The following is a 57,671-nucleotide window of genomic DNA, read 5'->3' as shown; positions in this document are numbered from 1 at the left end:
AGAACCTTAGACAACTCCATAGTTATCCTGGATGAAGCACAAAATACTACTTGCTCTCAAATGAGAATGTTTTTGACCAGATTAGGAGAGAGATCAAAAATGGTTGTAAATGGAGATAATACACAAATTGATTTAAAAAAAGATCAGGAAAGTGGCCTCATTGAAGCATCGAGAATTTTCTCTAAAACTCAAGGTATAAAATTTTGTTATTTAACTGTTGAAGATGTAGTTCGTCATCCTTTAGTTCAGAAAATTATTGAGGCTTATCAATAACTTCATAACTCTGGAGATCCGTACCCTGAAATTTTAAAAATCGAGTAGAATAAGTCCATATTTAAAAAAAAAATGCCAGCAAGTAGTAATTTCAATCAAGCTATTCGTGAAGCACAAACTAGTTCAATTGTTGGACCTAATGTTGTTCAAAAAGCTTTACCTTACGTTGGTGGAGGTATGGTTCTAACTTCTTTAGGCGTTTTAGCAGGTGTCTCACTCATAGCAACAAATCCTGGGCTTTTCCAGCCTCTATCAATAGTTGCTTTAATTGCAGAATTGATTTTGTTTTTTATAGCCACAAGTGCTGCAAATAATGCAAATAATGCGAAGGCCCTACCCTTGTTGACAGGATTTAGTTTGTTAACTGGATTCACCTTAAGTGGAATAGTTGCTTTAGCAATAGGAACAATTGGTATTGGTTCGGTTGGAACAGCTGCCTTAGCTACTGGTATAACTTTCGTTATTGCCTCTTACACTGGCCAAAGAATGAGTGATAGTGTAGGTCAAGCACTAAGCGGTGTTGTTGGTCTTGGATTGATAGGTCTGCTTATAGCAATGTTTGTCCAATTAATTGGAGGATTCTTTGCTCCAGGAGTTTTTGGAGGTTCAGGACTCGAATTGATAATTGCAGGATTTGGAACTGTCTTATTTGTTGCAATGTCTTTTGTTGATTTCTATACAATGCCAAGAAGATATAATGACGATCAATACCTTGCAGGAGCTTTGGGTATGTATTTAACTTATATAAATCTTTTTGTTTTTATATTGAGATTAATGATTGCACTTCAAGGCGGTGGAAGAAGAGACTAAACACATTATTTAAATAACTAGTCTAAAGCGTAGATTTATTTCTACGCTTTTTTAATGGGCTATATCACGAATTTGTTTTTTTATAAATTCCTTTTGCTCTGAGTCATACTTTACTGAATTATCAAAACTATTGCCCATATCATCTAAGTCTCCAAGAACTTGATTGACAGACTTTGTAACTGACTTAGTTTCTAGCAATCTTAAAATAGCCTTACATCTATCTGAAATGTTTTCCGATGAAATCTCATATTCATGATTATTATCTCTTCGATGAATAATAATTTGAGCGGAACTCATTATTAAATTTTTTACTACTATTTCTGTTACAGCATCACCACCTTCGTTCAGTTTGTAAATTAGAGAAAAAGGAAGTTTATCTAACAAAAAACAATCTTTATCTGATAAAGCGTATGCAAAAAATCCTCTAAGTCCATTTCTTGTTTTAGTTAGCTCTGCGATTCTATCTGCTAAAACCTCTTCGCTGAGTAAATCTTCACCCCACTCTTTGCACCATTGTGCTGATATGTTTATTGCTTGAGTGAAAGAAGCTTCTTTTAAATTTATGGTTTTTTTTTCCATTTTTGATCAGAATTTTATTATTGATGCATTAAAAGTCTTTGGCCAATTATAGATCTGGGTTTGTAACTTTACTAGGAAGGCCAAATGTGGGTAAATCTACTTTAATAAATAAATTGATTGGAGAAAAAATAACAATTACTTCTCCAATAGCGCAAACTACTAGAAATAAACTAAAAGGAATACTTACTACAGTCAATGGGCAAATAATTTTTGTTGATACGCCAGGTGTTCATAAACCTCATCATCGACTTGGAGAGATATTAGTAAAAAACGCAAAATCTGCAATTAATGGAGTTGATATGGTAATTTTTGTAATTGATTCAAGTGAAGAACCTGGTAGAGGTGATGAATATATTTTGAACTTTCTACTCGCAAATAAAACTGAGTTTATTGTTGCATTAAATAAGTGGGATTTGGTTAATAAAGAATTTAGGAATTTACGATTAAATCAATATAGAAGATTTTTTGGAATTAATAGAAACTTTCAAGTTGTAAGTGCTTCTCAAGGAGAAGGATGTTCTGAACTAGTCGACATGGCTTTTAATTTTCTTCCTGAGGGACCAAAGCTTTATGGCGAAGAGACGATTTGCGACCAACCATTAGATAACTTATTATCTGATTTAGTAAGAGAACAGGTATTAAAAAATACAAGAGAAGAAGTACCTCATAGTGTCGCAGTAAAGATAGAAAAGAGGGAGGAAATGAAAAGGAAAAATGGAAAAGTTTTTACAGCTATTTTGGCTACCATTATTGTTGAAAGGTCCACTCAAAAAGGCATTCTCATTGGAAAGAAAGGTTCAATGTTAAAAATGATTGGTCAGTCAGCAAGATCAAATATGACAAAATTAATTGATGGTCCAGTTCACCTAGAGTTGTTTGTGAAAGTTGTTCCAAATTGGAGAAAAAAAGAATCAAGGTTAATTGAGTTTGGTTATGAGGAAGATTTCTAGATGAGTAGTTTTAATTTTGATGTAATTACATTGTTCCCTAAAGCTTTTGAATTAATAAATAATTTAGGGGTTATAACAAGAGCTTTAGATAAGAATTTGATCGATCTAAATTTACATGATTTGAGAGAATATGGTGAAGGTTCTTACAGACAAGTAGATGATAAGCCTTATGGAGGAGGAGCAGGAATGGTACTAAAACCTGAACCTATATATAAAGCATATGAATCAATTAAAAAATCACCTAAAAGTAAAACTTTGTTGATGACCCCACAGGGTAAAGTCTTAAAGCAAAAGGATCTTGCGAGATGGTCCACTTTGAATCAAATAATAATTATTTGTGGTCAATATGAAGGTTTTGATGAGAGGATTAGGCGGTTAGCTGATGAAGAGATATCGATTGGCGATTACGTACTTTCTGGGGGTGAAATACCCGCTATCTCAATAATTAATGGCTTGACTAGATTATTACCAGGAACTCTTGGTGATCCAGACTCCTTAGTTGATGAGAGTCATAATGCTTCTTTATTGGAATATCCTCAATATACGAGGCCGTTAACTTTTAAAGATATGAAAGTGCCAGATATTTTAGTAAGCGGTAATCATGAAGAGATTAAATCATGGAGAAAACGAAAAAGTATTGAAAGAACATTGGAGAGAAGAAGCGACTTAATTTCAAATGAAAACTACAAAAAATCCCCACAAAGTAAGAGAATAATAAAAGAATATAATCAATTCATGAAATTTAGAATAGGTAATGAATACGACATTTACCCTGATTGGTAGTTATAACTGGGTTCTTGTGGTAATATACAAATTACAGATGGGTCACAGATTAAGTTTCTTCAAACGAACCAGAAATTACAAATCACAATAAAGTTACAGATAATTATCTAAAAAGGGAAAATTTAAATAATAAATATAAATAATAAAAATTTTTTTTCTAAATTAAGAAAAATAATTGAATATTATCTGCAATATAATTCTAAAAAGTAAGATTGTTTAATTAACTACATCAATAAAGATTATTTTTAGACTAGAAAAATCATTTAGCTTATTTACTTAGATAATTAATTTAATTTTCTATGATAAAAGTTTTAGACTGCAAAAATTTTAAAGCAGAGAGTCATTTAAAGAACCTTTAAATAATGAAAGGAATTCAGAAAAATTTCTATTTTTGACATTTATAAAAATAGTATCATCGCAGGGGTAGGCAAATCTATATCTTTTCCAGTCAGAATCTTTACTTACCTTAAGGCATTCAGACAAATATTTTACATTATAGTTTCTTCCATCTATTTGAATTATTGTTTGGTCAGTAATTGAATTTGATCTTATCGGATCTAATGAGCAATTTGCTTTATCAAGAGGTGGACCATCAATCAAAATAAAATCCCAGAATCCTTGAGGATAATGTTCATAACCGAGTGTATCTATATTGTTAACTTTATATTTTTTTACAGGGGAAATAACTTGTTTGTATGTGCAGTTTTGAAATGAAATTAATGAATTAATTAATGAATCTGTTAAGTCTCCCCATTCTTTTGAATCATCAAGAGAAATAAATTCACTTTTATAATTTAATTTGGAAAGAACACTTGCAATTGCACAAGTACTAACTCCACTGCCTAATTCCACAATTTTTTTTGGAGTAGTTAATTTTAATACTCCTATCAAATAAAGCATATCTATCCAATCTGCAGAAAATGCATGAGGAAATTTAATCCTTCTTTTTTGGTCAAAAATTTTAATGTTCTCAAAAATATCATTGTCTGTTTGCATTATTAAATTTGCAATAGTGTTTGATGTTTTTTGGGAGGTTCTTGAATTATATTGATTTCCATAAGGAGGTTGAACCTTATCTTTATCATCCTCAAAATTTCTTATAAATTCTTTTGTTGCTACCTTCAAAGAATCTATAAATTTCATTTCTAGCAAACAATCTAAAAAAAATTATAGATATTACCGCTGATGTTTTTATTGTTATTTAAAAAACTTATTATTAAGTTTGCTATAGTGTTTAGATAATAATCATTTCTTAGGAGTGTTTATAGGTTTAAACTGTAAGATTTATGTGATAAGAGAATTTAGGAAGCATGACTAATAATTTTCCAAAGTTTCGCATCGGAAATGGATACGATATTCACAGATTAGTAGAGGATAGAGATTTAATTATTGGAGGTGTGAAATTGCATCATCCTGAAAATTTAGGATTGGATGGTCATAGTGATGCTGATGTTTTAAGTCACTCAATAATGGATGCATTATTGGGTGCATTATCGCTGGGAGACATAGGAAAGTATTTCCCCCCATCCGATGAAAAATGGAAAAATGCTGATAGTTTGTTTTTGTTATCAAAAGTAATTGACTTTATAAGACAAGATGGTTGGGAAATAAATAATATTGATAGTGTTCTTGTCGCTGAAAGACCCAAAATGATGCCACATATAAAACTAATGAAAAAAAACATTTCTGAGATCTTAAATATTGATGAAAATTTAATTGGTATTAAAGCAACTACTAATGAAAAATTGGGTCCAGAAGGAAGAGAAGAGGGTATAAGTTGCCATTCAGTAGTACTACTTGAGAAAAAATGAAATTAAATTTAAATTTGAAAAAAAAATTTCAAAGATTTTGTTTAGTTTTAATATGCTTAGTAGTTTTAATCTTCCAATTTGATATTCCCAATTTAAAAGCTCTTACTATGGATAATTATCAAGGTGAAATGGTCATAGAGGAATTAAGACTTAAAGTCCCTGCCGATTTAAAAGCAGCATGGTTGAATGCTGAAAAAGAAATATGGGAGCCATGGTTATCTTCTCAAGATGGTTTTTTGGGAAGACAATTATTTTGGGATAAAGAAAAAGAAGAAGCTTTAATATTGGTGAATTGGAAAAGTAAAAAATTATGGAAAAGCATACCAATGAAAGAAGTAAATGTAATCCAACAGAAATTTGAAGATAATGTTAAAACTGCTCTAAATGTAAGAGAAAATCCTTTTAAATTAATTTATGAAGGAGAGTTAGATAAGCAAAGATGAATTTTGATATAAAGTTTGATTTTCAAAGGAGAGAGAGACTTGGACTCATTGAGGCTATTTGGGGGCAAGATAAAAGTATCCACCAATTAAAGAGATTATCTGAAAATGTTTTAAGTAAAAATGAGGTTGTTTTCATTACTAGGATTAATAGTGAAAAGGCTAATTATCTTTTAGATTTGTATGCCGAAGCAAGATTCTATGAAGATGCAAATTGCCTAATAATTGGAAAAAATATTAATAAAATAAATACAAATAAAAAAGTTGCCATAATTTCTGGAGGCTCAAGTGATTTGGCAGTAACACTTGAAGCTCAATTATCTCTTGAAATTTATGGAGTGATTTGTCAATCCTTTATAGATGTTGGAGTAGCTGGTCTTCATCGATTAATTAGTCAATTAGAGGAGATTAATAAATATGATGTATTAATAGTTTGTGCTGGAATGGAGGGAGCTTTGGCAACTGTTGTTGGAGGTTTGTTTGCACAACCGATAATTGCAGTTCCTGTCTCAGTCGGCTATGGCGTTAGCAAGGATGGAGGAACTGCTTTAAATAGCATGTTGTCAAGTTGTTCTCCAGGTATTGCAGTTATGAATATAGATAATGGTTATGGAGCCGCAATGGCAGCTCTGAGAATTATTAAAAGTATTTCCTAGTCGATTTACTTTTTTTCTATTTCTAACAGGTTTTCTATCCATAAATTAAGTTGTTTTGAAAGCATTCCTTCCTCTCTCATTTTGATTGCCTTAATTACGACTTCTGTATTTATCCACTCTGGAAATCTTTTAGGCATTTATTTTTATATTCCGTAACTATAATTTGGTATAAATTTTCATAAAAACAAGATCTAAGTAACAAATTTAATTTTTTGTGTTTGATTTTGTACCTAATCTCGAAAGCTCAGAAGATGTATGTTCACTTTCTACATTTTTTAGTCTTTCTATTAACTCAGAAAGGTCTTTGTGTGCCAACTCTCCATTTTGTTCCCATTTAAGAGATCTGGAATTATTATCGAATTTTTCTTTCATTGATATATTTAAGTATTAAGAATATAAAACGAAAACAGAAAAAAAATGGTTATTGTTTCAAGCTTAAACTTAAAAAAATATGAAGATTTTGATATATCAGTTTTTTCTTTTACCCACCACCAACTATTGAAACTATTTCTAAATTATCCCCATCTTTAAGTTTCACTTTTTCCCATTTCATTGAATTTATAATTAAATTATTTAACTCCACTACAATTGTGTTTGGTTTATAACCCATAAGTTGAAGAGCTGTAGATAGTAGAGCATTTTCTTTATCAAGTTCTATTTTTTTTTCTTCTCCATTTACCCTAATTTTCATGAGACAATTTTTTTAGAATCATCATAGCGTCTTCTTTAGGATCTTCAGAATTCATTAATTCCGAAACTAAGGCGACTTTTTTAAACCCATTACTTTTTAAATATGAAATATTATTTGACTTGATTCCGCCAATAGCAAACCAAGGAATATTTAAATCCTTTGTTAATGTTTTGATATTTTCAATACCTAAAGGTTTTTTATTCTTTTTTGTTGTAGTTTCAAATACTGGCCCTATTCCTATGTAATCACAACCATCTTTAAGAGCATTTGAAATATCAATTGCATTATTTGCACTTACACCGACAATTTTTGAGAAACCTAATAGTTTTCTTGCGGTTTTTAAATCTAAATCGTCTTGACCAAGATGAATCCCATCAGCGTTAGATGCCAGAGCTATATCAACTCTATCGTTAACGATAAACAAAGAATTATATCTTTTACATAGATTTTTAATCTGAATTGCTTCTTGAAGATGATCTTGATCAGTTCCCGTTTTAAATCTATGTTGAATAATTCTTACTCCAGCAATTAAAATCTCTTCAATTATTTCTAATAAATTGTCTTTTTGATCTGTGATTACATATAAATCATTTTCTCTTAATATTTCCTCCGACTTCTTAAACTTGCCATAACTCAATAAGTCAATTTCAATAGTATAAATTTCATATCTAATTTCAGAAGCGATTTTTGAAAGTTCATGATTCTGCGCCCTTGAGAATTCTTCTATGACTCGTAATGCTTCTTGAACTCTAGCTGAATTAGAACTAATAATTTGCTCAGAAGTTTTTCTGTTGAATTGATCTTGATGAGTCAATCCTTTACATTTATCCTCAATGTGATTTCTTGATTGTTTATAAACTTCTAAATGATTTTTTCCTAAAATTTGTCTAAAATTTTTAATCTTTTCAACATATTTTTCTTTGCCTAGTCCAAATCTAGCCCAATCCTCTAATACTCTTAGTCCTTCTCTGGCTCTATCTAAATTAGCGTCAATAATTTGATAAATTCTTAAATCTTCAGCGTCTTTAGTATTGGAATTCAGCATTTGTAATTTATTTTTTGTAGTTTTTAAAAACTTTTAGAGCATTATCTCTATCTTTTTTAATTTGATTAGAAAGTTGATCTATATTGTTGAACTTGATTTGCGATCTAAGTTTTTCAACTGGTTCAACAGATAGATTTAAACCATATAGATTGATATCTTTATTTATTAAATGAACTTCAACTGCAGATGGCAATAAAGGATTTATTGTTGGTTGAGAGCCAAGATTCATAACAGATTCAATTTTATTGTTGGAATTTTCTATGGTTGTCCAAGATGCGTAAACTCCCTCTCCTGGTAAAAATTTTCTACCATCTATTTCAAGATTTGCGGTAGGCCATCCTATACTTTTTCCAATTCCTTTACCTTTAACAACCTTTCCATTAAAACTATAAGGCCTATTAAGAATTTTGAAAGCATTTTTCAGATCACTTTTCTCTAATAGATCTCTTATTCTGCTGCTGCTGATTCTACCTTCCTTGTCTTCTAAAATTGGAATAATTTTTAGTTTAATATCTGTATCCTTAATCATATTTTTTATTGTATTTATATCTCCACTTCTTCTGAAACCAAATTTAAAATTAGCACCTACAGAAATGTTTTTTGCTTGTAGTTGATTTATCAAAATATCTCTTACGAATCTTTCTGCACTTAATTTGGATAGTTCCATATCAAAAGGAATCAGAACTAATTGTTCAATCCCCAGATTTTCAAGAATAGATAGTTTTTCATTAGGGAGATCAAGTCTAAGTCGCATCTCTTTGTAAAGAACTTCTCTCGGATGAGGCCAGAAGCTTGCAATTGTTGGGGTATATTGATTTTCTTCAACTACACTTTTTATTAATTGTCTGTGGCCAGCATGAAGGCCATCAAAACTTCCAATAGCTATTGAGGTAGGACTCTTAACTTCAGATGGCGATATTAAAGAGATCAAAAGATTACGTGCAATTTTATGATTTTAGTGGCAAATTTGGATTGATTACAGTTTATTCAATCAAATGAATGTCTGACAAAATGGATTTTCAGTCCCTTTCATTTGGAATGCGGCGCATTGGATGGATACGCTTTTGGGTTCAGTCCATTTTAGGTGTTGTTGTTGCAGCTGTATTGCTTTTTTCAAATGTTGTAAATAACAGCGAAGGACAGCTTGGCTTAGCGCCTGGTCTATCACTTACAACAATATCCCTGATTTTACTACTTTTTAGTCTTTGGCAAGGTTGGTTAATAGTTAGAACAGGAAGAGCAATCGCAAGCAATGCAAGACCATCAAGAGGACAAACCGGTAAATTGATAAAACGAGGACTAGTAGTTGATTTATTTGGAATTTTGTTTGGATTAATTGGATATCAAGCTCTTATGGGAGCCTTATTTATACAAGCATCCTCTCAAACGACTGGACAATTAATAACAGCGACATCTGATATCCCAATTACTGGTCTTGAAATATTATCAGTTCTCAGTAACACGCAAGTTATCGCTGCTCACTTTTTTGGACTTTGCTTTTCTTTATGGCTTTTAAGAAGGATTTACAAATGAATTATTAATTTTAGGTAAGTCATCTAAATTACCTCTCCAAAATAAATCTGGTTCTACAGGTGTAAGAGATATTTTATTTTCTTGTATTTGAGATACATCGCTAGGCCAATTCTTAGGACCGTAACCTTTCGATTTAAGATCTAAAACAACTTCACCTGCTAACCAATAATAATCATCACCCCTCGGGTCTTCCCTTTTAGAAAATTGATTTTTATATTTTCTTACCGATAATCTTGTCCAGGATAATTCTTTTATCTTGTTTTTTTCGCAGGGGGGTATGTTCAAATTTAATAAAAGGGAAGCTGGCCAACTATCGTTAATTGCTTGTTCGGCAATATTCATTGCAATTTCTCCAGCAAATTCAAAATTCTTCCATTTAAAACTAGCAACACTTATTGCCATGGAAGGAACATTTTCTAAAGTGCCTTCCATAGCTGCAGCGACTGTGCCTGAACAAAAAATATCTGTCCCTAAATTGGGTCCATGATTTATTCCGGATAGTACCAGATCAGGTTTATGATCCAAGAGTTCTGATAGTGCTAATTTGACGCAATCAGCAGGTGTGCCGGAACATCCCCAAGCTTCAATTCCTTGTCCAAATAACTCGTCAGCTTTTTCCACTCTTAATGGGGATTGCAAAGTAAGACCATGACCAGTAGCTGATCTTTCTTGGTCAGGACATACTACTTTTACCTTATGTCCTCTTTTTTGGGCAGATTTTGCTAAAGCTCTTATTCCCGCCGCGAAAACCCCATCATCATTACTAATTAATATATTTAACGGTTTCATTAATCAAGACATTTTATTTATGGACGATATTTAAGTAAGATAAAGCAATACTTATTTTTACTATATCAGTGAGTCAAATTGAATCATTAAGTCAAATTGAGGAAAAACTAAATAATCTTTCTCTAATAGCAAAAAATAATATAGATAATTCTAATACTCATGAAGAACTGGATCAATTGAGAGTTTCCTTACTAGGGAAAAAAGGTGATTTATCAATCATCTTGAAAACAATGGGTCAATTATCTGCTACTGATAGACCAATTATTGGCCAGAAGGCAAACTTGGTAAAGATAAATTTGCAAGAACTAATAACTGAAAGAAAAAATAAACTAAACAGCCAAGCCTTAGATAAAAAGATTAAAAAAGAAAAAATTGATGTAACTATCCCTTCAATTGGAACACCCCCTGGGAATAAACATCCTTTGATTTCAACTCAAGACGAAATAATAGATATATTTTGTGGTTTAGGATACTCAGTTGAAAGTGGCCCTGAAATAGAAACTGATTTTTATAATTTTGAGTCTCTCAACATACCCAAAAATCATCCTGCAAGAGATATGCAGGATACTTTCTACTTAGATGAAAATCGACTTTTAAGGACCCATACTTCTCCTGTTCAGATAAGATACTTAGAGAAGAATCCTCCTCCAGTAAGAATTATTGCGCCCGGGAGAGTATATAGGAGAGATGCAGTAGATGCTACTCATTCCCCTGTATTTAATCAGGTTGAGGTTCTATGTATCGATCAAGACATTAATTTTAGTCATTTAAGAGGAACAGTTCTTACATTTTTAAAGGCCTTTTTTGGAGATATTCCTGTAAGATTTAGAGCTAGTTATTTCCCATTTACTGAACCTTCGGCAGAAGTAGACGTTCAGTGGAAAGGTAAATGGTTAGAAGTAATGGGTTGCGGAATGGTTGATCCAAAGGTCTTAGAAAAATTAGGAATAGATTCTGAGAAATGGACTGGTTTTGCAGCAGGATTAGGAGTTGAGAGATTTTGTATGGTGAGACATCAGATCGACGACATCAGAAAATTTTATACAAATGATATTAGATTCTTAGAACAGTTCTAATAGTATTTAATTCTTAAATTAGGATTGTCCAACAAATTAGTTTAAGATAGTTCTAGTTTTAATTTTTTGGTTGGTACGTAAAGCAGGACTAATCGTTAATGATGGAAAGGAACTAGCTGTTCAAACTGCAACTTCTGTTCAAAAAAAATTGGAAAAATCTAATTTTGAAGTTGTAAGAGTTAGTAGCTCTGGAGGGATGGTTGGTTTCGCAAATCCTGATCAACATGTTCGTCCTTTGGGATATACGAATTGTGTACCTGAGGGGTTTGATTCATCAATGGAATTTGCAATTGTTCTAGGGGGAGATGGGACTGTACTTTCTGCTGCAAGGCAAACGGCACCTGCTAAAATTCCAATTCTTACAATAAATACTGGTCATTTAGGATTTCTTGCGGAAGCTTATTTATCTAACCTAGATGAGGCTATAGATAAAATAATTGATGGAAATTGGGATATTGAAGAAAGAACTTGCTTTATCATTAGTGTAATGAGGAATGATCAGAGGAGATGGGAGTCTCTTTGCCTTAATGAGATGGCTCTTCATAGAGAACCTCTAACAAGTATGTGTCACTTTGAAATTTCTATAGGTAGACATGCTCCTGTGGATATTTCAGCTGATGGAGTAATTTTATCTACTCCAACTGGTTCTACCGCCTATTCTCTAAGTGCTGGAGGACCAGTTATCACACCTGATTGTCCAGTCGTGCAATTAACTCCAATTGCTCCACATTCATTGGCATCTAGGGCATTGGTTTTTAATGATTCAGAGCCAGTAACTGTTTTTCCTGCAACTCCTGAAAGGTTAGTAATGGTTGTTGATGGCAATGCTGGTTGTTATGTTTGGCCTGAAGATAGGGTTTTAATAAGAAAAAGTAAACACTCAGTAAAATTTATTAGACTTGAAGATCACGAATTTTTCCAAGTTTTAAGAAATAAACTAGGTTGGGGTTTACCCCATGTGGCAAAACCTGATAAATAAAAATACTTAAATTTATTTTTTCCCTTTTAATAGAAAAACGGGATTATTTGGTTCTAGTCTCATTCCCTCCGCAATACTTAAGCTTTTATAGGTCTGAATTAAATTTAAATTTGTTTTGAAATTTTTATCTTCTAATTCCTCTTTCAATTCTTTAATAGTTTGAATATTAATTATTGGGATAACGATAATGTCTCCAATATCCATATCTTGGGAAAGTTTATTAATAATCTGGAGTTTAGTTTTTTTATCACATCCTCCAATTATTAATCTATTAGGTTTTTCAAGAGAACTTAAATTATTCATATTCAAGGTAAAATTTATGTCTTCCTCAAAAATGAATTTTGGTTTGACGTCAAGCCTCTTCGAGTTTTCTAGTATTAATTCTTTTGAGCCAATTCTTTTATCGATACAAAACAAATCTAAATTTGGCCTTAACTTTAGTGCCTCTAAACCAATTGACCCACAACCTGCTCCTATATCCCAGATGACACCATTTCTTGGGAGCTCTAAAGCAGCTAATATTTGAACGCGAACCTCCCTTTTAGTTAATAAGTTTGGTCTATCATCAAAAGTCTTAAAAATATGGTCACTGATTCCGAAAAGAGGGAGATTATTATTTGAGTAATTTTTCTTTGTTTTTATAAGAACAACAATGTTCAAACTTGATATATCAGATGGTAATGATTCTTTAAGATTTAATTTTCTTATCTTTTCATTCTCGAAACCAATCTCTTCACAGAGCCAAAAATCATAGAAGTCAATAAGATTTAATTCTAATAAGTTTTTTTTGATTATTTCTAAACTTTTGTTATATGAATCTGTAATAATAGCCAAACTTGAAGGCCTTGTTTTAAGAGCCTCTACTAGCCTATTCGAATCTCTGCCGTGAATACTCACGTTAACAGTATCTTGCCATGGGATTTTTAACTTACTAAATGCTAATTGAATGCAAGTATTTGAAGGGTAGAAACTTAATTCATCTTTTGAAAAATTTTCTAGTAGTATTCTCCCTATGCCAAACCAAAGTGGATCGCCTCTCGAAATTAAAATAACATCAGTTTTTTGTGATCTAAGCCAGTTAACAAGTTCCTTATTACTGTTGCTCGAAAAAAATAATTTCTTTTTTTCTAAACCATTTTCGCTCCATGATTTTATTTCTTCAAAATATGAATTTGGAACTGCAATAGAAACTGTCTCTTGAAATAGATTTTGTAATTCGAAAGATAGATCTTCAAATTTATAAGAATTAATTCCTACTATATGAATTTTTCTTTTTTTTTCAGTCATGAATATTTAATTAAAAGAAACTTATCTATTTGAATGTTTTATTAAATTATCTTATGATTGTTCGAGCTTTCATAATAAATCAATTGTCTGAAAGAAGAAAGAGATTACATGATTTATTATTAACTCTGATAAATAAAGATAGTGAATTTGAGTTTATTGAAGAAGATTCTAACGATTTAGCATCTAGCTATTCTGAAAAAGACACTTTGAATTTATCTCGAGTTATAGAAAAAAATCGTAAAATAATCAAAAGATACCAAGCTATTGTAAGAACAGCTGTTACTCTTGATGCCCTTATGGATTCTGAAAATGAAGAAAATTACAAAATCAAATAAAAAATTTTTTTTAAAAAAAATATTACCTTTAATTTTACTACTATCCTTTATTTTTAACCCATTGACAGTATCCGCAGAAGTTGCAGAAACAGAAATAAATGGAGAATTAATAAATGCTAGCAGTGAGTTTTTAAGAGATTTGGACTTTGAAACTTGGCAATTAGTAGCTTATAAATCACCTTTTTTTGAAGATAAATTGATCTTGAGAGTAATAGGATATCCAGGAAATCTTAGGATTGATCATCCCACTGACTTGAGAGTTGAATCAGGTAGAAAACAGTGGCTTTTAGATGATAAAACATTACTTAATGTTGAATTGGCAAATGATGGAAGACAAGCTGCAGCAGAATTCGATCTTGATGAATTGATTAAAAATTTAGATAAAAATAGACCATTAAGATTATCTTTGTCGGGAGTTTTTTCTGAGTTACCTGTTCCTCCTTTTGTTGTTAAAGAGTGGAGATCAATAAACTGAATTTGATTTTTGGAGATGACTGAAAAAAATGTAAGCCATACAAAATGGATGAAAAGAGCAATTTTTTTGGCTTCTTTAGGCAAAAATACAACGAGTCCAAACCCAAGGGTGGGAGCAGTGATACTTGATAAGAATGGAAATCTTATTTCTGAAGGGTTTCATTTCAAGGCAGGGATGCCTCATGCAGAGGCAATGGCATTTAATAATTTAAAAAAGGATGCTAAAGGTGGAACAATGTATGTAAATCTTGAACCTTGTTGCCATCAAGGTAAAACACCTCCATGTGTAGATAAGCTGATATCCTCGGGTATAAAAAAGGTATATATATCTATTGAAGACCCTGATAAAAGAGTCTCTGGTAAAGGTATTAAGCTGCTAAAAGAAGCTGGAATACAAGTCCACTTAGGATTATGTAAAAAAGAATCATTAGATTTAAACAAGGCTTTCATTCATAGGAATATTACTAAAAAGACATTTGGTGTTCTTAAATGGGCAATGAGTATTGATGGAAGAATAGCTTTAAAAAATGGACAAAGTAAATGGATTACTAATGAAGAATCAAGGTCATTAGTTCACTCTTTTAGAGCAGAATTTGATGCAATAATTATTGGTGGAAACACATTAAGAAGAGATAACCCACTTTTGACTACTAGAGGTTCTAAAAATCCTGAGCCTTTGCGAGTTGTTTTCACAAAAAGTTTAGATCTCCCTTCAAAAGCTAATCTTTGGGATTGTGATAGAGCAAAAACTTTAGTTATTTATGATTCTTCTACAGCAAATGAAAGCTACCTCTCAAGGATTCCAAAATGTGTTGATGTTGAGAAGGTATCATCAGATAATCCAGAGTTAATTTCAAAAATACTTGCAAAAAGAGGATGTAATAAAGTTCTTTGGGAATGTGGCCCCAGATTGGCTACTGCCGCTATTCAATCTAATTGTATTCAGGAACTTATTACTTTTATTGCTCCAAAAATTTTAGGTGGAGGGAATAGTATGAATCCCTTGGGAGATTTTAATTTTGAAGAAATGCATGGAATTATCAAACTAAGTGATTCTGATGTTAGTTTGATTGGCAATGACATATGTGTTAAGAGTAGATTTAAAAATTAAATTTCAATACTAATTTTTATGGGTCAAAGTACCGTACGGTTCTCACCCAAAAAAAACATTACAGGTACGGAAACTAATGGTTTAGTTTATAATAAGTTCAAACTTGACATAAACTATGCCGATAAGACAAGACGATAATCAACCTAATAGACGTTTTGGAATTGTAAATATTATTTTGATAGGAGTTGGAGCATTACTTTTGTTTAGTAGCCTTTTCCCTAATCAAAATATGCAAATTCCAAGAGTTCCTTACTCTCTATTTATTGATCAGGTTAACGATGGTGAAGTTAAGCGTGCATACATTACACAAGAACAAATTAGATATGAGTTAAATGGAGCTGAAGAGGGCGCACCTTCTGTTTTAGCAACAACCCCAATTTTCGATATGGACCTACCACAAAGGCTTGAAAGTAAAGGAGTCGAATTTGCTGCTGCCCCTCCAAAGAAACCTAATTTCTTTTCAACCATTTTAAGTTGGGTTGTTCCTCCTCTAATTTTTATCCTTGTTTTACAATTCTTTGCTAGAAGAAGCATGGGAGGCGGTGGTGCTCAAGGAGCTCTTAGTTTTACAAAAAGTAAAGCTAAAGTTTACGTCCCTGATGATGAATCAAAGGTGACTTTTGCTGATGTCGCAGGAGTTGATGAAGCTAAAGATGAATTAACCGAAATAGTTGATTTTTTAAAAAGACCTGAGAGATATACAGACATTGGTGCAAGAATACCTAAAGGAGTTCTTCTTGTAGGCCCTCCAGGGACAGGAAAAACTCTTCTTTCAAAAGCTGTTGCAGGAGAAGCAGAAGTTCCTTTCTTCATTATTTCAGGCTCTGAATTTGTTGAACTTTTTGTTGGTGCAGGTGCGGCAAGAGTTAGGGATTTGTTTGAACAAGCTAAGAAAAAAGCACCTTGTATAATCTTTATTGACGAATTAGACGCTATTGGTAAAAGTCGCTCAGGATCTATGGGAGTAGTTGGTGGAAATGATGAGAGAGAACAAACTTTAAACCAATTACTCACTGAAATGGATGGATTTGCTTCAACCGATAAGCCAGTTATAGTTCTTGCGGCCACCAACCAACCCGAAGTTCTTGACGCGGCACTTTTAAGACCTGGAAGGTTTGACAGACAGGTTTTAGTAGATAGACCAGATTTATCCGGAAGAAAAACTATATTAGAGATCTATACAAAAAAAGTTAAACTCGCAGATTCCATAGATTTAGATTCAATTGCCCAAGCTACCAGTGGATTCGCAGGTGCTGATTTGGCTAACATGGTAAATGAAGCTGCTTTACTTGCCGCTAGAGCTAAAAGGAAAAGTGTAGAACAACAAGATTTAAGTGAAGCGATAGAAAGAGTTGTTGCTGGTCTGGAAAAGAAAAGTCGTGTTTTGCAAGATGATGAAAAGAAAGTTGTTGCTTACCATGAGGTCGGTCATGCAATAGTTGGTCATCTTATGCCTGGGGGCTCAAAAGTTGCTAAGATTTCAATCGTACCAAGAGGTATGAGTGCACTTGGTTATACCCTCCAATTGCCAACTGAAGAAAGATTCTTAAATTCAAAAGAAGAATTAAAAGGACAAATAGCTACACTTCTTGGAGGAAGATCTGCTGAAGAAGTAGTTTTTGGCAAAATAACCACAGGTGCTTCTAATGATTTACAAAGAGCTACCGATATAGCAGAACAAATGGTTGGCACATTCGGAATGAGTGATATTCTTGGCCCGCTTGCTTACGACAAACAGGGAGGGGGTCAATTCTTAGGAAATGGAAATAATCCAAGAAGATCTGTTAGTGATGCTACCGCTCAAGCAATAGATAAAGAAGTTAGAGATCTCGTTGATGATGCTCATGAGACTGCACTAAATATTTTAAGGAATAATTTACCCCTACTCGAATCTATTTCCCAAAAAATTCTCCAAGAAGAAGTTATTGAGGGGGAGGATCTTAAAACTCTCTTAGCAGAGAGTAAAATGCCCGCATAGTACAATCTAGATCTATCTAGAAATATTGATGTTAAAACCAAAAAAGCTTGCTAAAAAAAATTTCTTGTCAGGCTTGGATCTATCCACTGAAGAATTTTTACATATTTTAGAGCTTGCTAGTGTTTTTAAAAATAAAAAAATTAATATTGATCTTGACAATAAAGTTTTAGGATTAATTTTTGATAAGTCTTCTACTCGTACAAGAGTTAGTTTTCAAGTTGCGATGACTAGGCTTGGTGGAACCACTATTGACCTCAACCCGACAACATCACAAATAGAGAGAGGCGAGCCAATTAAAGATACTGCAAGAGTTCTAAGTAGATATTGCGATGTAATAGCAATTAGAACATTTGATCATTCAAATTTGGAAGAATATGCTAAATGGTCTACGAAGCCAGTTATAAATGCTCTTACAGATTTAGAACATCCATGTCAGGCATTAGCTGATTTTTTAACTATTAAAGAGGAATTTCTTGATTTTAAAGAAGTAGTTTTGACATTTATTGGAGACGGTAATAACGTCGCAAATTCTCTTATTTTATGTGGGGCGTTATTAGGAGTAGAAGTTAGGATTGCATGTCCTAAAGGTTATGAACCTAACTCTTTGGTGATCAATAAAGCATATGAAATATATAAAAATAAGAATTTGTTGAAAATTACTAACGATCCTAATAGTGCTGTTTTAGGGGCAAATGTTCTCTATACAGATGTTTGGTCATCTATGGGTGAAGAAAATCAAAAGGATGAGAAAGAAAAAGTTTTTAATGGATTCACTATTGACAGTGATTTAGTTAGTAAAGCTGCTAAAGATGCAATTATTCTTCATTGCCTTCCTGCTTATAGATCCAAAGAGATTACTGATGAGATATTTGAAAGTCACAAAAGTAGAATTTTTGATCAAGCGGAAAATAGATTACATGCTCAACAAGCTCTTTTATCTTGCATTCTTCAATAGGAATACTTGCGAACTAATCAATAAAAGGGTACAAATGTATTAGAGTACATTTGTTTTATGGGAACTATCTCAGGGGATGATCTTACCCAAGCTCAGAATGAGTTATATGGATGGATAAAAAATTACATGAAAGAATTTCAACATAGTCCATCCATTAGGCAAATGATGCAAGCTATGGGATTAAAATCTCCTGCTCCAATTCAAAGTCGTTTAAAGCATTTACAAGAAAAAGGATATATATCTTGGCAAGAAGGAAAAGCTAGAACAATGCAAATAGTTGATGAAATTATTGAAGGTGTACCAATAATGGGTTCAGTTGCAGCTGGAGGTTTAATTGAAACTTATTCTGATGTTCAAGAAAATTTAGATATCTCTGATGTTTTAAAGAAGAAAAATGTTTTTGCTCTTACAGTTAATGGAGACTCTATGATAGATGCATGTATTGCTGATGGAGATATGGTTTTGATGGAGCCAATTACAGATTCGTACTCGCTTAGAAATGGAACGATTGTTAGTGCAATGGTTCCAGGTTTAGGGACAACTTTAAAGTATTTTTTTAAAAAAGGAGGAAAAATATTTCTTGAAGCAGCAAATCCATCTTACGAAGCTATTGAATTAAGTCCAAATGATGTCGTTATTCAAGGAAAGTTGCTTGCAGTATGGAGGAAAATATAATTTTTTGATTTTTCGTAGTTTCTTTGTTTGGTGATTAGGTTATAATTACCAAAAGTATACTTTTAAGATTTGAAAAATAAGTTTTTATATTGCACTTTTGTTTTTCTTTTTACGTTAGCCAATAATCTTAATACTCCTTTAGTATATTCTTCAACAAATACTAAAGATAATCAGTTAACCGTTGATTTTTTAAAAATTAGCCCTATCAACGATTATATTATTGGACCAGGTGACAAACTTAAAATAATTATTTCAAGAGATTTACCTGAACTTAATGCAGCTGTACAAGTTGATGGTGAGGGATCTATTTATGTACCTCTCTTAAAGAGAGTTTACGTTAATGGACTATCTATTAATGAATTAAATTTATTACTAAATGAGGCTTACTTGAAGTTTGTCAAATCACCAGATGTTGAGACTACAGTTCTTAGTTATCGTCCCTTAAGAGTTTTTGTTGAAGGAGAGGTTGTTAACCCTGGATTAAAGACCCTAAGAGGATCTTTTTCAGTTGGTTCAGGAAGTGGTGTTGAAAGTAGTGATAATCTTTTATTAGAAGAAAATAGTTCTTTTCAAGATAATAAAATAATTAATCAATCAGATTTTTTCCCAACAGTTTTTGATGCTATAAGAGCAAGTGGAGGAATTACAAATTATAGTGATCTTGAAAAAATTAAAATTATAAGAAGAGAAAAAATTTCTGAAGGTGGTGGTAAAAAAATCACAAATTTAAATTTTTATGATCTTTTGACCAAAGGTGATAACAGTCAAAACATAAGAATATATGATTCGGATCTTATAAAGATAGGTAAAACAAGTTTGCCACAAAATCAACTCTTGAGAAAAGCTATTTCTTCATCTCTTAATTCTAGATTTGTGAATGTGTTCGTAAATGGTAGGGTCATTAACCCTGGTTTAACGAAAATTTCTAGATCAGGAGCTTTAAATGATGCAATTGATATGGCTGGTGGGGCCAAAATTGTAAGAGGACCTATAACTTTTGTAAGATTTAATAATGATGGAACAGTTGATAAAAGGAAATTTTCATTTAGGAGAAATGCAAAAAGGGGATCTTATAAAAATCCCTACATGAAAGATGGAGATTTTCTTTATGTTGGTCAGAATATATTTACCTCAACTTCCGAAGTAATAACTGAAATTACAAATCCATTTGTAGGTGTTTTTTCTACATATGGATTAATCAAAGCAGTATCAGATTGATCTAATGTACAAATCTTTTCAAGATATGAATGATATTAATAATCAAGAGATTGATATAAAGGTCTTTTTAAATTTCCTTAATAGGAACAAGAAAATAATATCTGCTATATCTTTTATAACATTCATATTCGCTTGTATTTATTCCCTTAATTTAAAAAGAGTTTGGGAAGGTCAGTTCCAAATTGTATTAAATTCAGAAAATAAAATTAATAATAATCCACTTTTGACTTCAGGCCCCCTTTCGAAAATTATAGGAAATGAAGAATTAAATAATTTAAAAACTAAAGTTGGTATTTTGCAAAGTCCTTCAGTGCTTATGCCGATTTACGAATTCGTTAATGCAAGTAAAAACATTGATGAAGAGAATAAAATAATTTTTTCAAAGTGGAAAAAGAACTTGCTAGTTGAATTGGAGAATGATACTTCCATTCTAAATATCGCTTATCGAGATACAGATAAAAAAGTAATTGTTCCAGCTTTGAAAAAAATGTCTTTAATATATCAAGATTACTCTAGTGAAAACAAAAAAAGATATCAAAAACTTACAGAAGAATATTTACTTGAGCAAATAAGTTTTTATAAAGAAAAGAGCTCTACTTCCCTAAAGAGGGCACAAGAATTCGCAATCGATCAAGATTTGGTTTTTTTAGATAAAAACGCTTTGCTAAATGAGAAGACAGAATTCCAGAATCCATTAAGTTCTAAGTTCTCTTATTTGTCAAATATTAATGTCGAAAATATTCGAGTTGAAGCATCTAATGAAATTAGAAAAATTAATTTAAAAATAAAAAAAATTAATCAAATTAGTCCCTCTGATACAGACACCCTTCAATATATTGGATCAACTATACCAGGATTAAACAAAAAAGATTCGCCAAACGAATTACAAGTTATTGAGAATCAGTTAGTAGAATTACGTACAAAATATACAGATAGAAGTCGACCTATAATTAAATTATTAGAAAAAAGGGATTTAACTATAGATCTTCTTAAAACAAGAGCTATTAAATATTTAAAAGCAGCAAAATTGGAAGCAGAAGCTTTAAAGGAAGCTGCTATGCGACCAAAAGGTGTTTTATTAAAATATAAAGAATTACTTAGGGAAGCAAGTAGAGATGAATCTACTCTTGTAAGACTTGAAAGTGATTTGGCACTTATTAAACTTGAACAAGCAAAGTTTGAAGATCCATGGGAATTAATTACAAATCCTATGCTACTAGATCAACCTGTAGCTCCAAGCAGAACTAGAATAGGTCTATTTGGCCTGGCCTTAGGATTTTTCTTTTCCTCTCTTGGCCTTTTTATTAAAGAAAGAAAATCAGGAATTATTTTTGAAAATGATAATATAGCTTATCGTATTTCTCTGCCTATTATTGATGTAATAGACTTGAAATCAAATTTATTCAATAATGATGAAGAGGCTTTTTTCGCTAAATTTATTAAAAATAATTCTGCATCTAAGATCAAGATTATAAAAGTTGGTAAGATTTCTTCAGAAAAAATCTCAAACTTTAACAATTTAATATTAGAAATAAATAAAAATATTCAAAATAAAAATATTTCGTTTTTTTCTGACAATGATGATTACTCGAAATTACTTTCAAGTGATTTAAATATACTTATTATGGAGCAATTTAAGATAAAAGAATTAGATTTAATTCATATTGAGAAACAGAAAAAATTTTTCAATATTAAATTTGATGGAATATTTTTTATATAGAAATTTCAATTAAATTGATCCGTAATTTTTTCCTTTATTAAAATTACTTTTATAGATTTCTTTATTATAAAAATCTATAAATAATTAATTTTTGTATGAAATGATATCTCCATGCGAATTTAAATTTATTAATACTGAGTTAAATTAAAAATTATAGAGAGATGGCAAATCAAGTTGTTGAAGTGTTTTTTTAATTCCAGTATCTAAATCTATTTTTGGAGACCAGCCTAATTTTTTTATCCTACTAACATCTAATAGTTTTCTTGGAGTCCCATCAGGTTTTGATTTGTCCCAATTAATCTCTCCTTTAAATCCAACTATTTTTGAAATCTTATAAGATAAATCTTTTATCGAAATATCAATCCCCGTTCCAACATTTAAATGATTTAGTGAATTACCAAAATCATCTTTTGGAGAGTTAATGGAAGTAGGATCCCAGTTTTCAAGACAAAAAATTATTGCATCAGCAAGGTCTGCAACATGCATAAATTCTCGAAGTGCTGAACCAGTTCCCCAACAGATAACTTTTGATAAATTTTCTTTTTTTGCAATAACAAATTTTCTTATTAAAGCAGCTATTACATGGCTATTATCTGGGTGATAATTATCGTGGGGACCATATAAATTTGTTGGCATTAATGTAATAGCATCAAAACCATATTGTGATCTTAATGACTCACATAGTTTTAAACCAGCTATTTTTGCTATAGCGTAATTCTGATTAGTTTCTTCTAATGAGCTATTTAAAAGATACTCCTCCTTTATTGGTTGATCAGCAAACTTTGGATATATACAACTACTTCCTAAAAAAATTAATCTTCTTGAATTGTGCCTCCAGGCGGATTGAATTACATTAATTTGGATTTTTAAATTCTCTAGCAAAAATTCAGCAGGATAATGAGAGTTTGCATAAATACCACCAACTTTTGCGGCCGCTAATATCACCACTTCAGGTTTATTTTCTTTAAACCAATTATTAACAGAATTTTCTTCTAATAAGTTTAATTCTTTTTTTGAGGGAAAAAGTATTTGCCCATTATGAATCTTCATACCATAACCAGCTTTTTCGAGACTTTTTTTTACGGCATTCCCAACCATTCCAGATGAACCGGCTAAAAAGATTTTGTCACTAAAGCGTATTTTCTTAATCATTAATCAAATATTTTAATTAGTGGGAGGAGATTCAAAAGAACTTTTTATATTAAATCCTTTTTTCAAAAGTATTGATTCTTCAGATGCTTTGTTTTTATCTTCCTCAATCATTTCTTCAATCATCTCTTCTAATTCTATTTCTGGAACCCAACCTAATTTTTTAAATCCTTTTTCAGCATCTCCTACTAATTCTTCTACCTCTGTAGGTCTAAAGTATCTTTTATCAACTCTAATAACTATTTCTTTAGTATCGGCTCTTTTGCCTATCTCATTAAGGCCTTCACCTTCCCAAATTATTCCTTTTTTATATTGAGAGTTGTTCCATTTAAGCTTAACTGCACAAGTCTCAATAAATTCTCTTATGGTGTACATCTTTCCTGTAGCAATAACATAATCATCTGGATCATCTTGTTGAAGCATTAACCATTGCATTCTTACATAATCCTTTGCATGACCCCAATCTCTCTTTGCATTTAAATTACCTAGAAAAATACATTTATCTAAACCAGCATCAATCCTTGTCAATCCGCGTGTAATTTTTCTGGTCACAAAAGTTTCTCCTCTTCTAGGACTCTCATGATTAAATAAAATTCCATTACAAGCAAAAATTCCATAAGCCTCTCTATAATTGATTGTGATCCAATAGGCGTAAAGTTTAGCTACGCCATACGGACTCCTAGGATAGAAAGGTGTTGATTCTTTTTGAGGAGTTTCAAATACCTTCCCATAAAGTTCACTCGTGCTGGCCTGATAAAATTTTGTTTTTTTCGTAAGGTTTAATATTCTGATTGCCTCTAGAAGTCTTAAAGTTCCAATCGCATCACAATTAGCTGTGTATTCTGGAGTTTCAAAACTTACAGCAACATGACTTTGGGCACCTAAATTGTATATCTCATCAGGCTGCACATTTTGAAGTATCCTTATTAAATTAGTACTATCTGTTAAATCTCCGTAGTGCAATATTAAATTTGGGTTGTTTTCGTGAGGATCTTGATAAAGATGGTTTATCCTTTCTGTATTAAAACTACTTGATCTTCTTTTAATGCCATGAACTTCATAACCCTTATTAAGAAGAAATTCTGCTAGGTAACTTCCATCTTGCCCTGTAATCCCTGTTATTAAAGCTTTTTTTGCACTCATAAAGGTAAAGGATTATTTATTTTTTATTTGCCGTAATTCTATGATTACCTTGACCAATAATTATTTCTTTTTTTTGCGCTTCAGTAAGGTTTTTATCTAGTATTGTTTGCTCAGAAAAGTTAACATAATTTTGACTGATCTCATAACAAAGCTTGGATAAGCAATTTTCTAGTGGTGTGGTTGAAATATCTATCATTGCTTTGCAAACAATAAGCTGTTTTCTCAAATCATCTAAACTTTTTTCACAACTACTTTCATGATCAAAAGTTTCACCTTCCCATCTCTCTATATTCTCATAATTATTTAATTTAAGAAGTTCTATAATTTCTTTTTTTGATGTTAATTTTTGAATAGGTACTGTTAAATCGTCCCTAAAGTGATATTTATTATTTGCAGGTAAACCAGCTTCATCTATAGCATTACTTAAAAAATTATCTCCTAAATCGACTACTATTGGTCTTAAAGATTTAATTGCTTTCCATCTTAAGCCTCCACTTCCATAAATTAATAAAAATAATTTACCCCCAGATTTGTTTACTCTAGATAATTCTGATAATGCTTTGTTAAAGTCTGTCGTGTGATGTATAACTCCTGCTGACCAAACGAAATCAAATTCATTTGCTTGGAAAGGGATATCAAGAACAGATGCATTAACATATGAAATATTACTTATGTCTTTGGTTCTCTCAGATGCCTCCTTTATTCCAGTCTTAGATATATCCATTGCAATTATCTTTTTTGCACCATGAGCAGATAATGCAACAGAATATCTTCCTCCGCCACATCCTGCATCAAGGCAATACTTACCTTCAATCCACTTAAGATCAAAATTATTGGCTAAAGCTCTTTTAGTAAATAAATTAACAGATTCTTCATATTGTTTTTTTGTGAATTCTGGCCAGCAAGACCCAAAAAGTAAACCTGTTTGTTCTGCAATATTTCTCATAAAGATATTTTTATAAAGTTATTTATAATAATTTACTTTATAGAATTATATTATTAATTCTATTAAACAATATATGTAAGGTTTTTAATAAATAAAATTAATAATAATTTGTTTTTGTTTGATTAAACATTTTATTAAAAATAAAGTAATCATTAATTGTTGAAAAAAATTTTTTTAGTTCTCATATATATTAAAAAAGTTTACTTTTTAATTTTTAAAAGATGCATTATTATTTCTCTAAGGGGCCATAGCTCAGCTGGTAGAGCACCTGCATGGCATGCAGGGGGTCAGGGGTTCGAATCCCCTTGGCTCCATAAAATTTTATTTGTGATAGCAAAATATTTGGGTGATTATTATGAATCTAATGATTAGAATTAAATGGGTTGATAGTTGAGGATATAGCTAAATTTTGGAAAATTCTCTTAATGGAATTATTAATGAAAGCTATAATTTGTCAGCAAATCTCGATTACGTAAAAAAAAGAATAATTAACAATCAAGAATAGACACTTTTTTATAAGATAATTAAGGTGTGTTATTTTTAATTTTGGTTTGAATAATACAAATTTAATAAAATCTAAATACAGAAATGAAATAGACGGACTGAGGGCCTTTGCAGTAATTGCTGTTATTATTAATCACTTTAATAAGAATATTTTGCCTGGAGGATACTTAGGAGTAGATATTTTTTTTGTTATCTCTGGATATGTAATAACATCATCCTTGGCTTGGCGAAAGAATAAAAATTTCCAAGATTTCCTAATTAGTTTCTTTGAAAGACGTATTAAGAGACTTATTCCTGCCTTAATACCTTTCACACTTATTACTGGGGTGCTTATATGTTTTTTTAATCCATTTCCTTTAATAACATTGCGTACAGGAATAACTTCTTTATTTGGTCTTTCTAATTTTTACCTTCTTAAACAATCTACAGACTATTTTGCAGAATCAACCCAATTTAATGCTTTTACTCATACTTGGTCTCTTGACTTAGAGGAGCAATTTTACTTTTTATTTCCATTTTTAATATGGTTTTCAGGTTTTGGTAAACAATCTAAAAATGGTATCAAAAATCTTTTTATTACTATAATCTTTTTAATTTTTCTTTCTCTCTCAAGTTACATAATAATTAGCAGATTAAATCCAAGTGCTGCATATTTTTTAATGCCTACAAGGTTTTGGGAAATGGCAGCAGGTTGTCTTACGTTTCTAATCTTAAAAAGTAATAAAAAATTTACAAAAAAATTAACTAATTTGAATCCTTTAATCATTTTTTTATTAATTGTTATAGTACTAAGTCTGCCAATTAATTTCTCAGTTTTAGCAACAATCTCAATAGTATTTTTAACTTCATTACTAATTTGTTGTCTTAAGAGAGGGAGTAATATTTTTAATTTTTTTGTAAATAAAAAAGTTCTTCACATAGGTAAAATGTCATACTCTCTTTATCTGTGGCATTGGTCAGTTCTTTGTATAAGTAGATTTTCAATAGGAGTTCATTTTTGGAGTGTTCCTTTTCAATTGGCAATCATTTATTTGATTTCTCTAGCTTCATATAAGTGGATAGAGGAACCATTTAGAAATAAAGTATGGAGTTTATATAAGTGGAAAACAATATTAAAGGGGATTTTACTTTTAATCTTTTCTGGTAGCTTTCTTTTTATTTTTGAAAATCCTTTGAAGGGCAAACTCTATTTAGGTAGAGATAGCTTAGATAATGGTAATGAAATTACTAATAATTGGAGAGATAATATATATTCAGTTAAAAAAGAAATAAACGGAAAGGTTTGTCATGGAGAAAAAAGCTACTCAGAAAAAGATATGCTTAATATCTTTGAAAAATGTATAATTTATAATCCTCAAAATAAAAATGGTAGAACTGTTGCTTTTGTTGGAGATAGTCATAACTTAACTTTAATGAAGTCTCAAAAACTGGTATTTAATGAAGGCAATAATTTAATCAATTATTCATTTAATGGCTGTCCATTCCCTTATCCTGAAAATGGCCTAAAACCAAAAGAGTGTGATCGGTATTTAAAATTAGCTACTAATAAAATTTTGAAATTTCTTTCTAAAAATGATGTTGTGGTTATTTATAATTATCACCTTTCGCATCTTGGCGATAATTCTCTTAGAGATGTTAGACATAATTTGTATGATAAAAATGGTAATTTGCCTTCTGAAGGTGAAGCAAAATTTCAAATTTATAAAAATACATTAATTAACTTCTCAAAAAAAGCTGACCAAAAAGGTATAAAAATAATTTTTGTAGGCGCAACAATGAGGAATAACTTACTTAAAATATCAAGCAAAGAATGGTTTAGGCCTTTCCCACCTAAATATGTTTTAAAAGAAGAAAAAAGGAATGCGATTAATCTAAATAATAAATTCAAGGAAAGTCTTGAAAGTATTGATAATATAAAATTTATTGATCCTATTAATGAGATAAATTGTTGTAGAGATATAGAAGAATATAATATTTATTTTAGGCCTGGGGATACTGATCATTTATCTGAGTTAGGTGCTGAAACTTTAATGCGAAAAATTTTATATTTTATTACTAATGAAAATTATTTAGGTTCAGATAAATATAAAAAAAAATAAATAATCCTGCTAATAATAATCTAGTGTAGATAATCTTCTACTATGAGTTTAAATTCTTTTAAGAAAAGCTTTAGGCCAATATGTCACTCTATCTTTTATACTGCCCTCGTTAAATGGCCATTTAGGTTCCTCAATTATAAATTTATTATTAGATGTGATGAATTCATCTATTGCAGATAAAGGATTATTCCATTCCCAGTCTGGTCGTGTTCTTGGAGCGCCGCATACATCTTTCATTATTCCATCACAAGCAACAATATAACTATCGATTGATACCAGTTCAGAGTATAATTGTAACTCTTCATAAACGTGATCTTTAAGGTGATTACTATCTAAAATTACAAGTACTTTTTCTTTCTTATTGATATTCGACTTAACAGAATTAAAGATATTTTTATCAATAGAGCTTCCCTCAAAAAGAGTAATAAATTTGGAAAGATTATGTGATTCAATAGCTTCCCGATTATGTTTTCTAATTTCAATATCTATTCCTATAACTCTTCCTTTACCAAGAGCATTTAATATTGAAGCATAAAAAATTAATGAACCCCCATGAGCAATACCTGTTTCAATTATTACGTCTGGCTTTACTTCATAAATTACTTCTTGAATTCTTATGATGTCCTCAGGTAATTGAATTATTGGCCTTCCAAGCCATGAAAAGCTATATACATATTTCGTATCCCATCCACTTCTTATCCAAGCTTTACTTATGACTTCAAAAGCCTTTGGATCATTTAAAGGTAATTCAGTTCCATCTTTTAATATTATTTTTGAAAGATTAGATAAAAAAGTAAAATCTTGCGTCATATTAATAATTATTTTTCAACTTTATTATATAGAGATTGCCTTATTCAAACTTTTATTTTGTTTGCAACAATTGCTATCATCCTTTCTTTTATTAATTCATCTTTATTAAGTTTTTTCATCTCTGGTAATGCGCTATAAAAACTTATATTTTCAAAACCATTTATTTGAAGAGCATATTCTATTTCTAGAATTGTAAAAAGAGTAATTTTATGTGTGGATTGAAAGTTAATAATTTTGCCATTATTTTCACCCTCTATTTGATATTTAATAATTACTTCTTGGTTAATAAAATTATTAGCTGGAGTAGCAATTCTTTTTAAATTATATTTTTGATTTTTATCAACATAATTACGAATTACTTTTTTTGGAGGATCAATAATACATGGTATTGAGTGCCAAAATTCAATGTAAATTTTCGAAGATGGGTTTAAATTTTTATTTAGATGTTTAAAAAAACTTATTAAATCTGAAAGTGTTGATAAACAATTTATAACATTAAAGAGTGAATATGCAAAAGAAAATTTTTTTGAAGGATTGAAATCCTCCAAAGTTTTAGGAATGAAATAAATATTTTTAAAATTGTTTTTGCTTTTAGCTCTTTCAATCATATTTTTTGATGCATCAATTCCCACTATGGAAAAATCTTTATCAGCCAAAAGTAATTCATGAGTTCCAGTTCCACATCCAACACTTAAAATATTATCTTTATTTTTATCTATACCAATTTCGCTAAGAAATGTATGAAGTCTATTAGTCTCTATTTTATATTTTTTATGAGAACTAAGGATGTCATAAATTTCAGCATAATCAGTACCATAATCCATGTATTTAAATGAAATTATTTATTGCGGATATAATATAATCCAGTTCTTCTTCTGACATGTTTGAGTGTAACGGTAAAGATAATATTTGCTTAGCGATCTCTTCTGTAATACTAAGATCTCCTCTTTTTTCATTTTTAAGAAAAGAAAATTTGTGTCCTGGTTGCCAGTGAATTCCAGTATCAATTCCAAGGTTTTTAAGATATTCCCTAAGCTTATCTCTTTGATCATTTATTACTCTTATATAATATAAGAACGGGTTTATATTGTCGAATTCTCCACTAGGGGCTATAAGCCAGTTATTATGTTTAAGAGAATCATAATATTTTTTGCATATTCTTTGACGATTTGTTCTTATATTATCAAGTTTATTTAATTGGGCTAATCCAATGGCAGCATGAGTATTTGCCATATGATATCTAAATCCTATTTCATTCATATCATAAGTCCATGCTCTTGAATTTGTATACATTAAATTTGCAGATTGGGTCATACCAATAAGACGTTTAGCATGTATTCTCTTTATTTCAGCAGGATTTGAAGTCACAATAATTCCTCCATCTATACAAGTGATTGTTTTTACAGGATCAAAACTAAAAATTGTATATTGATGTTGATTTCCAATTGGTATGCCTTCATAATAAGCGCCAAAGGAATGAGCAGCATCATGCAAAATTGGAATATTATATTTTTTAGATATTTCTTTTAATCTATTATGGTCGCATAGATGAATATCATAATCCATAGCAATAATACATTTAGTTTTTGTATTTATTAATTCAACAACTTTATCGCAATCAATACATAAAGTATCTTTATTTACGTCTACAAAAACCGGATCTGCACCACAAGCTTTTATAGCTTGAAAATCAGCAGAATTATTAAAAGATGGAGTTATCACTTCATCCCCTGCTTTTACTCCAATCATTAATAAAGATAAATGAATTGCAGCATGTCCAGTGCTTACAGCTGCGAGGTCTCTTTTTTTTGAATTTTCAATGTCACATATTTTTCTTACCTCATTCTCAAATTTATTTACGTAACTACCCATTCCTAACCAACCTAATTCTAATGATTCTATGGCAGATTCTATTTCTTCATTTTCTATAAGTGGTTTGAAAACAGGAATAAATTTTTTATCTTCCAATTTAAATAATGAATTACTAATTCATAATAGTACAAACAATATTAAAAGAAATTCTTTTTTAAAATCAGTTTCTTAAAGTCTTATTATTAATAATTAACTTTAAAATTTAGATTTAAAAAAATTTGATATTTATAATTTTGAAAATTTTACAATTTAAATTAAATATTCTTTAAAATAAACCATCTTTTAAAATTAATTAGTTAATTAATTTGAAGAAATCATATTATAATTTTAAGTAAAAGGTATTTTTAAAAATTTTAAAAATAATTAGCTATTTATAAAAGTAAATATCACTCTAAAAAACATTGAATTCTTTTAATGAAGTAAAATAAAAGTAATTGGTTTAAGATGATTAACTTCTGGAAAAATAAAAAAGTATTAATCACTGGTGATACAGGCTTTAAGGGATCTTGGTTAACTTGTTGTCTTTTGAATTATGAAAGTCTCGTTAAGGGTATTGCTCTTAAGCCTGACTCAACAAACGTGCTTTACAATTCTTTGATCGAAGATAGTAATTTTAAAGAAAACATTGATAAAAATTTATATACTCATGATGATATTGATATACGAAGAAGTGATGAACTTAAGGATGCAATTTTAGAATTTAATCCAGATGTGATTTTTCATCTTGCAGCTCAACCACTCGTAAGAGAAAGTTATTCCAACCCTAAACTTACCTGGGAAACTAACGTAATTGGCTCTATAAATTTACTTGAATCTTTAAGATCTCTCAAAAATTGCTCAGTTATAATAGTAACTACAGATAAGGTTTATGAAAACATCTCAAAGATTAATGGTTTTAAAGAGGATGATAAGCTTGGGGGCCATGATCCTTATAGTTCGAGTAAAACAGCAGTAGAATTAGCTACTAAATCATGGCGTAAATCTTTCTTTGGAAATAATATAAAAATTGCTACAGTCAGAGCAGGAAATGTCATTGGCGGAGGTGATTGGGCTAAAGATCGTATTGTCCCAGATACTATTCGATCACTTATAAAAAGTGCACCTCTTAAACTTCGTTATCCTGAAGCAGTAAGACCATGGCAACATGTATTAGACCCCTTATGGGGATACATGACATTGGCGGAAAAACAGATGAATAAACAAACAAGCTTCGAATATAACTTTGGACCTAAATTGGATGATATTTTATCTGTTCAAGAATTAGTTTATTTAATTTCAGTTTATTGGGGAAACGATTTGGAAATAGAAATATTAGGTAATCAACCGTCAGAGTCGAAATATTTGGCGCTTTCTATAAATAAAGCTCAAAAAGAACTAAATTGGTCTCCAAAATGGGATATTAGAAAAACTTTATACCAAACAGTTAAATGGTACAAAGACGTGAATAATGGGAACTCTCCTTATGAGTGTATTAAAGAAAATATAAATTCTTTTTTATTGGAATAGAAAAGAATTTATATTAAAAATGGAATTATACTTTATCAAATTTTTAAAATAATTAACATTATTTGAATAATATTTATAATGTATTTTAAGGAGATCAATTTGATATGAAACTGGTTGTTTTGGCAGGGGGTTTTGGTACTAGATTAAGCGAGGAAACTCATCTAAAACCAAAGCCTATGGTTGAGATAGGAGGAAAGCCAATCCTTTGGCATATTTTAAAACTATACAGTTCTTATGGCATTAATGAATTTATTATTTGCTGCGGATATAAAAGTTATTTAGTAAAGGAATATTTCGCAAATTATTTTTTGCATAATTGCGATGTAACCTTTAATTTTCACGAAAATAACAAAATTCAGATTCATGAAAGGAAAACAGAACCATGGAAAGTTACTCTTATTGATACCGGTGAAAGTACGCAAACAGGTGGAAGACTAAAAAGAGTGCAAAATTTCCTTGAAGCTGACGAGTCATTTTGCTTTACTTACGGTGATGGATTATCAAATGTAAATATAGACAAGCTGATTAAATACCATAATAAAAAAAATAGATTAGCCACTATGACTGCTGTTCAGCCACCTGGAAGATATGGCGCTTTGAAGATAGAAGATGATTTGATAAGTAATTTTCAAGAAAAACCAGATGGAGATAATGCTTGGATAAATGGTGGATTTTTTGTTTTGAAGAATGAGGTTATTAACCTAATTAGTGGAGACAATACAAGTTGGGAGGAAGAAGTTTTGCCAGTTTTAGCAAAAAAAAATGAATTAGTTGCTTTTAAGCATAAAGATTTTTGGCAGCCGATGGATACTTTACGTGATAAAAATAAATTAGAAGAACTTTGGCAAAAAAAAGTGGCCCCATGGAAAAAATGGGATTAGTTTAAATTGCCTTTTTCTCTTTATTTATCAAGACATGTTATTTATTAAAATTTCGAATTTTAAGAAATTATCAATTCAAAAAATTTCGGAATCGTCTTACAAATTATAATTTTATTAAATGGAAACACCATACATAAAAGGGGTATTAGAAATTCAAACTCCAAAAATTGAAGATGAAAGAGGTTATTTCTTAAGTTGCTTTAAAGAAAATAATAAATTTACAAAAGATATATGGTCTGAAAAACAGATATCTCAAGTAAATATTTCATTTACTAAGCTGAAAGGCTCAGTAAGGGGATTACATTTTCAAAAAGTTCCTTTTTCAGAATATAAAATTATAAGATGTATTAAAGGTAAAGTATGGGATGTTGCAGTAGATTTGAGACCATATTCAGAAACATATAAGAAATGGATCGCATATGAATTATGCGAAAAAAAAAGTAATGCATTAATAATTCCAGATGGATGTGCGCATGGATTTCAAACCCTCTTAAATAATTGTGAGCTTTTGTATTTGCATTCAAAAAATTATGCCCCAAATTATGAATCTGGAATTCGCTGGAATGATCCTTCTTTAAATATAAATTGGCCACTAAATGTTACTGTAGTAAGCTCAAGGGATAAAACTTTACCTTTACTTAAAGATGATATTTAAATGTAGGCATTGTGATAATAATTTAGGAGAACCTGTCCTTGACTTAGGTAATCACCCCCCTAGTAATGCATATTTGATTAAAGAACAATTAGATATACAGGAAGTTACATATCCATTAAAGCTTTTTGTCTGTAATAAATGTTGGTTAGCGCAACTTCCAGAATATGCAAAAGCTAATGAGCTTTTTACGAGAGATTATGCTTATTTTTCTAGTACTTCCAGTAGCTGGTGTAATCATGCCAAAGATTATGTTGAGAAGGCAGCAAAAAGATTCAATTTAAACAAGAATAGTTTTGTAATTGAGATAGCAAGCAACGATGGATATCTTCTTCAATATGTTGAAAAACTTGGTATTAAATGTATTGGTGTTGAACCTACTCATGAAACCGCATTAGAGGCTGAAAAAAAAGGTATAAAAACAGTAAAAGAATTTTTTGGTGAAAAGTTAGCATATCGTTTGAAAAATGAGAATTTAATTCCAGAAACAGGAGTCGATTTAATTGTTGCAAATAATGTTTTAGCCCATGTCCCTGATATAAATGATTTTATAAAAGGCGCTAAATTTATACTTAAAGAAAGTGGGATTTTTAGTATTGAATTCCCACATTTATTAAATTTATTGATTAATAATCAGTTTGATACTATTTATCATGAGCATTATAGTTATTTAAGTCTTAGCTTTATTAGAAGGTTGTCTAGAAAATTTGGGTTAAATTTATTTGACGTTGAGAGCATCAATACTCATGGAGGTAGCTTAAGAGTTTGGCTATCAAAAGATAAAAAAAAGGATGTTTCTAAAAATGTATTTATGATTCTTGAAAAAGAAAAAGCCTTTAATATAGAAAGCATTGAAATTTTCAGGAATCTTCAATTAAATGCAGAAAAAATAAAAGATAATTTTTTACAATTTTTATTAAATTCGAAGATTGAAAATGATATAGTTTGTGGTTATGGAGCCGCTGCGAAAGCTAATACTTTATTGAACTTCGCAGGAGTAAAAAGAGATCTGATTAAATTTATAGTAGATAATTCACCAAGTAAGCAAAATAAATATATGCCCGGAAGTTTGATTCCAATTCTTAGTGCCGATAAATTAGAGAAAGAAAATATAAAAAAAATAATAATTTTCCCATGGAATATCGTAGAGGAAATTTCAACATCCCTTAAAAACAAAGATATTTATACATTTATTCCTAATTTTAAGAAATGGTAATCTTATGGAATTTTTTATTTCTATCTTTTAAGAAAAGATATCTAAATATTTTTAATTATATCCTTTAAGTTTATGTTAAAAATTAATATTATTTGGCTCTGTGCATACAATATAAAAAAATGTATTAATGATATTGAGGCTTTATATTCAATTAAGAAAAAAATAGATAAAAATATTAATCTTAATCTTTTTATTGCAGATAGAAGGAGGGAGGGATTGAATGTTGAAGTTTATCATAAAGATTTTAAGGGCAGATATAATATTTTTTATTCATCTAAAGTTAGAAGTCATCAAAAAGATTATTATTATCTGACTAAAAATTTTTATTCCAATTTTACTTTATCTTTAACTGATGATGACAAAATTCATATCGAATCATTAGTAAATTTTTTAAATATATTGCAGAAAAATCAAAAAGAGAAAATTGTTTTAGCTATTCCAAGTGATCCCAGCATTAAAACAAATAATAAATTAGAACCAAATAAAAAATATAATTTCTGGGAATATCAATTTCAAAGAGGACCAAATTTAGCTTATTATGCTGCAATATCATCAAATAATTTATTCAATACATGTAGTCAATTCGTTAAATATAAAACTGATATTTGGATTCATCCCATGTATGATCAATGCTTTATTTGGTCAATTTTAAAAAGAGGTAAATATAAAATAAAAACTGTTAAGTCATATTATATGAATTATGACAATTCAAATTGGGCTTCAAGAAAGAAATCTTTGGAAACAGTCGAAAAACATAAATTAAAATATAAAATCAATCAAACACAAGAAGTTTTAGCTTTTAGGGATGTCTTATATATATATTCTAATAATAAATTAGATTGCCAGATTTTAATTTGGTTTTTTTATTTAGTTTATAGAAATTTAAGATACTATAGAAATCCTTTTAAGACTATTAACTGTATATTCAACCTTGCATTTTATTTTCTAAATTTTAGGAAGTAAAAATATATCTATTGAAATCTAAATTTATTTTTAATTAAAAAATTACTAAAGAAAATTTTTCATATAAAGGAAATTTTTATCTTCATACTTGGTTAGATTAACAAAATTTAAAATTCTTCACAGAATATTTTTGAAATATTAATTACAAAAAATTTTAAATTTTTTATTTTACTTATAAGCTATTTAAAAATAAGAACAACCATAAGATAAGATAACTTTAAAAAATATTCCAGTATATAAATATATCTATTTATCTGCCCTTGAGAAAAATTTATAATTATAGTTATAATAAAAAATTAGAATTTATTTATAATCATAGACTCTGTCTCTAGAAAAAAAAACACTTATATTCCAGAAATTGATGGACTTAGAGCTTTTGCTGTAATTGCTGTAGTTTTAAATCACCTCTCTAAAGATTTTCTTCCGAGTGGATATTTAGGTGTAGATATATTTTTTGTGATTTCGGGATTTGTAATAACTTCTTCATTAATTAAAAGAAAATATAATAACTTTAAGGATTTTATAACCGGCTTTTATTTAAGAAGAATAAAAAGAATACTACCTTCATTGGCGTTATATGTGGTTATTATTACAGTCTTAATATGTTTATTTAATCCACACCCCTCTAACTTTTTAGCTTATGCAGAGAGAGCTTTATTAGGTATATCTAATATTACATTTTATAGAACTGCAACAGATTATTTCGCAGATTCAACCTTACTTAATCCTTTTACGCATACTTGGTCTTTGGGAGTTGAGGAACAATTTTATTTTATTTTCCCTTTAATATATTGGTTTACTGGATTTGGAAAAGGAATTTTAGGTCGTAAAAAAAATCTTTTTTATTGGATGAGTGGTTTTTTTGCGATCTCTTTTTTAAGCTTTATCTTCTTTTATCAAATCAATCAGCCAGCAGCTTATTTTTTAATGCCACTTCGATTTTGGGAGATTGCTGCAGGAGTATTAGTCTTCTTATTAGTTAATAAAAAAAGTGTTTTTTCGAAATTCTCAGAAATTCTGTCATCTGAATTTTCTTTATTACTAATTTGTTTAATTTTTTTATTACCTAATTCTTATGCTGTTATTTCTACACCATTAGTTGTTTTATTGACATCTTTATTATTGATTAACATTAGAAAATCTCAAATAGTAGGAGAAATTTTAAGTAGTAGATTAATGGTCTCAATAGGAAAAATTTCATATTCTTTATATTTATGGCATTGGGGTTGTTTAGTAATTTCTAGATGGATATGGGGTAATTCATTATTGGGGGGAGTTTTTGCTTTACTTATTTCAATATTAATTTCAATACTAAATTACCTCACTATTGAAAAATTCTTTAACAAGTTTATTTTGAATATAAAATCTTTAAAATTTTTAGTTTTTGGGTTTGTTTATTTTTTATGTATAATTTTCCCTAATCAATTTTTCTTTTTTAAAAACTATAAATATCCTTTTTTTCAAAAAGTTTTTAATTATGGGAATAAAATTTCTCCTTGGCAAAATCCATATTTTCAGTTATCAAATAAAGGATCAAAACAAGTTGAATGCGAAAATTTAATTAACTTAAAAGATTTATACCTTAAGAGTGATAATTCAATTTGCACTTCATTAAATTTAAATGCAAAAGCCAGGATTTTTGTTATTGGGGACAGTCATTCTGCTAATCATGTTCAAAGTATTTTATATGCGCTAGAAAAAAAATCTATAAAAAACCCTTTTAACTCACTTGTTGAATTCAGGATAAATCCATTAGCTGGAAGGAAAAGAGATATTTGGACAAACATAAGGGAGTATGAAGAAAAAAAAGAGTATGAGAGTTTGCTTAAATTTTTACAAAAAAATTTAAGGTCTGATGATATTGTTATTTTTTCAACTGAAAGAGATGATGTAATTAAAAATAAAGATAAAAATAAAAAATTACCTAGGGAAACTGATTTTTATTTACTTAATAATCTCGAAAAACAATTAAATAATCTAAAAAATATAACATTAGAAAACAAAACAGATTTGATATTAGTTGATGCTGTACCTAAACCATGCCAAAATTCTGAATATTATTTGATTAATGTAGTAAAAAATGGAAACTTTTCAGATTGCAAAGTTTCAAGAGAAGCATCCTTAATCGATAGAGAAAATCTCTCAAAAGTTTATAAGAAGATAGCAAAGTCAAGAAATGTAAAATATGTAGATTTTCATTCTTTCCTATGTCCAGATAATTTTTGTAGTCTTACAAATCCAAATCGAACTAATACATTACTTTACGTTGATACGAGTCCCCATTTTTATTTTAAAAGTAATAAAGTTTTATATAAAAATTGGAAAGAAATTTTGAAAAGATATATTGTTAAATAAAACATTCTAATAATTAGTTACCTACATAAATATAGATATGTGTTCTTCATTTCATAATCTAAACGCAGATAAAAAAATATCTTTTTTAAGTAAATTAATTTGGTTGATTTTAAATTTTTTAAATAATAATCTTTTCCCAAAATATCCTCATGATTATAAATTCTTAAAAATAAAAAATTTTGAGCCTCAAATTAATAAAAAAGATTGGGAAATAATGAGTAAAAGTAATACTCCTTCTAGGATGCTTGGAGATATTTTCTGGTTAAAACTTAGTTGGAAAATATTAAAAAATGAAGTTGGTCCCATAAACATTTTTGATACTGGGTGTGGAGATGGTAAATACGCAATAATGTTGAAAAATTTTTCTAATGGATACGAAAACTATACAGGAGTTGATTCATTTTATAATTTAAATTGGAATAAAATTTCTAGAGATAAATCTATAAATCTCAAAAAACTAAATTCTAATTCTATAGAAAAAATTATTCCCAAAAAAACAAATTTATTTATTACTCAATCAGCAATAGAACATTTTGAAAATGATTTATATTTTTTTGAGCAGATATCTAATTTTATTATTAAAACAAAAAAAAATATTGTTCAAATTCATCTATTTCCTTCTCCGCCTAGTTTATGGCTTTATCTAACGCATGGAGTAAGACAATATAATATGCGAAATATTAAGAAAATTATTGATATTTTTGAGGGTACTAATTCTTATGCAAGACTTTTCCCTATTGGAGGAAGATTTAGTAATAAATTACATTTTGATAAAATTACCAAAGAAGAACTATTTTTAGGGAAAAAAAATAATAATAGTTATAGATTTGTCTCCCAAAAAAAATATTTTAATGAATCAAAAAATGCTATTTTAAAAGACATAAAATATAGTAATATTAATTCAGCATGTTTTTATGCTCTCATAATACATTCAAATTACAGAAATATTATTTTTAATTGAAAATATATTTTCTTCAATTAAAAAACTAAATTCATATTTATTAATTTATATGGGGTAAATTTAACCGAGTTTTTTTACTAAAAAATGAAAAGAAAATTATTTATAGTAGCTAAGGAAGTAACTATCCCAATAGCAGCTGCAGTATATGATGTTATTTTAAAAGAAGAAAATAAATTCAAACCAGAAATCTTATTAATAACTCCTGTTGAAGAAATTATATCTAATAGTTTAATAAAGAAATACTTTAAAGGCAGAAGATATATATCTTGCTGGAGATCTGTTAGAAATATTATTGAGAAAAATAATTCTATTAATGAATTAAAAAAATTTGATCCAAATACCTTTAAATTGATTCTTAATGAACTTTGTGCTGAACCAAATCAATTATTTGACTTAAATAGAAGAATTCAAAATAAAAATAATTCACCAGAGTTACAAAAATTTGTTTTATGTTCTCAAGCAATATACTTTCACAATATTTTAGAAAATAATAAAGAATCCTTAATTATTGATTTCGATGTTTATGATGTCAGTAGAACTATTCTTTTAAGCGTATCTAATTTTTATGGAATTGAATACCGTTCTGTTATAAGAAGTCGCTTTGATAATTATTATTTGAGAACAAATGAGTTAGGTAAAAATTTAGCAAATAAAATGTATAGTCTAAAAATTGAAAATGAATATTTTTCGCAGGCAAAGAATGAATTAAAGAAATTTAGATCGAGTAAAGATATTACATCTGAGGTAGAAAAAACAGTTTTAATTCCAAAATTTTCTTTAAAAGCTTCTTTTTCATTATTAAAATCAATTTTAATTTATTTATATTTGATGATATATAGAGTTTTTATTGGAAACTTAAAATTTTATAAATATCCTTTAACTAAAAAATATAAGAAATACATTATTGGAAATACAGTTCCTTCTCACATAAATAATATTTTAGTTTTAATAAGAAACTTATTTAGGATATGGGAGCCATTTAAAGCCCTAGATGCATTACCTATTAATTATATTTATTTCCCAATGCCAAATACCGTTGAGAATTCAGAAACGAGATTTAATGGGAATATCTTATCTGAAAGATTAGTAATAGATTTATTTAGACCAAGTATTGGATTAATCCCAATGATTTGTAAAGATCATAGATCAATGATTCAAGATAGGACTACAGACTTCATCAGAGAAACATCCATGATAAATAACATAATTTATTTATCAGAATGGACTCATAAATGGAATATTGTTAACCCACTAAATTTACTAAAAAATTCGCTTCTTAATATAACAATAGCTGGCACTGCTGGTCTTGAGTCTGCGATGTTAGGAAAATCTACTTTAATATTGGGCAATCCAATTTATGGAGAATTCTTTAAAGTATCTGGTTTTAATTTATTTAATATGGAAGAAATCTCTGAGGCTCTTAAAAACGATAATTTTATCAGTGAAAATTTTGTTGTTGATGAAAAAATTATTATCCACTATTTAGCCGCAACTATAAGTTTAGGAAAGAAAATTAATTTATTTTTTTTAATAAAAGATCCATTTAATAAAAAATATAAAAATGAAATAATTAAATTAACAAATTTTTTAATTAAATAATTTTTTAATTATCTAAAAAAGTTCTAGCCCAAATTTCTAGAGACATCCACTGCCATATATAAAATGAATTTTCTTTGCTTGAGTTTAAATATAAATTATATTCCTCTTTTATGACTTCAGGTTTGATCCATCCTCTACTATAAAACGAATCTGAAAAAATATAATTCTTTAGCATATCTCTGAATTCTTTCGCTAACCACTCATTTTGTGGACTTTGAACATATCTCTTTGGAGCATAAGCAACCATTGGTAACCCTTTTTTTGCTAATAAATCTCTAATTGGTAATTTCGTTCCTTTATCTGATATTAATAAGTTCGATTCAATGGACATACCAAGGTGGATAATTTTATGGGAAAGAAAGGGAGATCGAAGTTCTAATGAAAATCTACTTGAAGAATGATCTGTGAATCTTGTAGTTCTAGGAATCTTATAATGTGCTATATCATTCATACTCATTAACCTTGCGTGGTCTACCCCATCTAATTCATCAATGCTGCTATTAATTAAATTTCCTTTTTTTAATAGATTTGTATTAATTGCATTTGGACGAATTCCTCTATGATCGGTTGGACCAGAAGATCCAATAATTGAATTTTTCCAAAAATTATTAGTAAAGTTCTTACTTGCATATCGTGGATAACCTAGAAAAGCTTCATCCAGTCCAGTTCCATCAAAAATTACCTTACAATTTTGTTTATTAGCATTTATATAAAGTGGAGTATATCCAGGAACAGTTACCCCTCCAAATGGTTGACCTTGATATATAAAAGTGCTTTTTAAGTCTTCTAAAATAAAATCTGGTTCTATCAAATGGTAAATAGGTTTTATATTTAATTTTTTAGAATATTCTTCTATCCATTTTTTTTCGCTATATGGAATTTTATAATCTTGGTTCTGAACTAAAATATTTTTTTTGAAACTAAAAATCTCGTTTATTAATAATGATGAATCTACTCCTCCAGAAGCATTTATACAACATTCTACCTCATCAGGAAGATAATCTAATATAACTCTAGATATTGTCTCATCAATTTCCTCCAACAAGGAATTATAGCTTTCCCTATTTCTTATATTTGTAAATTCCTTGATATCATACCAATTTTCATTCCTAATTCGTTTTGTTTCTAAATCAAATTCAATTATGGAACCAGGATTGACTGAATATATATCTTTAAAAAAAGTATTGTTTGAATGATCATAAAGACCTGTATATAAATAGGTTAAAATAGCATCTGAATTGGGGGCAATAGATTCATGGATATCTATTATTGGTTTAATATGACTTCCAAAAATAATATTATTATTTTGAATGCAATAATAAAGTGGTTTAATTCCATATCTATCTCTTATTAGTTGAACTTTCCCTAATTCCTCGAATACAATGGCGATTGAAAACATTCCATCAAGCCATTCTAGACATCGCAAACCATAAATTTCTATTAATTTCGCTAACACAAGAGTATCCGACTCAAGAATTTCTTTTTCGAAATTAAATTTATTAAGCCATTGATTTGCTAGTTCCTTGAAGTTAAAAATTTCCCCATTGAACATGAGGTAAAAATTTTTATCTTTGGAATAATACGGTTGATTTGCTTTTTTATTATCAACCCCCACAATAGAAAGTCTGTGGAATCCTATAAAAAATTTTTCTAAATTAAAGAATTTACTCTGATCTGGCCCTCTATGCTTAAGCCATTCAAAAGAAGAGAAAATTAAATTATGTTTTTGCTCCTTATATTTTTTTCCACCAATTCCTAAAAACCCACACATAGTTTCGCGATGTTAAATCAATTAAGTAAGAAAAAACATGTTAGCATTCTAAACCAATTGTCTGTATTTTCAGGATTATTTTTTGTCATATCATTCTGATATAGATCTGATATTCTTGAAATTTTGGATATATTTAATTCTTTGTAGAAGGATGAGTTAATAAAACTTTTAATTGCATTTTGAGCTTTAACTGAATAAACTAAATTTCTTGTATCGGCGGGTCTTGGATATTTTCTTTGTAAATTTATTATGTGGGCAGGTAAATCTTTATAAGCTTGCCTAAGTTGAAATTTATTTTTACCTTTTAAGTATAAAGAATTGATATCTTGAAATTTAGACCTAAAAACAATTCTTTGATCAAGAAAAGGAACTCTTGTCTCAATTTGATTTTTTAAACTGACAACATCTTCGGTTGAAAGCCAATAAGGCATGGGGTGCATATAAAGTCTGAAATTCATATATTCATATAAATTTTTTGGTTCTAAGGGCAATTTATTACTTTTATAAGTAAATAAGTTTATCCAATTATTTGAAAGTTTAAATACTTTGCATTTTTCTTCAATAGAAGATAAGACTTCCTCTAAATTAAGTTTATTTTTGGCATTAAGAAAATCTTGAAATTCATTTAAATTAACTTTTGAAAAATTATCTTTTAAAAAATAATAAAATCCTTGTACATATCCACCAAAAATTTCATCAGCTCCATCTCCTGTAAAGAAAACTTTGGAACCTAGTTCATTTGCTCTTTTTCTAAGAAAAGATTGATAAACAGGTTGGCTAGATCTCATAGGGATCCCAAGCTTTTGGATAATATCATTACATTCATTAAAAACATCATCTGAATCTACTTTAATAAATTCATGATTTATTTTTAGGTCTTTTATAGTTTGCTTAATATAGTTATATTCTGGAGCAGAGTCTTGCAATTCCAATGATAAAGCACTGAAGTTTTTGTTTTTTTTAGCAATAGTATAAGCTAATATATTGCTATCTAAACCTCCGCTTAATGCAATGGAAAAATCAACTTCTTCAGGTATTTGATTTTCAATAACTGAATCTAAAACCGTTCTTATATCATTAAATTTAATATTTCTTTCTTCAAATTTATTTTCTTCTATTTTTAATGGGGAGTCTTTTTTTAAAGTATATGTAAAACCTGGTTTCGCGCATGAGATATCTTTATATAAAGGGACGTTGATTTGATCAAGAAAACCATATACTATAAATGTTTTTAAAGATTCTTTACTGAAATCATTAATTTTTAAATCCTTTAATTGAACTAAAGCAGGTAAAGACGATGAAAGACTAATATTTTTATTTTTTAATACAAAATATAGTGGCTTTATTCCATATTCATCTCTACCCCAAAAGATATTTGATTCCTTATCTTCAATGACATATGCCCACATACCAATTGCTTTCTTGAAGAATATTTTGGGACCAAATGTTATGAAGCCTTTTAAGAAAACTTCTACATCTGATTTACCAGTAAATTTAATGCCATATTTATTTATTAATTCATCTTTTAAGTCTTTATAGTTATAAAGCTCTCCATTAAAGACAATAGAAATATCTTGCCATATATAAGGTTGGTTTGAATAATTCGATACGTCTACAATTGGTAATCTGCTAAATACAAAGTGAGAGTATCTTGATGTTTTTATTAAAGGTTTGATTGACCCTCTATATGAAATATGATTTTCTGATATTTCTTTTAATGTATTGATTGAAAAATTTTTACTAGTAACTATAAAACCACACATTTCTCATTCTTAGCTAATTTTTTTGCAATTTCAAAATCAATAGGTTCATCAATGTTGCAAAATCTATTACTAGATTCTTCAAGACCTATAGGATTTTGACCAATGAAAGAATTATTTAATTTGAGATTTTTAATAGAAGTGATATAGAAAGTTCCAGATATTACAAAAAAGCTTTCTCTTTTATTATTATCGACATTATCACTATTATGATTCATTATTGGGACAAAATTAATATCATTTTGTAATCTTCCTATTTTGGTTGGATGAAAGAATGTACATTTTAATAATGAGACTGCTGAACTTGCTTCTGGGTTATTTTCATATATTTCTAAGAGATTTCTAAAATAATTAATACTTCTAAAGGGAGAAGTTGGTTGGAGTAGTACTATATGTAAATCTTCATCAATATTTTTTGAAGATAAAAAATCTAAAACGGTCTCTAACATACTTGTATCATCTCGAGAATATTCTTTAGGTCTAAAATAAACAATGGCAGATTCTTTTTTTGATATCTCGGCGGCTTTTGAAGAGTCTGTTAATACAAATATATTTTCAGATGAAATAAAATTCTTAGCAAAATCAATACTATGTACTAATAAAGGTTTTGAATTGAGTGTCTTAATATTTTTATTTGGAATGCGTTTAGAACCAGCTCTTGCAGGTATTAAATATATATATTTATTCATCTTTTAAAACCTTGTAAAAAATGACATCTTGATAAGTTAGTAGAACAATTAAAGAAACAATCATTTCTTGATAAAACTTTCAAAAAAATTAAAATTAAATTATAGGTATTTACAAGAATCTTTTCCAAAAATTTATTTAAAGGTCTAATTGTAGGGAAAGGATTTGATTCAATAGCTAAAACTTCTTTATAACCACATTTCTCTAGTTTATTTTTATAGAAATTCTTATTTTTAAATGATCTATATACATCATCAGTTTTAGATAAGGTTTTTCTATCTAAATGTTTTAAATTAAGTTCTTTTTTTTCTCTACGATTAATTTTCACAAGAATTCTGTTTAAAGGTGAAAAGAAATCTTGAATAGATTTTTTTTCTGGTACTATCATCGCTACAAATAGACCATTTTTATTCATTAAGTTAAAGTGAATTTTGAAACAATTATCTATATCTTCAATATGTTCTAATACGCCAAGGCTGATAATTATATCAAATTTTTTTGATTCTAAATTTGAATCTTTGAGAATTTTTTCAGGTTCAAAAATATCGCCTTTTATAAAACGTGCATTTGAACTGTATTTACTTGCGTTGTTTTTTGCAATTTGAATACTTTCAGAACTGAAGTCTACACCAATAACTTTCAAATTAAGTTTCTTTTCAAGAAAAATACTTGCTGTTCCTCTTCCACAACCAAGTTCAAGAAGATTTAATTTTTTGATATCTTTTGATTTAAAGTTTTTTTTGATAATACTGTATATAAATTCACAATATTTTTTATAGAAAAATTTAACTTGAGTATCTGGATATCCAAAACAAATAATATCATCGTCACCACTTTTAAGTGCATTCAGCCATCTTTTTTGATAAGTTTCTAAAAATTTCCCTTTCAAATCGTATGAATTAATTATTATTTACTTTATAGCGAGAAAGCCCTCAAAGCAAATATACTTTTGAATTGTCTCAATATCAATAAAGCCCGATCTTTTAAGAATATCTATATTGCCTTGCCTAGAAAATGGTTCTAAAACTGATTTTAACGACTGTTGCTTACTTATTATATTTTCAGCACTATATCCTTTTTTTAACTTGTAATCAAGATAACAAGAACTTAATATATCCTGAAATCTTGCATCTGATCCTCTCACTTTTTCAAACATAATGAATGCACCGCCCCATTTTAGACTTTTATAAATTTTATTAATTAATAATTGCCTTTGGCTAGGATGAATAAATTGTATTGAATAATAAGCAATAATTAGATTTGCTGATTCATTTTCAATTTCATAAGAATTTATATCTTCACAAATAAATTGTATTGATTTTTGATTGTTTTTAAGATTTGCTTCTGCAATCATATCCTCTTCTATATCAATTGCCAGAATAGAATTATTTTTGTTTTTAAGATGATTTGCTAATTTACCTGTTAATACTCCAGTGCTACAACCAATCTGAATAATTTTTCCTTCATTAGGAACAAAAAAATCAGATAATTGGCATATTAATTCATGACCTTCTTTATATAGAGGTACAGATTTTTCTACATGTTTATCGAAGGACTTTACCATTTCACCATTAAATGCCCACATGCCTGTCCTAGCCTCTATGTTATCCCCAGTATCACCTTTCATAATAAAAAATACTATTAATTATATTATTGAATTATTTCTTTTACAAGTAAATACTATAGCGCTTGAACATTTCATATTAATCCCTTTGAAAATAGATCATTAAATTCATTCTTGTTAAAAATAGTTTGTATTAAGCCTTTATCTAATTTTATTACTTTATCACAATTTTTTAATGTATTTAATCTATGAGCTACCATTATTATCGTTAAATTTTTGCGAAAATTATTTATGTTTTTAATTATTTTTGATTCTGTTTTAAAGTCTAGTGCTGATGTCGCTTCATCAAAGATTAAAACTTCTGAATTTCTGTATAATGCACGAGCAATTCCTAACCTTTGTCTTTGACCTCCGCTAAGAATAGAACCTCTTTCTCCAATGAGAGTTTCAATATTTTTTTCTTTGGAAGCTATAAAATTTTTTAACATTGCAATTTCTAAGACTTCATTAAAGTAATCTTTTTGAAATTCTTTTTTTAAAGAGGTGCAAGTAATATTATTCTTAATAGAGGAATCAAATAGATAAATTTCTTGAGGCACATGTGAAATAGATTTCTGCCAAGTTTCTAAAAACTTTTCACTTGAAAATATATCTTTACCATTTACAAAAATGTTACCTTTATTTGGGATTAAAAGACCCATAATTAAGTCTATTAATGTTGATTTACCGCTACCTGTTGATCCAATAATTCCAATTGTTTCTCCTTTTTTTATTTTGATATTTTTGATATCTAAAATATTTTTCTCATTTTTGCTGTAACGATATTGAAGATTTTTAATTTCGATAAAATTATTATCGTGATTTTTAAAAGGAAGTTTTTGTTTTTTATAAATATTTCTTTTGATTGGTAAATTTAGAACTTCTAAAACGGCTTTTAATCCTGCCTCTCTTGATTTAATGAATGCCCAATTATTATAAATTTGCTGTATTGGTGAAATTACTTTTAAAGAACCAAATGCTAAAACTCCAAGTATGGGTGCAAAGTTTTTATTCCCTGAATCATCTAATAATAAATAACAAGTAATTGCTGAAATGATGATTATTCCAATTGATTCAATAAGATATTTTGTGAAAAGTCCTAAGAATCTGTTTTGAGCCTCTCTATTTCTTAATTTTTTTTCAATCAAAGAAAAATCTTCTAAGAAATTCTTTTGATTTGAATATAAAATTATATCCTTGATATTTCCAAAAGATTCCTGTAGTTTTTTAATTAACATCTTATTTGAAAAGGTTATTAGCCTACTATTTCTAAGAAGGGAATTATTAACAAAATATCCAGTAAAAAAGTAAAAAACTAATACAAAAAATATTGAGTATATTGTTAATCTGAAGCTTAATAATAATAAAGTTGCAAAAACTGCAAACAATAATAAAAAAGCAGAAATCACTCTTAAGGTACAGAATATTACAGTTTGAGTTTCTCTTATTTCGTTTATTATTGTTGAAGAAAAATAACTACTGTTTTTTTTAGAAAAATTTATATAAGACTGACTTATAACTTTTTTAAAGCATTCTTTGCTGATATCTGAGGTGATTAAGGCAGTAAGATGCTCTGTGAACCAAATTTTAAATATATTTATTAAACCTGAAAAAGCACTTGATGATCCAAGTATTATTGTTAACGGTAAAATAAAGTAATTTGGATTATTAATATTAAAGAATAAGTTAAGTGAATATACATATTGGTTATCTATTAATGTGTTCGGATCTGATAAGGCTTGAATAAAAGGAAAAATTAATGCGACTGTTAGGCTTTCTAATATCGCAGATAATAAAGTACAAAATATTAAAAAAGTAAATTGTCTTTTTCTTTTTTTAGAAATGTGAAACCATATTTCTAGAATAAGATTTAATGATATTGCCTGCAATTGATTTAAATCACTTTATATAGAATCAATATAACTAATAATTTATGCAAGAATACATAAATTTTTAAATTATGAATTAATCAGTATTTATATTTTCATTTTTTATATATAAAAATAAGGTTCTTATCACATGATTTGGTGAAAAGTTTTCCATATAGTTTTCCCTAATAAATTTAGATAATTTATTTCTTAATTCTAAGTCTTGCAGTCTTTTTGCAGCATAATAAAGTTGATAATTATTTTCAATAAATAGAAAAGATGGATATCCTTTATATTCCTTCAAAACATCTTCTATTGGAGATGTAATGAATGGGATAGAAAGAGAAGATAAAAGATGATTTCTTCCGCTATTACAAGAAAATTTTTCGCTTTTTGTAACATCATTTGGTTGTGATATAAAAGGGTTAATTCTATTTTTTATCTGCCCCTCGTAATTGGTTCTAATTGTTTGATGCGGAACTATTGCAAATACAACGTTTTTTAATTGATTATTTAGGATATCAATGTCCATTGAAGGGTTCCCCCATAATATTCTGTCTTTTCCTATTTTCTTTTCTATTTTTTTTCTTGAAACTGCTCCGAAGCTTATTATTTTTAGTTTATATTTTTTGAATTGTTTTTTGTTTAGTAAATATTTAATCCCATCTATCCATTCAATAAGATGAGTTATTTCTCCAATAAAAGCTATTTCAGGCTGCTCAATAGAACTAATTTGTAAATTTTTTTTGCTTATAATTTTACTATTGTAAGTTAGTGGTAAATATAAAGTTTTCCAATTATCAGACATAAAATGTCGCTCCAACCTACTGTTATCACATATAAAAGTAGTATCTAAATCTCTTAATATTTTAGGAAAGTGAAAATCCCTTTCAGATTTAAAAAATCGATTAAATAGGCTTTTAAAAATATCTAAATTATTTTTGTAAGTAAGTCTTATATCAATTTCTTTGTGTGGCTTAACTATTATTATCTTTATGCCTTTCCTCTTAATAATTGAGTTAACTTCTGAATTGGTTAAGAATCTTAGTTGCTTCTGCGTGTGAGGAATAATTATAATGTCAGCATTTTTAAAATTTCTTGTAAACGTTACTTTGTATTTTTTTATTAAAGGTAATTGTCTCTCAAAAAAAATAGATTGGCTAGGGGTATTTTTATCATAGTTGAAGAAAATTTTCATTTTGTATTGGGATTGGCCCCTGATGCTGTTAGAACCCTCCTTACTGTTTTTAATATAATCAATAAATCAAGTAGAAAGGATTGGTTCTTTATATAAAATAGGTCGTAGCTCAACTTTTCCTTAGAATCATATGTAGATGAACCGTATGGATAGTTTACTTGTGCCCAGCCACTTATTCCAGGTAATACTTTATATCTAAGGTCGTATAGATGAATTTTTTCTTTTAAAAATTCATCAATTTCTGGCCTCTCTGGCCTAGGACCAACAAGACTCATTTCACCCTTTAAAACAAGTAATAATTGCGGTATTTCATCTATTCTTAGTAATCTAATATATTTCCCAATTTTGGTTACTCTGATATCATCTTTTTTTGCCCAAGTTGGACCATTGATTTCTGCAGTTTTTAACATGCTTCTGAATTTCGGAAGTTTTATAATTTTATTATCGATACCATGTCTTTTTTGGATATAAAAAATAGGGAAACCATCTTCTATAAAAATCAAAAAAATGGTTAATATTACTATTGGGAAAGTAGATAAAAGTAAAAATATGCTTATAAAAATATCAAAAGTTCTTTTGAGCTGAAAAGATCTATTTTTTGTAGACCTTAAAATTGCAGAAACCTCTATTTCATCTTTTAATAAATATTCAGATGGAATTTTTTCAAGTTTTGCAGCGCACCATTCTGTTTTTGTGAGTATTGGTATATTGTATTTGTTTATATCAATTAAAGAATAAACTTTATTTAAGTTTTTAATATTTGAATCTGGAATTAGAATATATGAATATTTAGAAAATTCTTTTATTTCAGGAGAATAAATTTCAAAAAAATTATTTTTCAAATCATTCACTTTACATAAACTTTTTAGTTCTTCAAGTTCGCTTGAGTTGCCAAAATATAAGTAAATTAATTTATCATAGATAATTTTATTAAATAATAGTTCTTTAAAAAATTGTATAATTAGGCTAAGAAATGAAACTAGGATAAGTTCTTGCAGAGGAAATTCAAAAAAATCTATTTGATCAATTTTTAAATAATTTAATAGGTTTAAGCATAGTAAATTTAGAATTATAATAATACAGCAAACTATAAAAGTTTTTTTCAGATAGTTTAAAAATTCTAATGAGTTTAGAGATATTTTTCTCCTAATATATCTCCCAACAACATAACTAAATAAGCACCAAACAATTGGTTGAAATATGTTGTTCCAAAAATAAATTTTCGATATAAAATTATTAAAAAAACTGAAGACAAAATAAATTATTAAGATGTCAATTACTATTGAGATTATTACTGGCAACCTTTTGATAAACCAATTATTCTGAATATGTAATAAATTAAATCTGCTCATATAATTTTTAGCCCCCATTTTAAAGAGTAGAATATGAATGATCGAATCGCATGGATTTTTAAAAATAAATATTTTTTACTACCTTTTTCCCAAAGATGCTCTACTTTAACAAGTGGATAATGAATACATTTACCAAATTTGTTAAAACTTCTTGTTAAGTCCGCATCTTCTAAATACATAAAATATCTTGAGTCCATCCAGTTATTTATATCAAGATATTTTCTTCTACAAAGCATGAAAGAGCCAGACAAATAAGTACTCTCTACTGGTTTATTTTTATAAGCTGATTCACGCATTTCATACCAATGATTATATTTTTTGAAAAAGTTTAAAATTTTGGGATTAGAAAAACCTCTAAGAAACTGAATAAATAGAGTAGGATTTCTTTTACATAAATATTGAATTTTTTCTGAACCTTCATCGCAAATTAATGGTTGTATCATATGAACATCAGTATCTTTTTCCATAAAAGAAATTAGTCTTGATAATACATTTTCAGAAGTTTGTTTTGCAAAAATTATATCTGGATTTATTATTAGATGATATTTTAAATATTTGAGATAATCTCGACTTATATTATGACCTTTAGCATATCCATAATTTGATTTATTATGGACATAAATTACTTTAGGGATTGATTTGAATTGGGCTACAAATTTTGAATCTAAACTATTGTCAGAGATGAAAATATTTTGAACTAAATAATTTTCACTCAATTCTATTAAGAGATTTTTAAGTACATTTATTTTTTTTATTAATTTAGCTGTTCTTTCTGTGTAAAATGTGACTATACTTACCGATATTTGCGCATTCATATTTTTTCTAATGTGAGTATGAAGCAACTTTATGTGATCCTACCATCTCCTAACGCAACAGGTCCTATAAAAGGGGCTTTCGCAGTTATTAATAAATTAACTCAGGAATTTGACATAACAGTTGTTTTTTTAAAGTCAGGTATAGGAATTAATACATTTGTTGATAAGAAAATAAAAGTTTTAAATTTAAATGAATATGGAACCTTTTTTAGAAAATATATTTTTCTAAAGAATTATCTAAAAAATAAAAAAACTTCTCAAAAATTAATAATTTTTTCAATGTGTTTTTCAGGGGATTTGATGAATGTATTACTAAATTTTGGTGGGAAATATTTATCTTTTACTTCTGTTAGAGGGAATTTGCTGATGAATTATTTTTATAGTTATGGGATTATGGGCATTTTTCTAGCTTGTTTTCATTTATTTATACAAAGATTTACTAGTTATCCATTATCTTTAAATCATTCAATTTCAAAGCAAATTAGTTTTTTCTCTGGTAAAGAATCTATAATAATTCCTAATTGTGTTGATGAAGAATTTCTTGAGAAGTTTAGAAAGACAATAGAGCATAAAGATTCTCCTCTAACTTTTGTATTCATTGGAGATTTAAGTGTTCGAAAAAATCCAATATTATTAATAAATCAATTTTCAAAACTTAAATATAATAAAGTTTTCCTGCACATAATTGGCGATGGTCCACTCTTTAATAAAGTCAAAGAAAAGATAATTAAATTGGGAATATCTGATAAAACTTTAATTCATGGAAAATTAAGCGAACCCTATGAAATTCTTCAAAAAGCTGATGTTTTTGTCTTGCCATCATATTCAGAGGGTACCTCCCGAGCAATGCTCGAAGCTCTATTCTTTGGTATTCCATGTTTAGTTAGAGATGTTGATTGCAACAAGCAAATTTTTAATGAAGAAAAATTTATTGGTGATCTTTTTGAGAAAGATGATGAGTTGTATTCCAAAATGCTATCAACTGCCTTAAGATCTAGGAAAATAAAAAATAAACAATCTTTGCTACCAAAAAGATTTACCCAAACTAATGTTGTAGAGAAATTCAAAGAAATCTTTAATTATGAATGATTTTGAATACCACAAGTATCTTTTAACAAGATCTTTAATAGGTAAAACTTATAGAAATTTCTATCTTTACCCACGTATAAATAAATATACAAAGGGGAAAATATTAGATGTTGGGTGCGGGATCGGAGATTACCTTTCATTCAACAAAAATGCAATTGGAACAGATATTAATAAATACAATATTGATTATTTAAGAAATAAAAAGATGCATGTTATCTTAATGGAAAAAGATAAATTACCATTTAACAATAATAAATTTGATTCAATTCTTTTAGATAATGTTATCGAACATATCATTTCCCCTGAAAAGTTAATTAGTGAATTAGTAAGGGTATCAAAGAATAATGCTTATCTAATTGTTGGAGTTCCAGGTTTGAAAGGCTATAAGAGAGATCCTGATCATAAAGTTTTTTATACAAGAGATAATTTAAATAATTTATTCAAAAACTATGGTTATGCTTCGACAAAAACTCTTTATTTTCCTTTTAGATTTCCATTCTTATCTGCAAATTTAAGTTCTTATTCAATTTTTTGCGTATACAAGCTGAATAAAAATCCAAATACTATTTAAATCAGTTATTCAAATTAATTTAATTTTAGGGTTGTATAAAGTGATAGAACAAAAACCATTAAAGATGCTAATTTTAAATTTGATAGTTTAAGTTGGTTTATGGGCATATTAAATAAAACATAAAATATAAGAGGATAAATTATAGTCTTCATTCTCCCAAGAGAGTAGAAATCACTAAAATATTCAATAACTGATATGAAAATAATTATTGTGCTTAGGGAGTTAATATTTTTGAAAACCATCTCTCTTTTTTTATTTAAAAAAGAAACTAAGTTTGAAAAAGGTAATGTATTAGTCATTATTAGGATTGGTAATAAAAATAATATTGGTAAAATAAATCCTATACTAGATTTTTCATAAGGACTAACTCCTAAATCTCCTGGAACTAAGTACCCACCACTAAATTGTTTAGGAGCTAAATTATTAACTAGGAATATAAAAATTGGCTCATAATAGTTTGCAAAAATATAAACTAGGATTAGAAAAACTGATAGAAATAGACATTTTGATTCTATATTTGATTTGAAATTATAATTTATAAATTTAATTCGTTTTATAAAAGACCTATTAAACATAATTAAATTTATTATTAAAAAAGAAGGTATATTTGCTAAGTGAATTGATACGCCTAAGCAATTTAATGTAAAATTTTTAATTGTAAATATTTTTTTGGGAAATTTAGTTTTTGATATTATGTAGAATAAAAAGATAAATAATGCGCAACTCCAATACTGTCTAATATGATAAGTATAAAGTTTAGATAGTAATATTATTAAATAATTTAGAATAATAAATACATAATGATCAAACTTTTTTTTTTCTAAATTATCTTTAGTTTTTTTTTCTTTTAATATACTAAAAAAAACATTTATAAGAAGTAATCCTGAGATTAATTGCATTATAAAATTTAATAGATATATATTTGGTATTAATTTAAATAATATATTTAGAAATAAATATCTTGGGTCAGAGAAATTATTATCCTCTTGCCAAACTAACCATAAATCTTCAAATTTAATTACAAAAGGTATTAAACACGTTAAGAAAAGAAAAGACGAAGAAAAAAAATATATTTTGAAATTATCTTTTACTTTAAAAAATAGTATTAAAGGACTAATGTTAGTTAAAAAATATAAAATTAAAAAACTAGAATCAATATATGACATAACATTTTAAATATATCAAATAAATTAGTTTTAGATCTTAAGTCAATTTAAGAAAATTGGCATAAAGTTTCTAAAATAAATTTTTATTCTGTTAAGAAGGGTAACAAGTTATCATTGATAATTATTCTATTATTATTTTAATCATTTAAATTATAAGATTAAGAATAATTTATACGTGGAATATTCTTTGAAAAATAAATCTTTTAATCTACCTAATTTGGATAAAGATATAAATATTGCTGTCATAGGGTTAGGCTATGTAGGATTACCTTTAGCATTGTTAATTGATAAAAGAATTTCCAAATCTAGAATAATTGGTTTTGATATTCAAAAAGAAAGAATTGATCAATTAAATAATAAAATAGACAAAACGGGTTTAGTAAAAGAAAAAGAGATTAATAATTTTTTCAAGAAGTCTTTTTTTACTTATTACGAAAATGAACTCGAAAAATGTTCTATCTTTATTGTGTGCGTTCCTACCCCTGTCGATGAACATAAAGTACCTAATTTAAATCCATTAAAAAATGCTAGTGAAATAATTTCTAAAGCAATAAAACGATCAGAAATAAAGGGAATCAATCAAAATATTAGAAAAGTTATTATATATGAATCTACGGTTTATCCAGGAGTTACAGAGGAAATATGTGGCTCATTACTAGAAAAAAAATTAAATTGCAAAATTGGTGAAAAGTTTTCTCTTGGATATAGTCCAGAGAGAGTTAGCCCAAGTTTGGATAATCAAATTTCTTTGGAATCAATAGTTAAATTAACAAGCGGTAGTGATGAAGAGACTAGGAAATTGGTAGATAAATTCTATTCCTTAATTCTTAATTCGAAAACATTTTCTACTTCTTCAATCAAAATTGCTGAGGCTGCAAAAGTAGTTGAGAATATTCAAAGAGATATAAATATTGCATTAATGAATGAATTATCGTTGATTTTTAGAAATATGGAATTAGATACATATGACGTAATTGAGGCAGCCTCTACAAAATGGAATTTTATTCCATTTAATCCTGGCTTGGTGGGAGGACATTGTATTGGAGTTGACCCCTACTATCTTGCATATGCCGCTGAAAAATATAATGTACATACTGAATTGATTAAAAGTGGAAGAAGAATTAATGATAATATGGCGGGTTGGATTGCAAGAACAGTTTCGAAAATCTTTAATGCAAATTCAAAAAGTATTTCAATGAATTCAGTTTTAATTGTTGGAGCTTGCTTCAAGAGAGACTGTCCAGATTTACGAAATAGCCAATCAATAATTTTAGCAAAATTACTTGAAAAATACGGATTTGAAGTTGAAGTTATTGATTACTTAGCTAGTGCATTTGATTTGACTTCTCATAAAGGAATATGTATTAATTCAAAACCTCAAAAACCAAATGGTTATGGAATTATAATTTGTACAGTCGCACATAAGAAATATACTGAATGGGAAGAAAAAGATTGGGTAAATTTAAAAGTAAATGAACAATCCTTAATTTTTGATATTGAGAATGTAGTCCCAAGAAATCTCAATCCTATTAGGTTTTAAATAATGGACTCAATTAGAGTTATTCCTGAAATTGCCCAAGCCCATGATGGAAGCCTTGGGATGGCTTATTCTTATGTAAAAGCTCTTAAAGATGCAGGTGCAAAAGAAATAAAATTTCAGATGCATTTTGCTGATGAAGAGTCTACAAAGAAAGATAGGTTTAGAAAAAATATATTTCCTCAAGATATTGATAGATATTCTTATTGGAAAAGAATAGAGTTTTCTAATAAAGAGTGGGCAGAACTAATTAATTACTGTAGACAGTTAAAAATCAATCCTATTGTTAGTCCTTTTTCATATAAAGCTATAGATCTCTGTGAAAAGCTTGATATTAAAACATTAAAAATTGGTTCAGGAGAATTGAATAATGAACCACTTTTAATATATGCGTCTCAAAGATGTGACGAAATTGTTCTATCAACTGGAATGTCTACTTGGAATGAAATAGATAAATCAATAAAAATTTTAAAAAAAAATATTGATAACATTTATGTACTTCAATGTACAAGTAAATATCCAACAAATCTTTCCGAAATAGGGATAGAAAATATAGTTACAATTGTTAATCGATATGGAGTTAAGTCAGGATTATCCGATCATTCTGGCAAATTATCTCCTAGTCTTGCCGCGGCAGCATGTGAATCAACTTCTATGCTTGAAACACATGTAATTTTTAATAAATCATGCTTTGGACCAGACGCAAGTTCTTCTATACTTATCAGCGAATTTGCGATGTTAAAAAACTTTGTTGAAGAAATACAATTAATAACTAATTCTAAAGTAGATAAAAGTTTTGTTTCGCCAGAAATTAATAATATGAAAAATCTTTTTGGTAGGAGTATGGTAGCTTCAGTAGATATTTTGAAAGGAACTAAGATTGAAAAAAACATGATTAAATATAAAAAACCAGGAGGGGGTTTAACTTTTGCAGATGAGGACAAAATAATAGGAAAATTATCTAAAAGAGATATTTTGTTCGATGAGTTAATAAATGAGGATGATTTTAAATGAAATATAAACTGCTAATTAATCTTGTAGATAGAGCAAATTATGGCAGACTTTTCCCTCTAATATTAGAAGGCTATCAAGATGAAAGATTTGAAATTTATACCTGTTTTTCAGGGACTACTTTATTAGAAGAATATGGAATTATTGTTGATAAAGTATCTATAGATGGAATTAAGGTTGACTATAAAGTTAATACTGAAGTAAAGAGTAGAAATCATTCAGCAATGTTAGATACAATTTCAAATACTATTAATAAGATGAAAAAATTATATGAAAAAGTTAATCCAGATGCAATATTATTAATTGGAGATCGGTATGAGGCACTAGGATGTGCAATCGCTGCTTCTTATGCTAATAGGTTCTTAGTTCATATCCAAGGAGGAGAACAGTCTTCATCAATAGACGAAACTACTAGACAT

Annotated in this window: 57 protein-coding genes and 1 tRNA gene (2 of these 58 only partly in view); 33 read left to right on the top strand and 25 right to left on the bottom strand. The window is 28.5% G+C overall.

Features of this window, described 5'->3' with window-relative positions:
- Positions 1 to 273, top strand: the 3' end of a protein-coding gene (locus tag HA148_RS07180; RefSeq protein ID WP_209131485.1) for a PhoH family protein. The gene continues 684 nt to the left of window position 1, outside the view; the window shows 273 of its 957 coding nt (coding positions 685-957); its start codon lies beyond the left edge, outside the window; the stop codon is at positions 271 to 273.
- A 72-nt stretch (positions 274 to 345) separates the two neighbouring features.
- Complete coding sequence (locus HA148_RS07175; RefSeq protein ID WP_011818901.1) at positions 346 to 1,083, top strand: Bax inhibitor-1/YccA family protein; 738 nt, start codon at positions 346 to 348, stop codon at positions 1,081 to 1,083.
- A 51-nt stretch (positions 1,084 to 1,134) separates the two neighbouring features.
- Here HA148_RS07175 and HA148_RS07170 read toward each other — a convergent pair whose 3' ends face one another.
- Positions 1,135 to 1,662: a hypothetical protein gene (locus HA148_RS07170; RefSeq protein ID WP_209131483.1), complete on the bottom strand. Its 528-nt coding sequence runs from the start codon at positions 1,660 to 1,662 to the stop codon at positions 1,135 to 1,137.
- A gap of 38 nt (positions 1,663 to 1,700) precedes the next feature.
- On the opposite strand from HA148_RS07170, the gene era reads away from it, so the two are divergent.
- Complete coding sequence (era, locus tag HA148_RS07165; protein ID WP_209131481.1) at positions 1,701 to 2,612, top strand: GTPase Era; 912 nt, start codon at positions 1,701 to 1,703, stop codon at positions 2,610 to 2,612.
- A complete protein-coding gene (trmD, locus tag HA148_RS07160) occupies positions 2,613 to 3,395 on the top strand; it encodes a tRNA (guanosine(37)-N1)-methyltransferase TrmD (RefSeq protein ID WP_209131479.1) in 783 nt (260 codons plus the stop codon).
- A gap of 327 nt (positions 3,396 to 3,722) precedes the next feature.
- On the opposite strand, the gene HA148_RS07155 is transcribed toward trmD, so the two are convergent.
- Entirely contained in the window at positions 3,723 to 4,538 is an 816-nt protein-coding gene (locus HA148_RS07155; protein WP_209131476.1) for a hypothetical protein, read from the bottom strand.
- A gap of 167 nt (positions 4,539 to 4,705) precedes the next feature.
- Between HA148_RS07155 and ispF the strand changes: the two genes are divergently transcribed.
- Genes ispF through larB form a run of 3 tightly spaced genes read left to right on the top strand, consistent with a single transcriptional unit; the run spans position 4,706 to position 6,302 of the window.
- Positions 4,706 to 5,206: a 2-C-methyl-D-erythritol 2,4-cyclodiphosphate synthase gene (gene ispF / locus HA148_RS07150; RefSeq protein WP_209131474.1), complete on the top strand. Its 501-nt coding sequence runs from the start codon at positions 4,706 to 4,708 to the stop codon at positions 5,204 to 5,206.
- Positions 5,203 to 5,649 (top strand): TIGR03792 family protein, encoded by a 447-nt coding sequence (locus HA148_RS07145; RefSeq protein ID WP_209131472.1) that lies wholly within the window; start codon positions 5,203 to 5,205, stop codon positions 5,647 to 5,649. The genes ispF and HA148_RS07145 overlap by 4 nt, the downstream gene beginning before the upstream one ends.
- Complete coding sequence (larB, locus tag HA148_RS07140) at positions 5,646 to 6,302, top strand: nickel pincer cofactor biosynthesis protein LarB (RefSeq protein ID WP_209131470.1); 657 nt, start codon at positions 5,646 to 5,648, stop codon at positions 6,300 to 6,302. Before HA148_RS07145 ends, larB begins: the two co-directional genes overlap by 4 nt.
- Positions 6,303 to 6,307: 5 nt before the next feature.
- On the opposite strand, the gene HA148_RS09640 is transcribed toward larB, so the two are convergent.
- The 5 genes from HA148_RS09640 to HA148_RS07120 form a co-directional block, all read right to left on the bottom strand.
- A complete protein-coding gene (locus HA148_RS09640) occupies positions 6,308 to 6,439 on the bottom strand; it encodes a hypothetical protein (protein WP_257471649.1) in 132 nt (43 codons plus the stop codon).
- A gap of 67 nt (positions 6,440 to 6,506) precedes the next feature.
- Positions 6,507 to 6,674: a hypothetical protein gene (locus HA148_RS07135; RefSeq protein WP_209131468.1), complete on the bottom strand. Its 168-nt coding sequence runs from the start codon at positions 6,672 to 6,674 to the stop codon at positions 6,507 to 6,509.
- Between the two features lie 109 nt (positions 6,675 to 6,783).
- Positions 6,784 to 6,993: a sulfur carrier protein ThiS gene (gene thiS / locus HA148_RS07130; protein ID WP_209131466.1), complete on the bottom strand. Its 210-nt coding sequence runs from the start codon at positions 6,991 to 6,993 to the stop codon at positions 6,784 to 6,786.
- The gene (locus tag HA148_RS07125) at positions 6,983 to 8,038 is read right to left on the bottom strand and encodes a thiamine phosphate synthase (RefSeq protein ID WP_209131464.1); all 1,056 of its coding nucleotides are present in this window, start codon (positions 8,036 to 8,038) and stop codon (positions 6,983 to 6,985) included. Before HA148_RS07125 ends, thiS begins: the two co-directional genes overlap by 11 nt.
- A 7-nt stretch (positions 8,039 to 8,045) precedes the next feature.
- Entirely contained in the window at positions 8,046 to 8,969 is a 924-nt protein-coding gene (locus HA148_RS07120) for a bifunctional riboflavin kinase/FAD synthetase (protein ID WP_209131462.1), read from the bottom strand.
- A gap of 68 nt (positions 8,970 to 9,037) precedes the next feature.
- On the opposite strand from HA148_RS07120, the gene HA148_RS07115 reads away from it, so the two are divergent.
- Complete coding sequence (locus HA148_RS07115) at positions 9,038 to 9,571, top strand: DUF3611 family protein (protein ID WP_025964920.1); 534 nt, start codon at positions 9,038 to 9,040, stop codon at positions 9,569 to 9,571.
- Here the strand turns inward: HA148_RS07115 and surE are convergent.
- The gene (gene surE / locus HA148_RS07110) at positions 9,551 to 10,360 is read right to left on the bottom strand and encodes a 5'/3'-nucleotidase SurE (protein WP_025933853.1); all 810 of its coding nucleotides are present in this window, start codon (positions 10,358 to 10,360) and stop codon (positions 9,551 to 9,553) included. The two genes, HA148_RS07115 and surE, sit on opposite strands and share 21 nt — an antisense overlap.
- A gap of 68 nt (positions 10,361 to 10,428) precedes the next feature.
- Here surE and pheS point away from each other — a divergent pair, with 68 nt between their 5' ends.
- On the top strand, positions 10,429 to 11,436 hold the full coding sequence (pheS, locus tag HA148_RS07105; protein ID WP_209131460.1) for a phenylalanine--tRNA ligase subunit alpha: 1,008 nt from the start codon (positions 10,429 to 10,431) through the stop codon (positions 11,434 to 11,436).
- A 70-nt stretch (positions 11,437 to 11,506) separates the two neighbouring features.
- Positions 11,507 to 12,415: an NAD(+) kinase gene (locus tag HA148_RS07100; protein ID WP_209131458.1), complete on the top strand. Its 909-nt coding sequence runs from the start codon at positions 11,507 to 11,509 to the stop codon at positions 12,413 to 12,415.
- 12 nt (positions 12,416 to 12,427) lie between these two features.
- On the opposite strand, the gene cbiE is transcribed toward HA148_RS07100, so the two are convergent.
- Entirely contained in the window at positions 12,428 to 13,702 is a 1,275-nt protein-coding gene (gene cbiE / locus HA148_RS07095) for a precorrin-6y C5,15-methyltransferase (decarboxylating) subunit CbiE (RefSeq protein ID WP_209131455.1), read from the bottom strand.
- 53 nt (positions 13,703 to 13,755) lie between these two features.
- Here cbiE and HA148_RS07090 point away from each other — a divergent pair, with 53 nt between their 5' ends.
- From HA148_RS07090 to HA148_RS07055, 8 genes are all read left to right on the top strand, one after another.
- Entirely contained in the window at positions 13,756 to 14,037 is a 282-nt protein-coding gene (locus HA148_RS07090) for a hypothetical protein (protein ID WP_209132202.1), read from the top strand.
- Positions 14,012 to 14,512 carry a DUF3122 domain-containing protein gene (locus HA148_RS07085; protein ID WP_209131453.1) on the top strand — a complete coding sequence of 167 codons (501 nt, stop codon included), beginning with the start codon at positions 14,012 to 14,014 and terminating at the stop codon, positions 14,510 to 14,512. Before HA148_RS07090 ends, HA148_RS07085 begins: the two co-directional genes overlap by 26 nt.
- Before the next feature lie 15 nt (positions 14,513 to 14,527).
- A complete protein-coding gene (gene ribD, locus HA148_RS07080) occupies positions 14,528 to 15,622 on the top strand; it encodes a bifunctional diaminohydroxyphosphoribosylaminopyrimidine deaminase/5-amino-6-(5-phosphoribosylamino)uracil reductase RibD (protein ID WP_209131451.1) in 1,095 nt (364 codons plus the stop codon).
- A gap of 115 nt (positions 15,623 to 15,737) precedes the next feature.
- Complete coding sequence (ftsH, locus tag HA148_RS07075; protein ID WP_002808237.1) at positions 15,738 to 17,600, top strand: ATP-dependent zinc metalloprotease FtsH; 1,863 nt, start codon at positions 15,738 to 15,740, stop codon at positions 17,598 to 17,600.
- Positions 17,601 to 17,628: 28 nt separating this feature from the next.
- Positions 17,629 to 18,555, top strand: a complete 927-nt coding sequence (gene argF, locus HA148_RS07070; RefSeq protein WP_209131449.1) for an ornithine carbamoyltransferase — start codon at positions 17,629 to 17,631, stop codon at positions 18,553 to 18,555.
- A 57-nt stretch (positions 18,556 to 18,612) separates the two neighbouring features.
- On the top strand, positions 18,613 to 19,230 hold the full coding sequence (gene lexA / locus HA148_RS07065; protein ID WP_209131447.1) for a transcriptional repressor LexA: 618 nt from the start codon (positions 18,613 to 18,615) through the stop codon (positions 19,228 to 19,230).
- Between the two features lie 69 nt (positions 19,231 to 19,299).
- Positions 19,300 to 20,448 (top strand): polysaccharide biosynthesis/export family protein, encoded by a 1,149-nt coding sequence (locus HA148_RS07060; RefSeq protein ID WP_209131445.1) that lies wholly within the window; start codon positions 19,300 to 19,302, stop codon positions 20,446 to 20,448.
- Between the two features lie 25 nt (positions 20,449 to 20,473).
- A complete protein-coding gene (locus HA148_RS07055) occupies positions 20,474 to 22,168 on the top strand; it encodes a GumC family protein (protein WP_209131443.1) in 1,695 nt (564 codons plus the stop codon).
- A 144-nt stretch (positions 22,169 to 22,312) separates the two neighbouring features.
- Here the strand turns inward: HA148_RS07055 and HA148_RS07050 are convergent, their stop codons facing one another.
- From HA148_RS07050 to HA148_RS07040, 3 genes are read right to left on the bottom strand one after another with little or no spacing between them, the layout of a single operon-like run.
- Positions 22,313 to 23,320 (bottom strand): GDP-L-fucose synthase family protein, encoded by a 1,008-nt coding sequence (locus tag HA148_RS07050; protein WP_209131441.1) that lies wholly within the window; start codon positions 23,318 to 23,320, stop codon positions 22,313 to 22,315.
- 12 nt (positions 23,321 to 23,332) lie between these two features.
- A complete protein-coding gene (gene gmd / locus HA148_RS07045; RefSeq protein ID WP_209131439.1) occupies positions 23,333 to 24,460 on the bottom strand; it encodes a GDP-mannose 4,6-dehydratase in 1,128 nt (375 codons plus the stop codon).
- A 16-nt stretch (positions 24,461 to 24,476) separates the two neighbouring features.
- Positions 24,477 to 25,406, bottom strand: a complete 930-nt coding sequence (locus tag HA148_RS07040; RefSeq protein WP_209131437.1) for a class I SAM-dependent methyltransferase — start codon at positions 25,404 to 25,406, stop codon at positions 24,477 to 24,479.
- A 241-nt stretch (positions 25,407 to 25,647) separates the two neighbouring features.
- Here HA148_RS07040 and HA148_RS07035 point away from each other — a divergent pair.
- Positions 25,648 to 25,720 (top strand) — tRNA-Ala (locus HA148_RS07035).
- Between the two features lie 237 nt (positions 25,721 to 25,957).
- Positions 25,958 to 28,009: an acyltransferase family protein gene (locus HA148_RS07030; protein WP_209131435.1), complete on the top strand. Its 2,052-nt coding sequence runs from the start codon at positions 25,958 to 25,960 to the stop codon at positions 28,007 to 28,009.
- 48 nt (positions 28,010 to 28,057) lie between these two features.
- On the opposite strand, the gene HA148_RS07025 is transcribed toward HA148_RS07030, so the two are convergent.
- From HA148_RS07025 to HA148_RS07015, 3 genes are read right to left on the bottom strand one after another with little or no spacing between them, the layout of a single operon-like run.
- Positions 28,058 to 28,819, bottom strand: coding sequence for a cephalosporin hydroxylase family protein (locus tag HA148_RS07025; RefSeq protein WP_209131432.1), 762 nt, complete (start codon positions 28,817 to 28,819; stop codon positions 28,058 to 28,060).
- Positions 28,820 to 28,863: 44 nt separating this feature from the next.
- Positions 28,864 to 29,643, bottom strand: coding sequence for a class I SAM-dependent DNA methyltransferase (locus tag HA148_RS07020; RefSeq protein WP_209131430.1), 780 nt, complete (start codon positions 29,641 to 29,643; stop codon positions 28,864 to 28,866).
- A gap of 4 nt (positions 29,644 to 29,647) precedes the next feature.
- Positions 29,648 to 30,787, bottom strand: a complete 1,140-nt coding sequence (locus tag HA148_RS07015) for a DegT/DnrJ/EryC1/StrS family aminotransferase (protein WP_209131428.1) — start codon at positions 30,785 to 30,787, stop codon at positions 29,648 to 29,650.
- Positions 30,788 to 31,135: 348 nt separating this feature from the next.
- Here HA148_RS07015 and rfbG point away from each other — a divergent pair, with 348 nt between their 5' ends.
- The 8 genes from rfbG (at position 31,136) to HA148_RS06975 (ending at position 40,824) form a co-directional block, all read left to right on the top strand.
- A complete protein-coding gene (gene rfbG, locus HA148_RS07010) occupies positions 31,136 to 32,197 on the top strand; it encodes a CDP-glucose 4,6-dehydratase (RefSeq protein ID WP_209131426.1) in 1,062 nt (353 codons plus the stop codon).
- A 104-nt stretch (positions 32,198 to 32,301) separates the two neighbouring features.
- Positions 32,302 to 33,078, top strand: a complete 777-nt coding sequence (gene rfbF / locus HA148_RS07005) for a glucose-1-phosphate cytidylyltransferase (RefSeq protein ID WP_209131424.1) — start codon at positions 32,302 to 32,304, stop codon at positions 33,076 to 33,078.
- 118 nt (positions 33,079 to 33,196) lie between these two features.
- Positions 33,197 to 33,733, top strand: coding sequence for a dTDP-4-dehydrorhamnose 3,5-epimerase (gene rfbC / locus HA148_RS07000; protein WP_209131422.1), 537 nt, complete (start codon positions 33,197 to 33,199; stop codon positions 33,731 to 33,733).
- Positions 33,723 to 34,946 (top strand): class I SAM-dependent methyltransferase, encoded by a 1,224-nt coding sequence (locus HA148_RS06995; RefSeq protein WP_209131420.1) that lies wholly within the window; start codon positions 33,723 to 33,725, stop codon positions 34,944 to 34,946. The genes rfbC and HA148_RS06995 overlap by 11 nt, the downstream gene beginning before the upstream one ends.
- A gap of 72 nt (positions 34,947 to 35,018) precedes the next feature.
- The gene (locus tag HA148_RS06990; RefSeq protein WP_209131418.1) at positions 35,019 to 35,909 is read left to right on the top strand and encodes a hypothetical protein; all 891 of its coding nucleotides are present in this window, start codon (positions 35,019 to 35,021) and stop codon (positions 35,907 to 35,909) included.
- Between the two features lie 309 nt (positions 35,910 to 36,218).
- Entirely contained in the window at positions 36,219 to 38,264 is a 2,046-nt protein-coding gene (locus tag HA148_RS09690) for an acyltransferase family protein (RefSeq protein ID WP_209132200.1), read from the top strand.
- A 37-nt stretch (positions 38,265 to 38,301) separates the two neighbouring features.
- Positions 38,302 to 39,225, top strand: coding sequence for a hypothetical protein (locus HA148_RS06980; RefSeq protein ID WP_209131416.1), 924 nt, complete (start codon positions 38,302 to 38,304; stop codon positions 39,223 to 39,225).
- 84 nt (positions 39,226 to 39,309) lie between these two features.
- The gene (locus HA148_RS06975) at positions 39,310 to 40,824 is read left to right on the top strand and encodes a hypothetical protein (protein WP_209131414.1); all 1,515 of its coding nucleotides are present in this window, start codon (positions 39,310 to 39,312) and stop codon (positions 40,822 to 40,824) included.
- Between the two features lie 4 nt (positions 40,825 to 40,828).
- On the opposite strand, the gene HA148_RS06970 is transcribed toward HA148_RS06975, so the two are convergent.
- From HA148_RS06970 to HA148_RS06930, 9 genes are all read right to left on the bottom strand, one after another.
- Positions 40,829 to 42,595 (bottom strand): asparagine synthetase B family protein, encoded by a 1,767-nt coding sequence (locus HA148_RS06970; protein ID WP_209131412.1) that lies wholly within the window; start codon positions 42,593 to 42,595, stop codon positions 40,829 to 40,831.
- Between the two features lie 17 nt (positions 42,596 to 42,612).
- Positions 42,613 to 44,358 (bottom strand): asparagine synthetase B family protein, encoded by a 1,746-nt coding sequence (locus HA148_RS06965; protein ID WP_209131410.1) that lies wholly within the window; start codon positions 44,356 to 44,358, stop codon positions 42,613 to 42,615.
- A complete protein-coding gene (locus tag HA148_RS06960) occupies positions 44,343 to 45,044 on the bottom strand; it encodes a cytidylyltransferase domain-containing protein (protein ID WP_209131408.1) in 702 nt (233 codons plus the stop codon). Before HA148_RS06960 ends, HA148_RS06965 begins: the two co-directional genes overlap by 16 nt.
- Entirely contained in the window at positions 45,041 to 45,931 is an 891-nt protein-coding gene (locus HA148_RS06955; protein ID WP_209131406.1) for a class I SAM-dependent methyltransferase, read from the bottom strand. Before HA148_RS06955 ends, HA148_RS06960 begins: the two co-directional genes overlap by 4 nt.
- 21 nt (positions 45,932 to 45,952) lie before the next feature.
- A complete protein-coding gene (locus HA148_RS06950; RefSeq protein ID WP_209131404.1) occupies positions 45,953 to 46,669 on the bottom strand; it encodes a methyltransferase domain-containing protein in 717 nt (238 codons plus the stop codon).
- 71 nt (positions 46,670 to 46,740) lie between these two features.
- Positions 46,741 to 48,534, bottom strand: a complete 1,794-nt coding sequence (locus HA148_RS06945) for an ABC transporter ATP-binding protein (RefSeq protein ID WP_209131402.1) — start codon at positions 48,532 to 48,534, stop codon at positions 46,741 to 46,743.
- A gap of 76 nt (positions 48,535 to 48,610) precedes the next feature.
- Positions 48,611 to 49,711 carry a hypothetical protein gene (locus tag HA148_RS06940; RefSeq protein WP_209131400.1) on the bottom strand — a complete coding sequence of 367 codons (1,101 nt, stop codon included), beginning with the start codon at positions 49,709 to 49,711 and terminating at the stop codon, positions 48,611 to 48,613.
- A complete protein-coding gene (locus HA148_RS06935; protein ID WP_209131398.1) occupies positions 49,708 to 50,553 on the bottom strand; it encodes a sugar transferase in 846 nt (281 codons plus the stop codon). Before HA148_RS06935 ends, HA148_RS06940 begins: the two co-directional genes overlap by 4 nt.
- 506 nt (positions 50,554 to 51,059) lie before the next feature.
- The gene (locus tag HA148_RS06930; protein ID WP_209131396.1) at positions 51,060 to 51,878 is read right to left on the bottom strand and encodes a glycosyltransferase family 2 protein; all 819 of its coding nucleotides are present in this window, start codon (positions 51,876 to 51,878) and stop codon (positions 51,060 to 51,062) included.
- Between the two features lie 18 nt (positions 51,879 to 51,896).
- Between HA148_RS06930 and HA148_RS06925 the strand changes: the two genes are divergently transcribed.
- Both HA148_RS06925 and HA148_RS06920 read left to right on the top strand, forming a co-directional pair.
- Complete coding sequence (locus tag HA148_RS06925) at positions 51,897 to 52,967, top strand: glycosyltransferase (RefSeq protein WP_209131394.1); 1,071 nt, start codon at positions 51,897 to 51,899, stop codon at positions 52,965 to 52,967.
- The gene (locus tag HA148_RS06920) at positions 52,960 to 53,538 is read left to right on the top strand and encodes a class I SAM-dependent methyltransferase (RefSeq protein ID WP_209131392.1); all 579 of its coding nucleotides are present in this window, start codon (positions 52,960 to 52,962) and stop codon (positions 53,536 to 53,538) included. The genes HA148_RS06925 and HA148_RS06920 overlap by 8 nt, the downstream gene beginning before the upstream one ends.
- Positions 53,539 to 53,552: 14 nt before the next feature.
- Here HA148_RS06920 and HA148_RS06915 read toward each other — a convergent pair whose 3' ends face one another.
- Positions 53,553 to 54,113, bottom strand: coding sequence for a hypothetical protein (locus tag HA148_RS06915; RefSeq protein ID WP_209131390.1), 561 nt, complete (start codon positions 54,111 to 54,113; stop codon positions 53,553 to 53,555).
- Between the two features lie 778 nt (positions 54,114 to 54,891).
- Here HA148_RS06915 and HA148_RS06910 point away from each other — a divergent pair.
- The 3 genes in view from HA148_RS06910 to neuC are tightly spaced (at most 3 nt apart) and all read left to right on the top strand, a layout consistent with a single transcriptional unit that may run on beyond the window.
- The gene (locus HA148_RS06910) at positions 54,892 to 56,244 is read left to right on the top strand and encodes a nucleotide sugar dehydrogenase (protein WP_209131388.1); all 1,353 of its coding nucleotides are present in this window, start codon (positions 54,892 to 54,894) and stop codon (positions 56,242 to 56,244) included.
- A gap of 3 nt (positions 56,245 to 56,247) precedes the next feature.
- Positions 56,248 to 57,255 (top strand): N-acetylneuraminate synthase family protein, encoded by a 1,008-nt coding sequence (locus tag HA148_RS06905; protein ID WP_209131385.1) that lies wholly within the window; start codon positions 56,248 to 56,250, stop codon positions 57,253 to 57,255.
- Positions 57,252 to 57,671: the 5' end (the start) of a UDP-N-acetylglucosamine 2-epimerase gene (gene neuC, locus HA148_RS06900; protein WP_209131383.1), read on the top strand. The gene runs 735 nt beyond the window's last position; the window shows 420 of its 1,155 coding nt (coding positions 1-420); it begins with the start codon at positions 57,252 to 57,254; the stop codon falls past the right edge of the window. Before HA148_RS06905 ends, neuC begins: the two co-directional genes overlap by 4 nt.

Source organism: Prochlorococcus marinus XMU1405 (assembly GCF_017696275.1).
Taxonomy (GTDB): domain Bacteria; phylum Cyanobacteriota; class Cyanobacteriia; order PCC-6307; family Cyanobiaceae; genus Prochlorococcus_A; species Prochlorococcus_A marinus_AB.
The sequence above is the reverse complement of the archived record's forward strand: the minus strand, read 5'-3'. Positions and strand labels throughout refer to the sequence as shown.

What these genes read in the sequence shown, in the direction of transcription:
- ftsH (WP_002808237.1), top strand. Translation starts at nt 15,738, where the DNA reads ATGCCGATAAGACAAGACGATAATCAACCTAATAGACGTTTTGGAATT.
- HA148_RS06980 (WP_209131416.1), top strand. Translation starts at nt 38,302, where the DNA reads ATGTGTTCTTCATTTCATAATCTAAACGCAGATAAAAAAATATCTTTT.
- gmd (WP_209131439.1), bottom strand. Translation starts at nt 24,460, where the DNA reads ATGAGTGCAAAAAAAGCTTTAATAACAGGGATTACAGGGCAAGATGGA.
- rfbG (WP_209131426.1), top strand. Translation starts at nt 31,136, where the DNA reads ATGATTAACTTCTGGAAAAATAAAAAAGTATTAATCACTGGTGATACA.
- HA148_RS07025 (WP_209131432.1), bottom strand. Translation starts at nt 28,819, where the DNA reads ATGACGCAAGATTTTACTTTTTTATCTAATCTTTCAAAAATAATATTA.
- HA148_RS06920 (WP_209131392.1), top strand. Translation starts at nt 52,960, where the DNA reads ATGAATGATTTTGAATACCACAAGTATCTTTTAACAAGATCTTTAATA.
- ribD (WP_209131451.1), top strand. Translation starts at nt 14,528, where the DNA reads ATGACTGAAAAAAATGTAAGCCATACAAAATGGATGAAAAGAGCAATT.
- lexA (WP_209131447.1), top strand. Translation starts at nt 18,613, where the DNA reads ATGGGAACTATCTCAGGGGATGATCTTACCCAAGCTCAGAATGAGTTA.
- HA148_RS06950 (WP_209131404.1), bottom strand. Translation starts at nt 46,669, where the DNA reads ATGAAAGGTGATACTGGGGATAACATAGAGGCTAGGACAGGCATGTGG.
- HA148_RS06975 (WP_209131414.1), top strand. Translation starts at nt 39,310, where the DNA reads ATGAAAAGAAAATTATTTATAGTAGCTAAGGAAGTAACTATCCCAATA.
- ispF (WP_209131474.1), top strand. Translation starts at nt 4,706, where the DNA reads ATGACTAATAATTTTCCAAAGTTTCGCATCGGAAATGGATACGATATT.
- cbiE (WP_209131455.1), bottom strand. Translation starts at nt 13,702, where the DNA reads ATGACTGAAAAAAAAAGAAAAATTCATATAGTAGGAATTAATTCTTAT.
- HA148_RS06960 (WP_209131408.1), bottom strand. Translation starts at nt 45,044, where the DNA reads ATGAATAAATATATATATTTAATACCTGCAAGAGCTGGTTCTAAACGC.
- HA148_RS07090 (WP_209132202.1), top strand. Translation starts at nt 13,756, where the DNA reads ATGATTGTTCGAGCTTTCATAATAAATCAATTGTCTGAAAGAAGAAAG.
- HA148_RS07175 (WP_011818901.1), top strand. Translation starts at nt 346, where the DNA reads ATGCCAGCAAGTAGTAATTTCAATCAAGCTATTCGTGAAGCACAAACT.
- argF (WP_209131449.1), top strand. Translation starts at nt 17,629, where the DNA reads ATGTTAAAACCAAAAAAGCTTGCTAAAAAAAATTTCTTGTCAGGCTTG.
- HA148_RS07115 (WP_025964920.1), top strand. Translation starts at nt 9,038, where the DNA reads ATGTCTGACAAAATGGATTTTCAGTCCCTTTCATTTGGAATGCGGCGC.
- larB (WP_209131470.1), top strand. Translation starts at nt 5,646, where the DNA reads ATGAATTTTGATATAAAGTTTGATTTTCAAAGGAGAGAGAGACTTGGA.
- HA148_RS06965 (WP_209131410.1), bottom strand. Translation starts at nt 44,358, where the DNA reads ATGTGTGGTTTTATAGTTACTAGTAAAAATTTTTCAATCAATACATTA.
- thiS (WP_209131466.1), bottom strand. Translation starts at nt 6,993, where the DNA reads ATGAAAATTAGGGTAAATGGAGAAGAAAAAAAAATAGAACTTGATAAA.
- HA148_RS07145 (WP_209131472.1), top strand. Translation starts at nt 5,203, where the DNA reads ATGAAATTAAATTTAAATTTGAAAAAAAAATTTCAAAGATTTTGTTTA.
- rfbF (WP_209131424.1), top strand. Translation starts at nt 32,302, where the DNA reads ATGAAACTGGTTGTTTTGGCAGGGGGTTTTGGTACTAGATTAAGCGAG.
- HA148_RS06990 (WP_209131418.1), top strand. Translation starts at nt 35,019, where the DNA reads ATGTTAAAAATTAATATTATTTGGCTCTGTGCATACAATATAAAAAAA.
- HA148_RS07055 (WP_209131443.1), top strand. Translation starts at nt 20,474, where the DNA reads ATGAATGATATTAATAATCAAGAGATTGATATAAAGGTCTTTTTAAAT.
- rfbC (WP_209131422.1), top strand. Translation starts at nt 33,197, where the DNA reads ATGGAAACACCATACATAAAAGGGGTATTAGAAATTCAAACTCCAAAA.
- HA148_RS09640 (WP_257471649.1), bottom strand. Translation starts at nt 6,439, where the DNA reads ATGCCTAAAAGATTTCCAGAGTGGATAAATACAGAAGTCGTAATTAAG.
- HA148_RS07135 (WP_209131468.1), bottom strand. Translation starts at nt 6,674, where the DNA reads ATGAAAGAAAAATTCGATAATAATTCCAGATCTCTTAAATGGGAACAA.
- HA148_RS06940 (WP_209131400.1), bottom strand. Translation starts at nt 49,711, where the DNA reads ATGAAAATTTTCTTCAACTATGATAAAAATACCCCTAGCCAATCTATT.
- HA148_RS06970 (WP_209131412.1), bottom strand. Translation starts at nt 42,595, where the DNA reads ATGTGTGGGTTTTTAGGAATTGGTGGAAAAAAATATAAGGAGCAAAAA.
- HA148_RS07085 (WP_209131453.1), top strand. Translation starts at nt 14,012, where the DNA reads ATGAAGAAAATTACAAAATCAAATAAAAAATTTTTTTTAAAAAAAATA.
- HA148_RS06915 (WP_209131390.1), bottom strand. Translation starts at nt 54,113, where the DNA reads ATGTTTAATAGGTCTTTTATAAAACGAATTAAATTTATAAATTATAAT.
- HA148_RS06925 (WP_209131394.1), top strand. Translation starts at nt 51,897, where the DNA reads ATGAAGCAACTTTATGTGATCCTACCATCTCCTAACGCAACAGGTCCT.
- HA148_RS06995 (WP_209131420.1), top strand. Translation starts at nt 33,723, where the DNA reads ATGATATTTAAATGTAGGCATTGTGATAATAATTTAGGAGAACCTGTC.
- HA148_RS07170 (WP_209131483.1), bottom strand. Translation starts at nt 1,662, where the DNA reads ATGGAAAAAAAAACCATAAATTTAAAAGAAGCTTCTTTCACTCAAGCA.
- HA148_RS06930 (WP_209131396.1), bottom strand. Translation starts at nt 51,878, where the DNA reads ATGAATGCGCAAATATCGGTAAGTATAGTCACATTTTACACAGAAAGA.
- surE (WP_025933853.1), bottom strand. Translation starts at nt 10,360, where the DNA reads ATGAAACCGTTAAATATATTAATTAGTAATGATGATGGGGTTTTCGCG.
- HA148_RS07020 (WP_209131430.1), bottom strand. Translation starts at nt 29,643, where the DNA reads ATGGATTATGGTACTGATTATGCTGAAATTTATGACATCCTTAGTTCT.
- HA148_RS07125 (WP_209131464.1), bottom strand. Translation starts at nt 8,038, where the DNA reads ATGCTGAATTCCAATACTAAAGACGCTGAAGATTTAAGAATTTATCAA.
- HA148_RS07155 (WP_209131476.1), bottom strand. Translation starts at nt 4,538, where the DNA reads ATGAAATTTATAGATTCTTTGAAGGTAGCAACAAAAGAATTTATAAGA.
- HA148_RS07050 (WP_209131441.1), bottom strand. Translation starts at nt 23,320, where the DNA reads ATGATTAAGAAAATACGCTTTAGTGACAAAATCTTTTTAGCCGGTTCA.
- HA148_RS06905 (WP_209131385.1), top strand. Translation starts at nt 56,248, where the DNA reads ATGGACTCAATTAGAGTTATTCCTGAAATTGCCCAAGCCCATGATGGA.
- trmD (WP_209131479.1), top strand. Translation starts at nt 2,613, where the DNA reads ATGAGTAGTTTTAATTTTGATGTAATTACATTGTTCCCTAAAGCTTTT.
- HA148_RS07040 (WP_209131437.1), bottom strand. Translation starts at nt 25,406, where the DNA reads ATGAGAAATATTGCAGAACAAACAGGTTTACTTTTTGGGTCTTGCTGG.